Here is a 56,844-nt window from a genome sequence, read left to right on the forward strand (position 1 = left end):
GTTGGTCGTGGCGGAACAGCTGTACCGGGCCGCCGCAATGATTGCAAATCACCCCTACCATCGCGCGTGAAGAGCCGTTATACTGTTCGTCTGCCCGAATAGCTCAGCCGGTTAGAGCACTTGACTGTTAATCAGGGGGTCGTTGGTTCGAGTCCAACTTCGGGCGCCACTTTCAGAAACCTGCATCGCGAGATGCAGGTTTTTTTTTTTGCTCTACAGAGTCAGCGCTCCTCGCCAGAACGCCACCAGTGTGGCGATCGCAACGGCCAGGATGGCGCCGAACAGCACCCACTCCCAAGGCGTGAACACCTGTTCGCCACGCTGGCGACGGGTCAGCGCGAACAGCGCTACGCCCGGTACATACAACAGCACCGACAGCAGCAGGTTGTGCAGGCCACCGGCATAAACAAGCCACAGCGCGTATGCGCTCGCCAGCAGCGCGACGCTGAAGTCGCGCCAGCGGATTCCTGCTTCGCCGCCCGCATAGGCCTGACCACGCCAGGCCAGCTGCACGCCGAATGCCGTGGACAGGAAATAGGGCACCAGGCTCATCGATGCAGCCAGCAGTACCAGGCCGGTATAGCTGCCGGAATTCACCAGCACCAGCAGCAGGAACAACTGGATCAGGCCGTTGCTCAGCCAGAGCGCATTGGCCGGCACGCCGCGCGCATTCTCGCGGCCAAGGAACGCGGGCATGGTGCCGTCGCCGGCAGCCGCATACAGCACCTCGGCGCACAGCAGTACCCAGGCCAGCAGGGCGCCAAGCACCGAGATGATCGAACCGATGATGATCACGGTCGCGCCCCATTCGCCGACGATGGCGCGCAGCACGTAGGCCATCGATGGATTGGGCAGGGCAGCCAGCTCGGCCTGCGACAGCACGCCCATCGACAACAGGCTCACCAGGACCAGCAGCAGCCATACGCCGAGAAAGCCGATCACGGTCGCGCGCCCTACATCGGCACGACGCGCAGCGCGCCGGGAATAGATGCTGGCGCCTTCGATGCCGATGAACACCCATACGGTCACCAGCATCATGCCGCGCAGCTGCTGGCCGAGGTCGCCAAGTGCGGGCGTACCCAGGAAATCGGCGCCGAACACGTCCATGCGGAACGCGCCGGCGGCCAAGATGAGGAACAACGCAATGGGCAGCAGCTTGGCCACCGTGACCAGGCCGTTGACGATGGCGGCAGTGCGCAGGCCGCGCAGCACCAGCAGGTGCACGGTCCATAGCAACAGCGACGAGGCGGCCACCGCTGCCGGCGTATTGCCTTCACCGAACACCGGCATGAAGTGGCCGAGGCCACTGAAGATCAGCACGAAGAAGCTGGCGTTGCCGAGTACCGAGGCAACCCAGTAGCCCCATGCCGCGGAGAAGCCGATGTAGTTGCCGAAGCCTTCCCGCGCATACGCGTAGATGCCGGTATCGAGGTCCGGCCGGCGGTTGGCCAGGGCCTGGAACACGAAGGCGAGCATCAGCATGCCGGCGCCACTCACCGCCCAGCCGATGATCGCGGCGGCCGGACCGGCGCTGCGCGCCACGTTCTGTGGCAGGGAAAAGATGCCGGCGCCGACCATCGAGCCGACCACCAGAGCGGTCAGTGCAGCCAGGCCCAGCCGTTGTGAGGTCGCAGCCATGAATCTCCCCTGCGGCAGCGCGGCCGCAGGGGCACAGTAGCGGCAGTGCCGTGAAGCCGCATGCAACATCTGCAACGACGGAGGCCCGGGCATGTGCCCGGGCCTCCGAAGGTGATGCTGCAGCGACGATCAGTTGAAGGTGTACTTGGCACCGACCGTGAAGTAGCGGCCGATGGCTCCGCTGAAGTGCAGCGGGTTGTAGTTCACGCCGCCATAGGTGGTCGGATCGAGCGGTGCGATGCGATCAAACACGTTCTGCACCGATGCGTTCAGTTCAAAGGCTTCGGTGATGTTCCAACGGCCGGACAGGTCGAAGGTGGTGAACGAGGAGATCTTCTCGACCGGCGAGCCATCCTCGTAGAACGCCAGGTAGTCGCCGCCACGGCGGTCCTTGTTCTCCAGCTTGCTGATGTAGTTGGCGACGCCGCTGACACTCCACGGGCCCTGCCTCCAGGTGGTGCCGAAGTTGATGCGGTCCTTCGGCGTGCCGATGCAGTTGGTGACGTCGCAGTTGCCGTGGGTGCCGGCGTAGTCGACCGTCACATCGGCATCGGTGCGCTCGAACTTCAGCACATGGCTCCACTGCAGATCCATTTCCAGCTGGCCCGGACCGATATCGAAGGTCTGGCGGATATCGGTGTCGATACCGCGCACGCGGGTGGAAGCGGCGTTGATGTACTGCGTGTTGACCGCCAGGATGCTGCCGGTGCCGGCAATGCCGTTGAGCAGGTTGGTGTCGCGCAGGACGTTGCCGGCGGCAATGGCGTCGGCGGTGCTGCCCTGGGCGATTTCGTTGGTGCGCTTGATCTGCCACGCATCCACCGTCATCGAGGTGGAGGAGGTCGGCTGCAGCACGATACCCACCGAATAGCTCTTGGATTCCTCCGGCTTCAGGTCGCTGTTGGGGCGGGTGATGATCGCCACCGAGCGTGCGGTGCATTCGGCTTCACTGATGGCGCAGCGCACCGGGTCGCGGGCGTTGGAGAAGGCGGCCAGGCCACCGTCGCCGTTCTCGGCCGGGTTCGGCGCGCGGAAACCTTCGGCGTAGCTGGCGCGCAGCGCGATCCAGTCGGCCGGGGTCCACTTCACGCCCAGCTTCGGCGTCGCCTTGCCTTCGCCGCTCTCGTACTTGTCGTAGCGCAGTGCACCGGACAGTTCCAGCTGTTCCAGCACCGGCGCGGACAGTTCGACGTATCCGGCGTACACGTTCTGGGTACCGTCATAGGCCGAGTAGCCCAGGCCGATGATGTCGCCGGTGTCGGTGAACGTCTGCGGGGTCAGGCTGTTGCTGGTCTTGCGCCACTCGGTGCCCATCGCCAGGCCGAGCGGGCCACCCTTGAGGTCCATCAGGCTGCGCGACACGGTGAAGTCGAACATGTCCAGGCTGGACTTGGCGCGTGCACTGATCTCCGGCGAGATGAAATCGTACAGCGCCTGCGAGTTGAGGTTGGCGTTGTCGCCGATGCGCCATACGCCACCGGCACAGTTCGGGTTGGCCAGTGCACAGCGGACGTTGTCGTAGTGCAGGAAGCCGGTACGACGGTTGATCAGGTCGGTGCCGGAGTGCAGGTAGGCGGTGTCATAGTTCCAGTCGCCCCAGTTGCCCTTGACGCCCACCAGGAAGCGGTTGAACTCGTTGGTGTTGTTGGTCACGCGCGGACCAACGTCCCAGGCCGAATAGCGCAGGCGCGAGGCCTGGCCGGGAATCGGGTTGTCCGGATGATCCGGGCCGAGCACGGTGGCACCGGAACCGCTGTTGGCGTTGACCGGTCCTTCCGGGTAGCCCCAGCCGCCGGACACGCCCGAGGGCGTGTTGCTGAAGGTGGTTTCCTTCTTCGAGTAGCCGATCTCGGTGTAGATCTCGCCGCCTTCGCCGAAGGCGAAGCTGGCACGTCCGAACACGTTGATGTACTTCTCTTCCGGGCTCAGGTCACGGAACTTCTGCGCCGGATCCCACAGGCAGCCCTGCTGCTGTGCGGTCGCATCGGTCTGGCCGGGAATGCTGGTCAGATTGGCACAGCCCGGCAGCGCCACCAGGAACGCGGGATTGTCGTCGTCGACATTGCGGTCGTCGAACACCGAGCCGTTCGGGCCCACGCCACCGGCAGTACCACCGGACAGGTAGGCACCGCCCAGGAACTGCGCGTCGGCGGCGGAATAGCCCCAGCGACGGATGTCACCGGTGCCGATCCACTTGCGGTTCTTGCGATCGCCGATCTTGATCGCGTCGGTCTTGCCGACGTCCAGGCTGAAGAATGCGTTCCAGCCATCGGTGGCCAGGTCGCCGGTGCCTGCGGTCAGCGTCGCCTTCTTGGCATCGCCGTCGCCGTCGCCGGAGACGCCGTAGGAACCGCGCAGGATCGCGCCCTGGAAATCGCTGCGCAGGATGATGTTGACCACGCCGGCGATGGCGTCGGAGCCATAGATCGCCGATGCGCCGTCCTTCAGAACTTCCACGCGCTCCACCGCATCCAGCGGAATGGTGCTCAGATCGGTGAAGACCTTCTGGCCATCGTCAGCCAGGCCGTAGGTGGCCATGCGGCGGCCATTCAACAGCACCAGCGTCGAGCCGGCGCCGAGGCCACGCAGGGAGATGCCGGCGCCGCCGCCGGCAAAGCCGTTGCCGAAGGTCTTGGGAATCGAGCCGGAACCGTCGGCGGTCAGGGTCTGCAGGTATTCGGCGACCGTGGTCTTGCCGGTGCGGTCGATCTCCTGGCGGGTCACCACCTGCACCGGGGACGGTGTCTCGGTATTGGTGCGCGGGATGTTCGAGCCGGTGACCGTGATGCGGTCGAGATTGGTGGCCTGCTCCTGGGCGAAGGCGGAGGAGGAAACCACGGCGCCGGCCAGCAGCAGGGTGCTGCCGGTAAGGATGTGAGTGATGGACGATGCCAGGGTGTCACGGCGGCTGGCGGGCCGATGGATCGGGTGTTTCACAGCTTCTCTCCTAACTGGAAAACCTTGCGTTGAGGGCTGTCGCCGGATCAGGTCCGGGACGGGCCAATCTAGGTTTCCGGCAGGTGACGGAGTCGTGAAATTTTGCTTAATCGGCAGCGCGCGGACGGGCGGTGTGCGGATTCGCAAACCCGGTCGCGGATTCCGGCCCGGCCTGAGGCCGGGCCGGTGCAGCGGTCAGTCGGGCAGCGAGAACTGCACCGGCACCATGCCGATGGCAGGCACCGCCACGCCGTCACGCTGGGCGGGCTCAAACCGCCAGTGGCGCAGCACCTGCTGGCGTGCGGCCTGGTCCAGGCTGCGCGAGCCGCTGCTGCGTTCGATGCTGACCGCAACAGGCTGGCCGTTGCTGTCCACTTCCACGCGCAGCAGGACCGTGCCCTGTTCGCGGTTGCGCAGCGCGGGGATGGGATAGGCCGGGGGCGGCGCACTGCGGTACTGCAGCTGGGCTCCCGCCAGCGGCGTAGCCGCCGTCGGCGTCGGCGGCGCCATCACGGCGGTCGGTTCGGCGGCCGGCAGGACGATGCCCGGCGCGTCTTCGACCGTTGCGGTGGGGGCTGGCAGCGCCGGTGCGGGCACCGCCTGGGAGCGGGGGGCGACCTTCACCTGTTCGGGTTCGGTGGGCAGGATCGGCGGAGGTTCCGGTGTCTCGACCTTTTCGATCCAGCGGACCGTGGTCGTGTCACGCGGGGCCTGCACCGCCTGGTAGGTGGCGGGGATGAGCAGCAGCAGCAACGCCAGCAGATGCAGTGCGATGGCCGCGCTCCAGGCGGCGATGCGGGCGGGGTCGAAGTGCGCGGATGCAACGGGATACGTACGAACCATGGTCCACCTCCGTGCCAGTGTCGAAAGACGTCAACGCACCAGGGCCGCCATCGGGGTTTGCCGCACGCGGCTGGCAGCCAAGCATTAGCGCGTCGTGGCCGCCATTGCCTAGAGGCATGTCAGGCGATGTTGAACTGGCCTTCATCTACGCAACGGGGCCGGAGACCTTTCCGCTGGAAAGGCATCCGGCCCCGTGGGCAGCAGATCAGGGCAGGGCGCTGTCCGGCGGACAGTGCCCCCGCCGTGCCGGGTCGTCAGCGACCCAGCTCGAACACCACGTCCAGGTTGACCGAAACGGTGGATTCGCCCGGCGCGACCGGCGTGGCCTTGTCCATGGCGGCCGAGGCCATCTGTGCCCGCATCATCGGCACCGGGCGGAAGCCGCCGTTGCTGTTTTCAGAGATGCTGACGATGCGGCGCACCTGCAGGCCCAGCGACTTGGCATAGGTCTGGGCGCGCGCCTGTGCCTTCTTCAGCGCGGCCAGGCGGGCTTCGTCATAGACCGGCTCCGGCTGGTCGATCTCGAAGCTGGGGCCGTTGATCTGGTTGGCGCCCTGGGCGGCCAGCGCATCGAGCACCCGGCCCAGCTTGGCGATGTCGCGGACCTTCAGGCTGACGGTGTTGCTGGCCTGGTAGCCGGTGATCTTCGGCGCTTCGTTGTCGGCATAGCGGTACTGCGGGTTGAGGCTGACGCCGCTGGTCTGCACATCGCGCTCGGCGATGCCGGCCGCCTTGATCGCGGCCAGCACCTTGTCCATCTGCTGCGCATTCTGGCGCATGGCGCTGTTGCCGTCGGCGGCCTGGGTGACGACGCCGGCCGACAGGGTGGCCACATCCGGCACACGGGTCGCTTCGGCGTTGGCCGAAATGTTCAGCAGGGTGCCCTCGGCCGGGGCGGCGATCGGCGGCGGCGGGGCGGCATGGGCGGACATCGAGGCTCCAAGGGCAAGGGACAGGGCAAGCAGCAGCGGGGAGGCGGTCAGGCGCATGGGATCTCCTTGTTGTGGCGTGAGGGTGGTGTCGTAGCGATGAACGCGCTGTGAGTCCGTTCGGGGTTGAAGGCACGCGGGAGCAGGTTGCCGACGATTCAGGCGGCGGCCTCAGGTTATGCTGTGCCGATGCTCTATCTTGCTTCCCGCTCCCCCCGACGCAACCAGCTGCTGGCCCGACTCGGACGCCCCTTCCAGGCGCTTGACCTGGAGGTTGTCGAGCAGCGCGCGCCCAGTGAAAGCGCCGAACAGTACGTCTGCCGGGTTGCGGCCGACAAGGCGCGCGCCGGGTTGGCCCGGGTGCTGGCCGATGACCCGGACGCACGGGTGCTGGGCTCGGATACCGAGGTCGTGCTTGATGGCGAGGTGTTCGGCAAGCCGGTCGATGCCGCCGATGCCCGGGCAATGCTGACGCGCCTGGCCGGACGCACGCACCAGGTGATGACGGCCGTGGTGGTGGTCGGCGCGGCCGGGCTGGACAGCGAACTGGTGGTGTCCGAGGTCACGTTCGCTGCGATCGGCGCCGCCGACATCGCTGCCTATGTGGCCACCGGTGAGCCGCTGGACAAGGCCGGGGCCTACGCCATCCAGGGTGGGGCCGAGCGCTGGATCGAACACCTGTCCGGCAGCTACTCCGGTGTGATGGGGCTGCCGCTGCTGCACACCGATCGTCTGCTGGCGCGCTGCGGCGTGCCGGCTCCCATTGCCAACGCCGCCAGGGAGGCTGCAGATGTCTGAGGAAATCCTGGTCAATGTGACCCCACGCGAGACCCGGGTCGCGGTGATCGAGAATGGCATGCTGCAGGAACTGCACATCGAGCGCGGCTGGCGCCGGGGTGTGGTCGGCAACATCTACAAGGGCAAGGTGCAGCGGGTGATGCCGGGCATGCAGGCCGCCTTCGTCGAGGTCGGCCTTGAGCGCGCTGCGTTCCTGCATGCCAACGACGTGGTGCGGCCAGCGCCGGTGGCCAGTGCCGACACCGAGAACACCACCCTGCCACCACCGGCCAGCGTGCCGATCGTCGAGCTGCTGCGCGACGGCCAGGACATCGTGGTGCAGGTGGTGAAGGATCCCATCGGTACCAAGGGCGCGCGGCTGACCACGCAGATCAGCATCCCGTCGCGCTACATGGTGCTGCTGCCGCAATCGAAAGTGGTGGGCGTGTCCGCGCGCATCGAGGACGAGGCCGAGCGCGCGCGTCTGAAGGCGCTGGTGACCGAGTTGTCGGCACAGCACGGCGGCTACGGCTACATCGTGCGCACCAACGCCGAAGGGCAGCCGGCCGAAGCCATCGCCGAGGACATCGCCTATCTGTCGCGGGTCTGGAACGTGGTGGAGCGCCGCGGCCGCGACGCCACCCCCTGCAGCGTGATCTATGAAGACCTGAGCCTGCCGCTGCGTTCGGTGCGCGACCTGATCCGCAAGGACGTGGACAAGGTGAAGGTCGATTCCAAGGAAACGTTCGCGCAGCTGCAGGCTTTCGTGGCCAAGTACATGCCGGTGCTGGCCGAGAAGCTGGAGCTGTACTCCGGCGATCGCCCGATCTTCGACATGTTCGGCGTGGAGGACGAGATCGGCCGCGCGCTGGACAAGCAGGTGCCGCTGAAGTCCGGTGGCTACCTGGTGATCGACCAGACCGAAGCGATGACCACCATCGACGTCAACACCGGGTCGTTCCTCGGCCAGCGCAACCTGGAGGAGACGGTGTTCCGCACCAACCTGGAGGCGGCGCAGGCCGTGGCCAGGCAGCTGCGCCTGCGCAATCTCGGCGGCATCATCATCATCGACTTCATCGACATGGACGATGCCGAGCACCGCCGCCAGGTGCTGCGAACCCTGGAAAAGGCGCTGGCGCGGGACCATGCCAAGACCACGGTCTACGACTTCTCGCCGCTGGGCCTGGTGGAGATGACCCGCAAGCGCACGGTCGAAAGCCTGGAGCGCCAGCTGTCGGAGACCTGCCCGCAGTGCAGCGGTCGCGGCACCATCAAGACCACCGAAACGGTCACCTACGAGATCTTCCGCGAGATCACCCGCGCGGTGCGCCAGTTCGATGCCGCGCGCCTGCTGGTGATCGCGTCGACCAAGGTGGTGGCGCGCATCACCGATGAGGAATCCGCGGCGGTGGCCGAGCTGGAAGAGTTCCTCGGCAAGAGCATCCGCTTCCAGGCGGATGAGCAGTACCTGCAGGAGCAGTTCGATGTTGTGCTGCTCTGATCCACGCCGGCCGAAGGTCGGCGGCGGCCGATGAGCGCGCCGCCGCGCCTGCGACTGCGAAGGATCCGCCGTCATCTCATTGCTGCCTGTGCGGTGGCCCTGGTCGGGCTGGCGCTGCTGGTGGGCACCTTCAGCCAGCTGCTGCCGCTGGCCGAGCGACACCCCGACAGGATCGCCGCCTGGTTGAGCGAGCGCGCAGGCCAGCCGGTCCGTTTCGACCAGCTGGACACGGCGTGGACCCGTCGTGGCCCGCTGCTGCAGCTGAAGGGCCTGCGCATCGGCGCCGGGCAGGGCCTAGCGGTCGGCGAGGCTGAAATCCTGGTGTCGATGTACAGCGGTCTGCTGCCGGGCCGTTCGTTGACCGAGCTGCGTCTGCGCGGCCTGGCCCTGGATCTGCAGCAGAGCGAGGACGGTCGCTGGTCGGTGCGTGGCCTGCCGCAGCCCAGCAGCGGTGGTGACCCGCTGGAGGCGCTGCGCCGGCTGGGCGAGCTGCAGGTGATCGGCGGCCGGCTGGGCGTGCAGGCCCCGGCACTCGGCATCGACACCGTATTGCCGCGCGTCGATCTGCGCCTGCGCGTCAACGGCGACCGCCTGCGGGTCGGCGTGCGGGCCTGGGCCCAGACCGACGCACTTCCGCTGACCGCCGTGCTGGATGTGGACCGTTTGCGTGGCGACGGCGAGGCATGGCTGGGCGCCGATCCCATCGATTTCCGCGCCTGGTCGCCGTTGCTGGCGGCCGGGGGCGTGCGCCTGCGTGAAGGACGCGGCGAACTCAATGTGTGGCTGACCCTGCGCGATTTCGTCCCCGTGGCGCTGACCACCGATTCGGATCTGCGGGATCTGCGCATCGACGGCGCACCGATGCCGGGGCTGGCAGTGCCGCGGCTGCAGTTGCAGCGCATGCAGGCGCTGCTGCGCTGGCAGCGGCAGGCGGACGGATGGGCGATGCAGGTACCGCGCCTGCGGCTGGTGGACGACACCGGCGCGCAGCAGCTTGATGGACTGCAACTGCAGGTCGGCACGCAACTGGGCATCCGCAGCGGGGCGGTGCAGGCCGGCACCGCGCTGCGTGCGCTGGCGCTGAGTGACCGCCTGGACCCTGGCCTGCGGCGCTGGCTGTTCCTGTCAAAGCCGCAGCTGGATCTGCGGGAACTGCAGCTGGCCGGCACGCGCAACGGTCCGCTGTGGGCCCAGGGCGAGCTGCAGTCGCTGGGTTTTGCCAGCGTCGGTGACGCACCTGGCTTGCGTGGGCTGGGCGGCCATTTCGAAGGCGACGCCGATGGCTTCCGCCTGCAGCTGCAGCCGCAGCGCGAGCTTCAGTTCGATTGGCCGACCGGCTTCGGCGTGCGCCATGACCTGCACCTGGCAGGCCAGGTGGTGGGGTGGCGCGACGAAGGCGGCGGCTGGCGCATCGGCACGGCCGCCCTGCGTGTGGAAGGCACGGATTACGCAGCCGATCTGCGCGGTGGTGTCTGGTTCCAGGGCAATGGCACGCGTCCGTGGCTGCAGCTGGCGGCCAAGCTGGACGATGTACCGATGACGGCCGCCAAGCGCTTCTGGATCCATTCCAGGATGAGCAAGGGTGCCACCGACTGGCTGGACATGGCGCTGGCCGGCGGCCAGGTGCGTGATGGTATCGGCCTGGTCACCGGTGACCTCGACGACTGGCCCTTCGACAACAACGACGGGCGGTTCGAGGCCACCGGCCATATCACCCGCGGCGACATCCGCTTCCAGCGCGACTGGCCGCTGATGAGCCAGGTTGACGCCGACATCGCCTTCATCGGTCCTGGCTTCCACATGCAGGGGCGCGGTGACCTGGCCGGCGTGCCGGTGCAGCACTTCGAGGCCGGCATCAAGGATTTCGGCCAGCAGCCGCTGTACGTGCGTGCCGATACCCGCAGCGAAGCCGGAAAGCTGCTGGCGCTGCTGCGGCAGAGCCCGTTGCACCAGGAATACGGCGAGACGCTGGACAACCTGACCGCCACCGGGCCGGCGCAGGTGACCTTCGACCTGCTGCAGCCGCTGCATGCCGACGAAGGGGGGGGGCACCTGCAGGGCACGGTCGATCTGGCCGGCGTGAAGCTGGTGGAGAAGCGCTTCGCGCTGGAATTCGACAACATGCGTGGGTTGGCCCGCTACGGCAACGGTGGTTTTGCCGCCGAGCAACTGGCGGTGCGCCATCTGGGCCAGGACGGCCAACTGAGCCTGCGCGCGGGTGGGTTCGTGCGTGACCCGAAGCTGGCCTTCGAGTCGGAGCTTTCGGCGCGCCTTGATGCAGGCGTGCTGATTGACCGCGCGCCGGAAATGGCCTGGCTCAAGCCCTACATTACCGGTACCTCGCCCTGGACCATCGCCGTCAACCTGCCGAAGGTCGCGCCAGGCGCGCCCGCTCCTCCCAGCGAACTGCGCCTGCGCTCGGATCTGGCAGGCACGCGCCTGGATCTTCCCGCCCCGCTGGACAAGCCCGCCGACGAGCCACTGGCCACCACCGTGACTGCGCAGCTGCCGATGGGGGATGGCCGTATCGACGTGGCGTTTGGCCAGCGCCTGGCCCTGGCCGCGCGCAGCCATAACAATCAGACCGGCGTGCAGGTGACCCTGGGCAGCGGCCAGGTCGACCGCGAGCCGCCTTCCAGCGGGCTGGCGGTCAACGGTCACAGCCCGACCCTGGACGCGTTGGAGTGGATCGGCCTGGCCCGCGGCGGAGACGGCGACGGCGATCCGATGCCGTTGCGGGCGATCGACGTGCAGGTCGGCCGCTTGATGCTGATCGGAGGGGTGTTCGAGCAGACCCGCCTGCAACTGCGCCCGGGCGCGCAGGCGCTGGATGTGCGCCTGGACGGCCCTTCGCTGGCTGGCCGCCTGAGCGTGCCCAATGCCGAGGGCGGCACCATCAGCGGCCAGCTCGACCGGGTGTACTGGCAGTCACCGCCGGCCGCGTCCGGTGCGCCAGCGGCACCGGCCCGGGTGCAGGCCGGCGCCAACGACATGGATCCGGCCAAACTGCCGTCGTTCGCGCTGGACATCGCCGACCTGAAGTTCGGCAAGGTGGCGCTCGGCCAGGCCGTGCTGCGCACCCGCCCGCGGGGCAACGGCCTGGAGGTGCAGACCCTGCGCTTCCGCGCGCCCGACCAGGAGATCGACATCACCGGCCGCTGGCTGGGCAGCAGCAGCGGCGCCCGCACCGAGCTGAACGCGCAGGTGCGCAGCGAGGATCTCGGCGCGCTGATGCAGAATCTCGACTACGGTGGCCAGCTGCGTGGCGGCGCCGGCCAGGCGCAGCTGCAGGCGTCGTGGAATGGCGGGCCGTCGGACTTCCAGCTGGGCAATCTGCAGGGCCAGCTGGATATCCATGCGCGCAACGGTCAGCTGCTGGAACTGGACCCCGGTGCCGGTCGCGTGCTGGGTCTGCTCAGCGTGGCCCAGCTGCCGCGGCGGCTGATGTTCGACTTCCGTGATTTCTTCTCCAAGGGCTTCGCGTTCAATCAGATCGAGGGCAGCCTGCAGTTCGGCCAGGGCGTGGCCCGCACCGACAAGGTGCTGATCGAAGGGCCTGCGGCGAACATCACCATCCGCGGCCAGGCCGACCTGCGCCAGCAGCAGTTCGACCAGACCATCGACGTCAATCCGCGTGCCGGCAATCTGCTGACCGTGGTGGGCGCAGTGGCCGGTGGCCCGGTCGGGGCTGCGCTGGGGGCGGCGACCAATGCGGTGCTGTCCAAGCCGCTGGGTGAGATCGGCGCCCGTACCTACAAGGTGACCGGTCCCTGGAAGGAGCCGAAGGTGGAGGTGATCGAACGCAGCCGCGAACGGACCCCGCCGGCTCCCGCACCTGCGCCGACCCTTCCACCGGCCGTGACCGACCTGCCGCGGTCGCGCTGAGCGCGGCCTCCCATTCCCCGGGGCTTGCCTGAGTGCCCCTGCATCCCCAGATCGAGAGCCATGACTGATATCGCCCTGACGCTTGCCCAAGACCGCCTGCTGCGCCCCGGCGGCCTGGATACCGCTGGACTGGAGCGCACCTTCGGCCAGCTGCTCGGCCCCGGTGTCGATTTCGGCGACCTCTATTTCCAGCACGCCCGGCGTGAGAGCTGGAGCGTGGAAGACGGCATCGTCAAGGACGGTGCCCATTCCATCGAGCAGGGGGTCGGCGTGCGTGCCATTGCCGGCGAGAAAACCGGCTTCGCCTATTCCGATGACATCCATGCCGATGCGCTGCTGGCGGCGGCGCAGTCGGCACGCGCGATTTCGCGCGAGGGCGGTGCCCAGGCGGGCCGCTCGCTGCTGCGCGGCAATGCACGCGCGCTGTATCCGGCGCTGGATCCGATCGATGGGCTCGGCAACGAGGCCAAGGTTGAAGTGCTCAAGCGCCTGGATGGCTATCTGCGTGCCGCCGATCCGCGGGTGAAGCAGGTGATGGTCAGCCTGTCCGGTGGCGTTGACACCGTGCTCATCGCGCGCAGCGACGGCGTTCTGGGTGCCGACGTCCGCCCCCTGGTGCGCTTGAACGTGCAGGTGATCGTCGAGCAGAACGGTCGCCGCGAGTCCGGCTATGCCGGCGGTGGTGGCCGTTATGGCTACGAAGAACTGTTCGCCGATGGCCGGCCGGAAGCGTTCGCCCGCGAGGCGCTGCGCCAGGCGCTGGTGAACCTGGACGCGGTGCCGGCGCCGGCCGGTGTGATGCCGGTGGTGCTCGGCCCGGGCTGGCCTGGCGTGCTGCTGCATGAAGCGGTCGGCCATGGGCTGGAGGGCGACTTCAACCGCAAGGGCACCAGCGTCTACGCCGGTCGCATCGGCGAGCGCGTGGCGGCCCCGGGGGTGACCATCGTCGATGACGGCACCCTGGACGGTCGTCGTGGCTCGCTGAACGTCGATGATGAAGGCCATCCGACCCAGTGCACGACCTTGATCGAGGACGGCATCCTGGTCGGCTACATGCAGGACAGCCTCAATGCACGGCTGATGGGCATGGCACCGACCGGCAATGCGCGCCGCGAGTCGTTCGCGCACCTGACCATGCCGCGGATGACCAATACCTACATGCGCGCCGGCCAGCACGATCCGCAGGAGATGATCCGCTCGGTGAAGAAGGGGCTGTACGCGGTCAACTTCGGCGGTGGCCAGGTCGACATCACCAGTGGCAAGTATGTGTTCTCGGCCACCGAGGCCTATCTGATCGAGGATGGCCGCATCACCACGCCGGTGAAGGGCGCGACCCTGATCGGCAACGGCCCGGAAACCATGCAGAAGGTGCGCATGGTCGGCAACGACCTGGCCCTGGACGAGGGCGTGGGCATCTGCGGCAAGGACGGGCAGAGCGTGCCGGTGGGTGTCGGCCAGCCCTCGCTGCTGATCGAGGGCCTGACCGTCGGCGGCACCCAGGCCTGAACATGGCAAGGGCCCCGGCCAGCGCCCCGGCCGGCGGGGACTCAGTCCTCGTCGGTCGCGTCGTCCAGATCGGCGCCGGTGTCGTCGTCGGTGGCGACCTTCAGGCCAAGCGCGGCCGGCAGCATCAGCCCGCGCAGCACCTGGTAGATCTCGCGGTAGGCGCGCGGCGGCTTGTTCTTCGCCTTCTCGGCCTGGGCGTTGCGCACCAGCGTGCGCAGCTGCTGGCGATCCGCCTGCGGATACTCGTCCAGCAGCGCGGCCAGCGCCTTGTCGCCGTCGTCCAGCAGGCGCTCGCGCCAGTCTTCCACGCGGTGCATCATCGCCACTTCGCGGCGCGAGGTTTCGCTGTTGGCGTCCAGCGCATCGCGGATCGCCTCCAGGGTTTCGTCTTCCTCGCGGCGCATGTGCTTGGCCAGGAACGCCAGCTGCCGCTTGTGGGCGATGTGGGCCGTGATGCGCTTGCACTCGGCGATATGCGGCAGCAGATCCTCCGGAATCGGCAGGCGCGCCAGCTGGGCCGGGGTCAGCGACACCAGCTTCTCACCCAGTGCCAGGACTTCCAGGGCTTCGCCGCGCTTCTGCTTGCGGCTCTTGTCAAGGAATTCACCGGTTTCTTCGTCGCGTCCGCGCATCGTCCACACCTGCTTTCAAAAAAGTCGCCCGGCGTGATGCCGGGCCCAACCTGTACAGGATAAAGCATTGAACGTGATCGCCCCTGAAGTGGTTGTCGGCGACGACAGCCCGGCCCGCCTGGAACGGCTGGCCGACCTTTCCCAGCAGCTGCTCGAGCGTGCCCGTGCGCTGGGGGCCAGCCAGGCCGAGGTCAGCTGCAGCGAGGACCGCGGCCTGGAGGTCAATGTGCGCCTGGGCGAAGTGGAAACCGTACAGTCCACCCGCGACCGCGGCATTGCCGTGACCGTGTACTTCGGCCAGCGCAAGGGCAGCGCCAGCACCGGCGACCTGAACGAGGCCAGCCTGTCGGCCACCGTGGAGCAGGCCTGCGCGATCGCCCGCCACACCGAGGATGATCCGGCCGCCGGACTGGCCGATGCCGCCCTGATGGCCAAGGACTTTCCCGACCTGGACGGCTGGCATCCCTGGGCCCTGCAGGCCGACGAGGCGGTGGACCTGGCGCTGGCCTGCGAGGCCGCCGGGCGCGAGGCCGACGCGCAGATCCGCAACTCCGATGGCGCGGCGGTGTCCACCTCGCAGAGCCTGTCGGTGTACGCCAATTCGCACGGTTTCATTGGCCGTGAGCGCGGCACCCACCATTCGATCGGTTGTGCGCTGATTGCCGGCCAGGGCGATGGCATGCAGCGCGACGGCTGGTACACCAGTGCGCTGGCCAGGCAGGACCTGGAAGATCCGGCCCAGGTCGGCCGCCAGGCCGCCGCGCGTACCGTCGCCCGCCTGCAACCGCGCTCGCTGGCTACGGGCAGCATGCCGGTGCTGTTCGCCCCGGAAGTGGCGCGCAGTCTGGTAGGCCATCTGCTGTCGGCCGTGTCCGGTGGCGCGCTTTACCGCCAGGCCAGCTTCCTGCTGGACAGCGCCGGGCAGCGACTGTTCCCGGACTGGATGCAGATCGACGAGCTGCCGCACCTGCGCCGCGGCCTGCGCTCGGCCGCCTTCGACGGCGATGGCGTGGCGACCCGCGCGTCGGCACTGGTCCGCGATGGCGTGCTGCAGCGCTACGTACTGGGCAGTTACTCGGCCCGCAAGCTGGGCCTGCAGACCACGGCCAATGCCGGCGGCGTGCACAACCTGCAGCTGGCGGCCAACGCCGGGCCGCTGGAAGACATCGCCCGGCAGATGGGCAGCGGCCTGCTGGTGACCGAGCTGATGGGGCAGGGTGTCAATGGTGTGACCGGTGACTACTCGCGGGGGGCCGGTGGCTTCCGTGTCGAGAACGGGGAGATCCAGTACCCGGTGGACGGCATCACCATTGCCGGCAACCTGCGCGAGATGTTCATGGCGATCGAAGCGGTGGGCAGCGATGTCGATCCGCGCTCGCACATCCGGACCGGTTCGATCCTGGTGGGGCGGATGACCATCGCCGGTAATGATTGATGGCGTCGATGGCGTAAGCTATGGCCGCCTGACGCAACCGGCCTGATGCCGGTGGGTCAAGACCACCCAATGAAAAGGAGTTTTGTCGTGAGTGAATTCGATAACGTCCCGCCGCCGCCGCCGGTCACCGCCGATGTCCCGGCAGACCAGCGCACCATGGCCCTGGCCGCGCACCTGCTGGGCATCTTCACCGGCTTCATCGGCGCGCTGATCATCTGGCTGATCAACAAGGACGACGCCGGCAAGTCCTTCGTCACCGACCAGGCCAAGGAAGCGCTGAACTTCCAGATCACCGTGGCCATCGCGATGGTGGTCTGCATCATCCTGACCATCGTGGTCATCGGCGCGATCCTGATGCCGATCGTCGGACTGGTCAGCCTGGTGTTCTGCATCATTGCCGCGGTCAAGGCCAACAACGGCGAAGCCTATCGCTACCCGTTCGCATTGCGCCTGATCAAGTAAGACCGGCTGCATGCGGACATGAAAACGCCCGGCATTGCCGGGCGTTTTCGTTGCGCACCACGTCAGTGATCGCGCTCCACCGCAAGCCTGGCCAGCGCGCGCAGCGCATCGGCCTCTTCGTGGTAGCCCGCCAGAGCAGCCTGCATGCGGGCCGCCAGTTCGCGCAGCTGCGCCTTCGCTCCCTCCATGCCGAGCAGGGCGGGGAAGGTACTCTTGTCCTGCGCCTGGTCCTTGCCTGCCGTCTTGCCCAGCTGCTCGGAGCTGGCTTCGACATCGAGGATGTCATCGCGGACCTGGAACGCCAGGCCGAGTGCATCGGCGAATGCGTCCAGCTGCACCCGCTGCGGCTCCGGCGCATCGCCGCACAATGCGCCCATACGTACCGCGGCACGGATCAGCGCGCCGGTCTTGAGCGCATGCATCCGGGTCAGCGCGGCCAGCGACTGCCGCTGTCCGGTGGCATCGATATCCAGCGCCTGGCCGCCGCACATGCCGGCGGCACCGGAGGCGTGTGCCAGCGCCTGCAGGCAGTCCACGCGCAGTGTTGCCGGCAGTGGTGCCTCGGCCAGCAGGCTGAAGGCGCGGGTCTGCAGGGCGTCCCCGGCCAGGATCGCGGTGGCTTCGTCGAAGGCGATGTGGGTGGTGGGTTTGCCACGGCGCAGGGCATCGTCGTCCATCGCCGGCAGGTCGTCGTGCACCAGCGAATAGGCATGGATCAGTTCCACCGCCATCGCGGCCGCGTCGAGCCTTTCCGGTTGAGCGCCGAACAACTGGCCAGTGGCATAGACCAGCAGCGGACGCATGCGCTTGCCACCGCCGAGGACGGAATGGCGCATGGCCTGGTGCAGCCGCTGCGGTGCATCGGCCGGCGAGGGCAGGGCGGCATCGAGCAGGCTTTCGATCCGGTCGCGCCAGCGCGCGAACGCCGCCTCAGCCGTCATGGCTGGGCGGATCGAAGGGTTCTGCCGTATCGGGCTGTGCCGGATCGCTGAGCAGCCGGACGCGCAGTTCGGCCTGCTCCAGCGCCTGCTGGCACTGGCGGTACAGGCCCACGCCACGTTCGTAAGCACTGAGCGACGCTTCCAGGCTCAGCTCGCCGGTTTCCATCTGCTCCACCAGCTGCTCCAGCGATTCGAGCGACTGCTCGAACTGGGCAACAGGGGAGGCGTTTTCGGGGGACTTCTTGGCCATGCGGCAAGTGTGGACGGCACGCGCGCAGGGGTCAATTCACCAGCCACCCGGCTGCCACCGCAGCTGGGCGTCGTGAGCGTGCAGCCAGGCCTGCAGCGGTGCGGCGATCACCACATCGGCGGCGGCCAGCAGGTTGCCGTCAGCAAACAGCAGCGGCAGCTGCGCGCGCCGCCAGGGGGCCAGATGTTCACGCTGCAGGCAGTCCTTCAAGGCATGTGCGTGGCCGCGTCCCGGCAGCACGATGCGCTCGCCGCCACGCCGTGCACGCACCTGCATCGGCTGCTGGAACATCGCGGCGCCCAGCAGGCGCAGCTGGCCGCCATCAGGCAAGGCCAGAGGCACCCGGCCGTCCCACTCCTCCTGCCAGTCCAGGGGCAGGGCAGGCAGCTCGGCCGGCAGCAGATAGGCATGCTCGCGCCATTGCTGGATGACGTGATCCTGCCAGCGCACCCGCGCCTGCCGGTCGCAAGCGGAGGGCAGCATTTCCTCGAGCATCTGCTGCAGCACCCGCCCCGGAAGCGGGGCCGCGCCATGGCTGGCCACCCAGGTGCGCAGGACGCGTGCGGCGCGTTCCGGCGAGACCTGCCGCAGCAGCTGCAAGGACAGCACGCGCGGGGCTGCTTCCAGGTGTGCGAGCAGTTCAGTGTCCTCCTCCTGCAGAAGGCCGCGGGTGCGTGCGCAATGATCGGCACTGCCGGCCAGGGCCGCTGCGGCGTGCGGCCAGCGCTGGCGCAGCAGCGGCAGCACCTGCAGGCGCAGGAAATTGCGGTCGGCATACGCGTCGTCGTTGCTGGGGTCTTCGATCCAGTGCAGATCGTGGGCCCGCGCATAGTCATGCAGAGCGTCGCGCGGGACCTGCAGCAGCGGCCGCCACAGCCGGTGGCCGGCGAGCATGCTGTCCCCGCTCATTGCCGCCAGGCCATCAACACCGGAACCGCGCAGCGCGCGCAGCAGGAAAGTTTCAGCCTGATCGTCCTGATGCTGGGCCAGGGCCAGCGTCTCTCCGTCGCGCAGAGAGGCGACGAAAGCAGCGCGACGCGCCTGCCGGGCTGCACCCTCCAGGCCCAGACCGGTGCCGGTCTCGACCTGCACGCGGTGTACGACCAGTTCGATTCCCAGGGCCGCGCACTGCTGCTGGCAATGCTGGACCCAGGCATCGGCGTCGGGCTGCAGCCCGTGATGTACGTGTACAGCGCGCAGTCCCACGCCGGCCGCCTGCGTGCAGCGCCGTAGCCAGTGCAGCAGGACGGTCGAATCCAGGCCGCCGCTGTAGCCGACCAGCAGCGGTGCATCGAGGGAAACCAGGGCGGGGAAGGCAGTCACGGGTGAAGTGTAGGGTGATCGCCGGGGTCGCGCCGCGCCTTCGACTCAAGGGCGGGATGCAGCCGGGGGCATGGCCCGGCTGCACACTGCGTCCGCCGTGCCGTTACTTTCCGTCGACGCTGCGTTCGAAGGCCTTGGGCGCCGGCAGCTGCACCGGTACGCCCTTGTCATCGCAGGTGCCCGCCTGGCACAGGCGATCGCGCAGCGCCGGCGTTGCCTGCACGATCATGTGATAGATCGTGTTCTGCTCCAGCGTGCCGCGGATCGCCTTGCTGCCGGGACCGCGCGCCCAGATGCCGACGTCCTCGCCACCATGCGATTCGGACTTCATCGGCACCAGCGCTTCCTGCATGTAGTCCGGATGCTCGGTGTCGACATCATGCAGGTCCGGACGCCCCTTGGCCGGCTCGAAGCTGCTCGGGTTGTGCGGGTAGCGCTTGCTGCCCGCCGGCTGCTGGTTGGTGCTGCCGGTGTGGCCCGGTCCATTGGCGTAGCTCAAGGTGGTGTAAGGCTGGCCGTTGCCGTCCAGCGCGTAGTCCAGCTTGCCGGCGCCGTCCTCACCGCCCTTGTCCTTCACCTTGCCCAGGATCGGGTTGCCGCGTGCGGGGTAGCCGACGAAGTTCAGGGTGTGCGAGTGGTCGGCGGTGACGATGATCAGCGTGTCGTCGGCCGACGTCATTTCCGACGCCACCCGCACCGCATCGGACATCGCCACGGTTTCGGTCAGTGCGCGATAGGCATTGCCGCTGTGGTTGGCATGGTCGATGCGGGCGCCTTCGATCATCAGCACGTAACCTTCCTGATGGCGCGACAGATTGGTGATCGCAGCAGCGGTCAGCTCGGCCAGGCTCGGCTCACCGGCCGGATCCTGTGGGCGCTCGTATTCGTAGCGCATGTGGTCCGGCTCGAACAGGCCGAGGATGGCCGGCGCATTCGCGGCGGCGGCCAGCTGCCTGCTGTTCCACACGTAGGCACCCTGCGGATGCGCCTGCTGCCATTCCTGTACCAGGCTGCGGCCATCCAGGCGCTGGCCGACCTTGTCGTCGTATTCCGGATCGCGCTCTTCCACGGTGGTGAATTCACCGCGACCACCGCCGAGCGCGACCAGCGGGCCGCGGCCATAGCGCGACGTGGACAGCAGCTGCTGGGCGATGTCCTTGCAGCCGGCGGCCTTGGCCGCTTCGGTCAGATCGGTGTCATTCTCCCAGTTGCGCTCCGGCGAGTGCGCGTAGGTGGCCGCCGGGGTGGCGTGGGTCAGGCGCGCGGTGGACACGATGCCGGTCGCCAGGCCGGCGCTGTCGGCCAGCTGCAGCCAGGTGAGCAGGCCCTTGGACAGGCTGTCGGCACAATCGGTGCGGGCGCCTGCGCTGACACCGATCGCGCCCATGTGGGTCTTCACGCCGGTGGTGATGGCGGTCATGGTGCCCGCCGAATCAGGGGTCTGCGAGTCGGTGTTGTAGGTCTTGCTGAACGCGGTGGCGGGGAAGCGTTCCCAGGACAGCAGGTTCTCTTCACCCGATCCGCCCTTCTTCTGGCCTTCGTAGATGCGCGCAGCGGCCACGGTGGTCAGGCTCATGCCGTCGCCGAGGAACAGGATGACATTCCGGGCCTTGCCGGCCATCGCGCCATTGGCGGCGGCCTGGGCGGCGCCGCTGCGGTACCACCATTGCGGCGTCTCGCCGGCCGGGTGTGCAACCGGCTCGACGGCGACCTTCAGGCCTGCCGGCGCGGAAGCGGGGGGGGTGCTGGCGCAGGCGCCGAGCAGCAGGGTGGTGGCACACGTGGCCAACAGGGAGACGGAACGGCGCATGGACGCTGGGATCTCACAAACTGTAACGGGACGTTCATTATGCCCGCCCTCGCAAGGCACGCCGATGACACACTGATTTGCCGGGCAGACGGTCGTTCTGCGGGCCGCCTTGGGCTATCGTGCCAGCATCCCTTCCTTCCCCTCTGGATTGCCTATGACGCTGGTCTCTGCCTGGCTGCGGATTCCATTCTGGCAGCGCGTGGTCGGCGGCTTCGTGCTTGGTGCGCTGGCCGGCTGGGCGCTCGGCCCCGCTGCGGAAACGTGGTTCGGTCCGCTCGGTGAGCTGTATGTCACCCTGATCAAGATGATCGCGGTGCCGCTGGTGTTCTTCGCGGTCATCAACGCGATCTCGTCACTGCATGGCCAGAAGTCGGTTGCAGCGCTCAGTGGCCGCACCTTCCTGTGGTTCGTGATTACCGCGGCGTTGGCGGTGTGCGTGGGCCTGGGCGTGGGCACCGTGCTGCAGCCCGGTGCTGGTGGCCTGCAGCTGTCCATGGCCAGCAACTATGTACCGCGCGAGGTTCCCAGCGTGGTACAGGTGCTGCTGGATGTGGTGCCGGCCAACGTCTTCTATGCACTGTCCGGCATCGGCACCCGCGTCAATGCCGCCGGCGAGACCGTGCTGGCCGCTGGCAGGGGCTCGATCCTGCCGGTGATCTTCTTCGCCGGCCTGGTGGGCTTTGCCATCGTCAAGCTGGGCGAGAAGGTGACCGAGGCGCGGAAGCTGGTCGGCCAGATGAGCGACATCATGATCCAGGTGACCCGCTTCGTGCTGGAAGTCACCCCGATCGGTACCTTCGGCCTGATTGCCGGCCTGGTGGGCAGTTACGGTTTCGAAAAGCTGCTGCCGCTGGGGCATTTCGTGCTGGCCCTGTACGTGGCCTGTGCGTTGCACATCGTGGTCGTCTACAGCGCGCTGCTGCTGGCGCACGGCCTGAATCCGCTGAAGTTCTTCCGCGGCGCGGCGCCAGGCATGCAGGTCGCCTTCGTCAGCTCCTCCAGCTTCGCCGCGATGCCGGTGGCGCTGCGTTCGATCACCCACAACCTGGGCGTCAACAAGGACTACGGTGCATTCGCGGTGCCACTGGGTGCGAGCATCAAGATGGACGGCTGCGGCGCGATCTACCCCGCGTTGTGCGCGGTCTTCATCGCCCAGTACAGCGGCGTGCCTTTGACGCCGGAGCAGTACGTGGTGGTGCTGATCGCCTCGGTGCTGGGCAGCTTCGGTACTGCCGGTGTGCCGGGTACGGCCGTGATCATGGCCACCGTGGTGCTCAGTGCCGCCAATCTGCCGCTGGAGACCATCGGTTACCTGTATGCCATCGACCGTATCCTGGACATGATGCGCACCATGACCAACGTGACCGGTCAGATGCTGGTGCCGGTGCTGGTGGCCAAGGAGACCGGCCTGCTCGACCAGTCGGTGTACGACAATCCCTCCAGCAACGTGGGCGTGGATGACCCGGACCCTACGCCGCCACGCAGCTGAGACGCCGCGCAGCGGCCTGTCATGCGAGAGATGAAGGCCCGCCGGACTGGCGGGCCTTTTCGTTGTGGGCGTGCCCGCCGGGCCAGGGAAGGGAAGACGCATCCCAGGCATTCCGCGGGCAACGAAAAAGCCGCTGCAGGGCAGCGGCTTTCAGCTATCAGGCGGTGCCTGGAAAGGCGGCGTCAGAGCTCGACGCGGCGCGCCTGCATGAACTTGTTGCCCCAGTAGCCGCTGAGCAGGGTGTCCACCCGGACATCCTTGCCTGCGCTCGGGGCATGCAGGAAGCGGCCGTCACCCACATAGATGCCGACGTGGTCGACCCGGCCCTTGCGACCGAAGAACACCAGGTCACCCGCGGCCAGGGCGGCACGGTCGTTGATCAGCTCGGCGTTGTTGTCGTGTGCCATCTCGCGGGAGACGCGCGGCAGTTCGATGCCCAGCGCCGAACGGAAGACGTAGCCGACCAGGCCGCTGCAGTCGAAGCCGCTGTCCGGATTGCTGCCACCCCAGCGATAGGGGGTGCCGAGCAGGGTCATCGCCCGCCGCAGCAGCGACTGCACCTTGCCATTGTCGGCGGCGCTGCCGACAACGCTGCCATTGGCAGCGCTGCTGGTGTCGTAGTTGGCGAGCAGGCGGCTCAGATCGCCGGCGACCATGGCCGAGCGGTCCATCAGCGGAATGGTGTCGTTGGCGGCCAGGTGCGGCAGCAGGGCGGCCAGCGTGGCACTGGCGGCTGCATCGGTGCGGCTGCGTTGGGGGGCCGCGGCGTCGGTCTTGCCCGTCACACGTACGCCATTGTCGGTCGCCGGGACCGGAGCAGCGTCGGCGCGTGAGGGAACGGTCTGCGACCAGGCGGGGAGGCTGGTCAGGCACAGTGCCAAGCCGAGAAGAACAAGGCGGACACTACACGGGGAAGCGGCGGTCTGGCCTTTGCACGTCAGGTCGTCAGTCGTCACGCGTCGGTCACAGAAAAAAAACGATGGGGCATCATGCCCTGTAAAAGCACTGATAAGTTAAAAATTCCGTTATAAAACCGTTATTTCCACTGTGACGTAATTCTCAATTTTGAACATGTCGCCTGTTCATTTTAGCGAAGGACGCGTTTGGCCCCTGTGTAGTGGTCCTTCCAGTAGGGCCCGCTGAGCGAGTCCAGGCGCACCGTGCCGCCGGTGCTGGGGGCGTGCACGAAGCGCCCCTCGCCGACATAGATGCCGACATGGGTGACGTTGCCGCGGCTGCCGAAGAACACCAGGTCACCCGTGGCCAGACGCTTCGGATCGATCCTCGGGCCCTGTACGGCGGCCAGGTCGCGCGAGGTGCGCGGCAGCTTCAGATCCAGCATCTCGCGGTAGACATAGGCGACCAGGCCGCTGCAGTCGAAGCCCGATTCGGGGGTGTTGCCGCCGTAACGGTAGGGCGTGCCGACCAGGCTGATGGCACGCATCAGTACTGAATTGGCGGCCTCGGGATTGTCCGGGGTGGTCGCCGGCCAGTGCGCCGACGGCGGGGGCGCCGCCGTCCGGGTGGCCTTGCCGCCGCCGCAGGCGGTCAGCAGCAGGGGCAGGACCAGCAGCAGGGCGGGCACGGACAGCCGGCGCGGGCCGGACGAAACTGGCGTGATGTGCATGTTCTCCGGATAATGCGCCACCTTGGATTGGCCGTCATGATGGCGGCGTCCCCGCCGGGCGACAACCCGCCCCAACCCGTCTGCCTCCGGCAGAACCAGACAGAGTCGCGCATGAAGATCGAAAAAGACCGCGTTGTCCGCTTCCACTACACCGTTTCCGAAGTCGGCCAGGAGCCGATCGAATCGTCCAAGGACCGCGGCGAGCCGCTGGCGATCCTGATCGGTCACGGCAACATCATCCCGGGCCTGGAAAACGCCATGATGGACAAGGAAGCCGGCGCCACCTTCAGTGTCGACGTCACGGCGGCCGACGCCTATGGCGAGCGCCGCGAAGGCCTGTCCCAGCGCGTGCCGAAGAAGCACTTCGGCAATACCAAGCTGGCGCCGGGCCAGCAGGTCGTGCTGCAGACCAACTTCGGCCCGCGTGCGGTGACCGTGCAGAAGGTCGGCATGAGCGTGGTCGACGTCGATCTCAACCATCCGATGGCCGGCAAGGACCTGCACTTCGACGTGGAAATCGTCGACGTCCGCGAAGCCGGCAAGGAAGAGATCGAGCACGGCCACGTTCACGGCGACGGCGGTCACGCGCACTGATCGCCCTGCGATCGTGACGGCAGCAACGGCCCGCTTCGGCGGGCCGTTGCATGTCTGGAACACCGCGCGCTCGTCCACGGCGCGCAGGCGGGCTGCATAATGAAGGACCTGCCCGCCGGATGTCCTGTGAACAGCGCTTCGTCTTCCCTGCAGCCGGTCGCCTCCGGCGACCGCATCGCCGTGCTGGACATACTGCGCGGGGCCGCGTTGCTGGGCATCCTGCTGATGAACATGGAGGCCTTCAGCGGACCGCTGGACCTGGCATTCACCGGTATCGACGTGCGTTGGCAGGGGATCGATTACTGGGCCGACGCCTTCGTCTATGTGTTCGTGCAGGGCAAGTTCTTCACCCTGTTCTCGCTGCTGTTCGGCGCCGGATTCGCAGTGATGGCACAGCGCGCCGAGACCGCCGGCCGCGAGTTCACTCCGTTCTATCTGCGCCGCAGCGCCGGGCTCATGCTGATCGGCCTGTGCCACGCGCTGCTGGTCTGGTCCGGCGACATCCTGGTGCTCTACGCGCTGGCGTCGCTGCCCCTGCTGGCGTGCCGCGAGGCACCGCGCAGCTGGCTGCCGTGGATGGGCGTCATCGTCTACCTCGGTGGCGCGGCGATGATGCTGCTGCTCGGCGCCATGGTTTCACTGGCAACGCCGCAGGACGCGCAGCAGATGCTGGTCGACGCGCAGCAGAGCATCGCCCGGGAGCGCATGGTCTACGGACACGGCAACTGGATCCAGGCCTGCATCCAGCGCCTGCATGAGTTTGGTTCGTCGATGGGGGCGCTGCTGATCACCGGCCCGGCGGTGCTGGGCATGTTCCTGATCGGCAGTGGACTGGCCGGCAGTGGTGCCCTGGCCGCGCCGGAACGCCATCCGCGCCTGTTCGCGGCGCTGCGCTGGGTCGCCTTGCCGCTGGGCCTGCTGGTCACCGTGCTGGGTGTGGCCTGGAAACCCTACCTGGCACCCGGTGCCTACGACCTTGGTGTGACCTCGGCGATGGCGCTGGTGATGATCGGCGCGCTGCCGATGTGCCTGGGCTACCTCGCCTGGATCGTGCAGTGGCGCGCGCGGCTGGGCTGGCTGGCGCCGGTCGGCCGGATGGCGCTGACCCACTACCTGGGGCAGTCGCTGTTGTGCACCTGGGTGTTCTACCACCATGGCCTGGGCTATTTCGACGTGATGCCGCGCAGCGTGCAGCTGCTCTTCGCTGTGCTGCTGTTCGCCGCGCAGGTCGCGCTTTCCCATGCCTGGCTGCGCCGCTTCCGCTTCGGACCGATGGAGTGGCTGTGGCGGGCGATGACCTATCGCCAGTGGCCGCCGATGCGCCGCGAGGCTGGAAGGGGCTGACCGATGCAGGGGGCGCGCGATGACGTGATCGTGATCGGTGCCGGTGCCATCGGCCTGGCGACTGCGCTGGCGTTGTGCGGACAGGGACGGCAGGTACGGGTGATCGATCGTGGCCGCGTGGGCGCAGCGACGTCGTACGGTAATTGCGGCACCGTCACGCCCAGTCATGCACCGCCCCTGGCCGCGCCGGGTGTGCCGCTGCGTGCGTTGCGCTGGATGCTCGACCCACGTGCGCCGCTGTATGTGCGCAGCCGCCTCGATCCCGCGCTGTGGCGCTGGCTGCTGCAGTTCAGCGCGCGCTGCAATGCGCGGCATTGGCTGCAGGCCACGCGCGCGCGCGCTGCGCTGTTGAATGATTCCCGCGTGCGCCTGGCCGAATGGGTGGGAACCCATGGGCTTGACTGTGAATTCGAGACGCGCGGCCTGGATTACGTGTTCGGTGATGCACGCAGCTTCGATCAGCACATCGCCCAGTGCGAGGCGCTGGATGCGCACGGCATTGCGACCCGCTGCATCCATGGCGGCCACTACGCACGCGACAATCCGGCGTTCCATGATCGGCTTGCCGGTGCGATCCATTTCCCCGGCGACGCCCAGCTGCGCCCGGACCGTTTCACTGCGGAGCTGGCGCGGGTACTGCGTGCGCAGGGCGTCGAGATCGACGAGCAGGTCGAGATGCAGGGCTTCAGCGGCGACGTACACGGGGTCCGGGTACAGGCCGGCGGACGCACGCTGCGCGCGCGGGAACTGGTGCTGGCCACCGGCCCGTGGTCGCCGCGATGGGCACGGCTGCTCGACCTGCGGGTGCCGATCCAGCCCGGCAAGGGGTACTCGCTGACCTGGTCGCGCCCGCCGCTGGTGCCGGCCCGTCCGGTCGTGCTGAAAGATCACTCCGTCTTCGTGATCGCCTGGCGCGACGCGCTGCGACTGGGTGGCACGATGGAATTCGCCGGTGCCGACCCGCGGTTGCGTGCGCAGCGCCTGCAGGCGCTGCAGCTGGCCGCTGATCGCCACCTGCGCATGCCGCGTGGCGCGCAGCTGCAGGAGCAGTGGTGCGGCTGGCGTCCGATGAGCGTGGACGATGTGCCGTTGATCGGCCGCGCGCCTGCGCATCCTCACGTCTGGCTTGCGGCAGGGCATGGCATGCTCGGCATCAGCATGAGCGCCGGCACCGGCCAGCTGATCGCCGATCTCGTCTGTGGCCGCACGCCAGCGATCGATCCTGCCCCTTACCGACCCGAGCGATTCCGATGAACACGGCTTCCCATGATTACGACCTGATCGTCCTTGGCGGCGGCTCTGCCGGCCTGGCCGGCGCCATCCGCGCCGCGCAGTACGGCAAGCGCGTGGCGCTGCTGGAACCCGGCGAACTGGGCGGAACCTGCGTCAACGTTGGCTGCGTACCGAAGAAGGCGATGTGGCTGGCCGCCGATCTGCACGAGCGTATCGGCCTGGCAAGCGCGATGGGCTTCGATGTGCCGCCACGACCGGCACTGTCGTGGAAGGAACTGGTGATCCATCGCCAGGCCTATATCAGCAACATCCATACCAGCTACCACAAGCGTCTGGATGAAACCGGCGTGGTCCGCATTCCGGCGCGCGGCCACCTGCTCGACGCGAACACGGTGACCTGCAGCGACGGGGTGCGCTACACCGCCGACCACATCCTGATCGCCACCGGAGCGCACCCGCAGCGTCCGGACATCCCCGGCGCGGAGCTGGGCCTGGTATCCGACGACTTCTTCGAGTTGCGTGCGGCCCCGGCCGAGGTCGCGATCATCGGCGGCGGCTACATCGCGGTGGAGCTGGCCGGGCTGCTGCAGGCGCTGGGCAGCCGGGTGAGCCTGCTGGTACGCGGCAAGCGCCTGCTGGAACGCTTCGACTACGAGCTGACCGATCAGCTGGCGGAAAACCTCCGCCAGCAGGGCGTGCGCATCTACTTTGATTACCGCCTGCGCGAACTGCAGCGCGACGGTGAGCGCGTCCGCGCCTTCGGCCATGATGGCCCCATGGACAGCGTGTTCGACGCGGTGTTCTTCGCCACCGGCCGCCGTGGCAACAGCCGGGGCCTGGGCCTGGAGGCGCTGGGCATCGACATCGGCGAGCACGAGCAGGTGCAGGTGGATGAATGGCAGACCACGGCGGTACCCAGCATCCATGCCGTGGGGGATATCGCGGGCAAGGTGGGCCTGACCCCGGTGGCGGTGGCTGCATCGCGTCGGTTGATGGACCGTCTGTTCGGTGGCCGCCCACAGTCGAAGATGGACTATGAGAATGTGGCCAGCGTGGTGTTTTCGCATCCGCCGCTGGGGGCGGTGGGCATGGGTGAGGAGGAGGCGCGTGCCTGCTTCAAGCAGGTGACGGTCTATCACAGCCGTTTCCGGCCGATGCTGCAGGCACTGGCCAACGGTACCCAGCGCAGCCTGTTCAAGATGGTCTGCGCCGGGCCGGAAGAGCGCGTGGTGGGGGTGCACCTGCTGGGCGAGGCCGCGGACGAGATCCTGCAGGGCTTCGCGGTGGCGGTGAAGATGGGAGCGACCAAGGCCCAGTTCGATGACACGGTGGCGATCCACCCGACCTCCGCAGAGGAAGTGGTGCTGATGCGCTGACGCTGCGGTTGCCGCGTCGGGCCATGCGACAATGGGCGTCCACACGCACCCCCGGGCCGCCCTGCGCGGCCCGCCGCTGTTCCCATGTCAAGCTCCTCCCCGCGCATCGCCACCGCATCCCCACGCATCGCCCTGGGGGGAATCGGCCTGGCGGCGATCGGCGCCGTTGCCGCATCCGGCAAGGCGGTGATCGTCAAGCTCGGCCTGCGCCACGGTGTCGATGCGACCACGCTGCTGGCGCTGCGCATGCTGATGGCACTGCCCCTGTTCGCACTGATGGCGGTGTGGGCTTCGCGCCGTGTCGAGCCGCTGTCATGGGCAGACCGGGCGCGCGTGCTGTGGCTGGGGTTCACCGGCTACTACCTGTCCAGCCTGCTGGATTTCCAGGGTCTGCAGTACATCAGCGTCACGCTGGAACGATTGATCCTCTACCTCAACCCGACGCTGGTGCTGCTGATCAACGTGCTGCTGGCGCGGCAGCGGCCAGGGCGCTGGCAGGTCGCCGCGCTGGTGCTGAGCTACCTGGGGGTGCTGCTGGCGTTCGGCCACGATCTGCAGCGGGAGGGCGGGCAGATCATCGTCGGCAGCCTGCTGGTGCTGGGCAGCGCGCTCAGCTATGCGCTGTACCTGTTCGGCAGCGGCCAGGTGGTGGCACGGATCGGCGCGGTGCGCCTGACCGCCTATGCCAGCTGCGTGGCCAGCGGTCTGGTGCTGCTGCATTTCGCCATCACCCATCCGCTGCCACTGCTGTGGCAGGCACCTGCACCGGTGCAGTGGCTGTCGCTGGTCAACGCCACGGTCTGCACCGTGTTGCCGGTGCTGGCGATCATGCTGGCGGTGCAGCGCGTGGGTTCCTCGCTGGCAGCGCAGGTCGGTATGCTGGGGCCTGTTTCCACCATCGTGATGAGCCTATGGCTGCTCGACGAACCGATGGGGCCGGCGCAGATCGCCGGCACCGTGCTGGTCCTGCTCGGCGTGCTGCTGGTGACGCGTCTGCGCCGCTGACGCCGGACCAGGCGCGCGCGCGCATCCTGGCGGTGATCCACGCGATCCCGCCGGGACAGGTGATGGGCTATGGACAGGTAGCGATGCGCGCGGGCCTGCCGGGGCGGGCACGCTTGACGGCACGCATTCTCGGCCAGAACGATGACCCGACACTGCCCTGGCACCGCGTGCTGCGCTCTGACGGGCGCATCGCCATGGCGGAGGGGTCGGCGGGCTGGCGGGAACAGTCGCAGCGGCTGCGCGCGGAAGGCGTGGTGGTGCAGAACGGCCGGGTGCGGATGCCGGCGTCCGACCCGGCGGCGGCGCTGGATGCCGCCGTGTGGGGACCGGGCTGAGCGCGACCGGGGTCTGAACGGGCCGCACGCGGCAGTCGCCGACACGACACGACGGTGCGGCTATGATGGAGACCGTTCCATGCCGGTGTCCCCATGTTCCCGCGACTGCCAACCGTCACCAAGGCCCTGCTGATCGCCAACGCGATCCTGTTCCTGTTGCAGCAGCCGTTCCTGCTCGGCAACCAGACCTTCGAGCCGTTCATGCTGCAGCCGCTGCAGCAGGGCTTCGATGCGTTCTCCCCGGGTGGCAACTTCCAGCCGTGGCAGCTGCTGACCTACGGCTTCCTGCACGGCAGCTTCGGCCACCTGTTCTTCAACATGCTGGCCGTTTTCATGTTCGGTGCGCCGCTGGAACAGACCTGGGGCGAGAAGCGCTTCCTGCTCTACTACCTGGTGTGCGTGGCCGGCGCCGGCGTCTGCCAGCTGCTGGTGGGGACGCTGCTGGAGAATCCGGCCACGGTGCTGGGCGCGTCCGGTGGTGTGTTCGGCCTGCTGCTGGCGTACGGCATGTTGTTCCCGAACCAGCGGGTGATGCTGCTGTTCCCACCGATTCCGATGAAGGCGCGCACGTTCGTGATCCTGTTCGGTGTCGGTGAACTGGTGCTGGGCATGACCGGCTGGCAGCCGGGCGTGGCGCACTTCGCGCACCTGGGCGGCATGCTGTTCGGCTGGCTGCTGATCCGCTACTGGCGCGGCCAGCCACCGTTCAACAAGCGCCGTCCCCCCGGCCCGCCGAACCGTCCGAATCATCTGCGCAGCGTCAAATGATCCGCAGGGTCATCTGATGCGGCAGGTGCCAGCCGTGGTTGGCACACCCCTACAGATCCTGCAGGATCACCTGCGCGGCATTGTGGCCCGGCGCGCCGGTCACGCCGCCGCCGGGATGCGTGCCTGAACCACACAGGTAAAGCCCGGGCAGGGCACCGCGGTAGCCGGCCTGGCCGATCATCGGCCGCGCCGAGAACAGCTGGTTGGGACTGAGCGCACCGTGGAAGATATCGCCGCCCACCAGGCCGAACGTCCGCTCCAGATCCAGCGGTGACAGCACTTGCCGACCGAGCACGCTGTCGGCGAAGCCGGGCGCATACCGATCGACGGTGGCGATCATCAGGTCGGCGACGGTATCGCGATGCGTGTCCCAATGCCTACCCCCGGGCAGGACCGGTGCCACATGCTGGCAGAACAGGCTGGCGACGTGCTGGCCCGGCGGCGCCAGCGAATCGTCCAGCGTGCTGGGAATCAGCATCTCCACGATCGGCTCGCGCGACCAGCCGTCGCGCCGTGCATCCAGCCACGCGCGGTCCATGTAGTCGAGGCTGGGCGCCATGATGATGCCGGCACTGAGGTGCTCACCGGCGCCGGGCAGGGCGTGGAAGTCCGGCAGCCGCGACAGCGCCACGTTCATCCGGAAGGTGCCCGAACCGCAGCGCCACTGCGCCATGCGTTCGCGCGTCGCCGCGGGCACCTGCTCCGGTTCCAGCAACTGCTCGTAGAGCAGTTTTGGATTGACGTTGGCCACCACCACGCGCGCGCGCAGTACATCCCCGCCGGCCAGCTCAACGCCCACCACGCGTCCGTGCTCGACCAGCAGCCGCTTCACGCCGGCATCCACGCGCAGTTCTGCGCCGGCCGCGCGCGCCGATGCAGCGATGGCCTGGCTGATCGCGCCCATGCCACCGATCGCATGGCCCCAGGCGCCCTTCACTCCGTTGCATTGGCCGAACACGTGGTGCAGCAGGACGTAGGCACTGCCGGGCGTGTACGGACTGGCGTAGTTGCCGACGATGCCATCGAATCCGAACAGGGCCTTGATCGGCTCGCTTTCAAACCAGCGGTCCAGATAGTCGGCGGCCGACAGGGTGAACAGATCAAGCAGCTCCTGGCGCAGGGCAGGGGACAGTGCCGCCAGTTCCCGGCCGAGCCGGCCCATCCGCCACAGTGCCGGCAATGCGCGCCAGCCGCCTGCGACGCCGAGGTCCGGCGGCGCGCGCAGGGCCCAGGCGCGCAGCACGTCGGCGAAGACCTCCAGCCTCGCCTCATAGGCTGGCAGGCGCTGCGCATCCCGTTCGGAGAACTTCGCCACCTCGGCCTGGGTACGGCCGGGTGCCGACAGCAGATAGCGGCCGTCAGGCAACGGCAGGAAATTGTTGGCCGGGCGGGCGACGACGCGCAGGCCATGCGCGTGCAGCTGCAGCTCGTCGATCACCTTAGGCTGCAGCAGCGAGACGGTGTACGAGGCGACCGAGTTGCGGAAGCCCGGATGGAATTCCTCGGTGACCGCTGCGCCGCCGAGCACGCCACGGCGTTCGAGCACCAGTACTTTCCTGCCGGCACGGGCAAGATAGGCCGCGCAGACCAGGCCATTGTGGCCGCCGCCGACGATGACCGCATCCCACGCGGTCATGCGGTGCGGATCGCCGCTTCGATGGTGGCGATGTCGATCTTCTTCATCGGCATCATCGCGTTGAAGGCGCGCTTGGCCAAGGCCTTGTCCGGGCTGGTCACCGCTTCGATCAGCATGCGCGGACTGATCTGCCATGAGATGCCCCAGCGGTCCTTGCACCAGCCGCACTGGCTCTCCTGCCCGCCGTTGCCGACGATCGCGTTCCACAGGCGGTCGGTCTCGGACTGGTCCTCGGTCTGGATCTGGAACGAGAACGCTTCGCTGTGCCTGAACGCGGTGCCGCCGTTGAGCCCGACGCAGGGAATGCCGCAGACGGTGAAATCGACCGTCAGCACGTTACCCTCCTTGCCGTCCGGATAGTCACCCGGTGCGTGATGCACGGCCGTTACCGCGCTGTCGGGCAGGATCCCGGCGTAGAACGTGGCGGCCTCGAGTGCTTCGCTGTCGTACCAGATGCAGATCGTGTTCTTGTGGGCCATGGTCGGGTTCCGCTGCAGGACGAAGGCGCAGCGATAGCATGCCGCGTGTTAATGGCGGATCGTGCTGCATGCGCAAAAAAAAGGGCGCCCGAGGGCGCCCTTCGTGTCACGGCCGGCTGGCTCAGCGCCAGACCTTGATCTGCTCGGCATCGCTGCGCTGCATCGGCTGGCCGGCCTTGCAGCTGAAGGTGGCGCCAAACGCCGGGAGGTTGGCCAGCGTGCCGTTGGTGCGCCACATGCCCGGCGCGCGGATGTCGGCGGTCAGGCGGCGTGCGGCTTCGTTGGGCGACAGCTGCTGCGCCCACAACGCGGCCCAGGCACGGAAGAAGCCCTGCTGCTGGGCCGGCTTGGCCTTCGGCTCCTGTGCGGTGTAGGCCGCCCAGGCCAGTTCCAGGCCGGCGATGTCGGCCAGGTTCTCCTCCTGGGTCAACGTGCCGTTGACCTTGGCGCCCTTCACGCCCGGGAACTCATAGGCGCCGTACTGGGCGGCCACGCGGCTGCCGAGCAGGGTCCAGGCGGTCTTGTCGGCCGGCGTCCACCAGCTGCGCAGTTCGCCCTTGGCATCGACCAGCGCGCCCTTGGCATCGATGGCACGGGTCAGCTCGTGGCCGACCAGGCCGCCGAAGCTGCCGAACTTGTCGGCGCTGTCGGCCTTGGCGTTGAACACCGGGCCCTGCAGGATGGCCGCGGTGACGATCAGGCGGTTCTGCGCCAGGTCATAGGCCAGCGACGGCTGTTGCGGCAGCACGTCCCAGCGACGGTCGGCATTGCCCTTGCCGATGCGCTTCATCTCCTCGCGATGGCGCCAGGTCGAGGCGATCAGCATGTTGCCACCGAACGAGCCGCGGCCCATCGGCTGCACGGTGTAGTCGAGGTCGCGCAGCGGGGTGCCGATCTCGATCTTCAGCGCCGCCAGCTTGGCCTGTGCTTCAGCCTTGGCTTCGGCACTCATCCACGTGCTGTTCCTGACGGCCTCGATCTGCACCTCGCGGACCTTGTCGACGATCCATGCCGCCTGCCGGCGGTCTTCGGCCGAGAGATGGCGGGCAGCGTACTCGCGGCCGACCATCGGACCGGCCGCCACATTGATGGCATCGAGCACCGCTTCCCAGCGCTGCGGCGGCAGCGTCTGCCCGCGCAGTACGCGGCCGCGGAACTCAAACTCGGCGTCCCGGTAGGCCTTGGACAGGTACGGCGCCATCGAGTCGCCCACGCGCCAGCGCAGGTAGGCCTTCCACTGGTCCGGCTTGAGCTTGGTGACCATGCCATCCAGCTGCTGGAACAGGCCCGGGTCGGCCAGCGATACCAGATCGTCGTTCACACCCTGTACTTTCAGGAACGCCTCCAGCTGCAGGTTGCGGTAGCGGCTGTTGAGTTCCTTGGTGGAGATCGGCGCGTAGTTGTTGAACGGGTTGTTGATGCCGGCCAGCGACTGTGCATTGCGCGCCAGCTCGGTTTCCAGCGCGATCACCGCCTGCGACTCCGCATCGAGCTTGGCTGCCGGCGTACCGGTCAGTGCCAGGATCTGCTTGACGTAGGTGCGGTAGCGGCCCATCAGCGCCACGGTATCGGCATCGGTGCGGGTATAGAACGCCGGATCCGGCAGGCCCATGCCGCCCTGCATGAAGTAGCCGATATGACGGTCCAGTGCCTTCAGGTCGACGTCCGGACCGAAGTTGAAGGCGACCGGGATGCCGACCTGATGGAGTGCAGCGATCGACGCCGGCACATCCTTGGATTTCTTGATCGCATTGATGCGGGTCAGCAGCGGCGCGATCGGATTGGAGCCATCGGCTTCCACCGCCGCCTCGTCCAGGCCGCTGGCCCAGAAGTCGCCCAGCAGCTTCTGCACGTTGCCCTGCGGCGACGTCATGGCCGCATCGAGCAGTTCGCGCTGTTGCTGCCTGCTGCGCTCGACCAGCTGGCCCAGCGCGGTGGTGGCTCCGGTCTGAGGTACCGGGTTGGCTTTCAGCCAGCCAGCGTTGGTGGCGCCGTAGAAGTCGCTGCACTGGGCACTGACGGCCGGGGCGCGGGCGGCCTTTTTCTTCGCGGCGAACGCATCATGGCTCGGGACCAGGGTCGCCAGGCTGATGCCCAGGGCGATGGCAAGCGGACGGAAATTGGGCATGTAGAACGAATCCATGATGGATTGAGGGCGGGCGCACTATAGCAAGCCGCGCATGGGCGCAGCATGCACGTTTCACGGTATGCCTGGCGGCCGTGGCGGGTCGCGCAAAAACAAGGGCCCGGGAGATCCCGGGCCCTTGCAGGTCTGCCTTGGCGTCAGCCGTGGCTTACCAGATCACCACCTGCTGCTCGCCGCTGCGCGCCATCGGTGCACCGGCCTTGCACTGGAACGCGGCCGCGAAGGTCGGCAGGTTCGAGGGCGCGCCCATCGCGCGGAACTGCGCCGGGGCGTGCGGATCGGTGGCCAGGCGGACCTTGGCGTTTTCCGGGGTGTACTTGGTACGCCACACGGTGGCCCAGTTGAAGAAGAAGCGCTGATCGCGGGTGAAGCCGTCGACCTTCGGATCTTCCTTGCCGGCCGAGGCCTTCTGCAGCGCATCGTAGGCCGTGGCCAGGCCACCCAGGTCGGCGATGTTCTCGCCCAGGGTCAGGTGGCCGTTCACGGCCTGGCCGTCAACCTTGTACTGGTCGAACTGCTTGACCAGCTTGCCGGTCAGGCCTTCGAAGTTCTTCTTGTCGGCCGGCGTCCACCAGTCTTCCATGTTGCCGGTCGGCCCGAAGCGCGCGCCCTGATCGTCGTAGCCATGGGTCATCTCATGGCCGATCACCGCACCGATGCCACCGTAGTTCAGCGCATCGTCTGCCTTCGGATCGAAGAACGGCGGCTGCAGGATGGCGGCCGGGAACACGATCTCGTTCTGCAGCGGGTTGTAGTAGGCGTTGACCGTCTGCGGGGTCATGCCCCACTCGGTCTTGTCCACCGGTTTGCCGATCTTGGACAGATTGAATTTGTAGTTGAACTCGTTGGCCGCACGCACGTTGGCCAGGTAGCTGTCGCGCTGGGTCTGCAGGCCCGACCAGTCACGCCACTTGTCCGGGTAGCCGATCTTCGGAGTGAAGGTTTCCCACTTCGCGATGGCCTTGGCCTTGGTTTCCTCGCTCATCCAGCTCAGGCCCTGGATGCGTTCCTTCAGCGAGGCAGCCAGGTTCTTCACCAGTTCTTCCATCTTCGCCTTGGCTTCCGGCGAGAAGGCAACCTTCACGTACAGCTGGCCGAACGCTTCGCCGGCATCGTTCTCGATGGTGCCCAGCACGCGCTTCCAACGCGGCTTCTGTTCCTTCTGGCCGTTGAGGGTCTTGCCGTAGAACGCGTAGTTCTCCTGGACGAAGGCATCGGCCAGGTACGGCGAGGCGCCATCGACGGTGTGGAAGCGCAGGTAGGCGCGCCAGACCGACGGGTCGGTGTCGCCCAGCGCCTTGCTCACTTCCTCATGGAAGGCCGGCATCGCCAGCGAGAACTTCTCCGGGGCAGCAACGCCCTGCGACTTGAAGAACTCGGTCCAGCTGAAGTTCGGGGTCAGCTTGTCGGCGTCAGCCAGGGTGACCGGGTTGTAGTACAGCTCCACATTGCGCGACAGTTCGACGCGCGACTTGGATGCCTTGGCCAGGCGGGTCTCGAACTTGACCACGTCCTCAGCCTGCTTGGCGGCGTCGGCTGCCGGGACGCCGGACAGTTCCAGCACCTTGGCGACGTGCGCCTGGTAGGCCTTGAGCTTGTCGGCGTTCTTGGCGTCGGTGTAGTACGTGCTGTCAGGCAGGCCCAGGCCGCCCTGGCTGGCATAGGCCAGGTTCATGGTCGAGTTCTTGAAGTCGGCCTCGGCGCCGAAGCCGAACAGCACGTTCTCGCCCTTGGCTGCGCTGGTGCGCAGGTAGTCGGCGATGGCGGCCTTGTCCTGCAGGCCGTCGATGGCGGCCAGGTCGGCCTTCAGCGGCTCGATGCCCTGGGCGTTGATCTTGGCCTCATCCATGCCGGTGGCCCACAGGTCGCCGACGATCTTCTCGATGTGGCTCGGGTTCTTGACCTGCGCGACCTGCTCGGCCAGCTGGTGCTGCACTGCCACCGAACGCTCGTCGAGGATGGTGAACGCGCCCCAGCTGGTGCGGTCGCCGGGAATCTCGTTGGCCGCCAGCCACTTGCTGTTGACGTAGTCGCCGAATGCGGTGCAGGCGTCCAGGTTGGTGTCCAGATCGCTGGGCTGGAAGGCGTTATAGGCCGGCAGCTTGCTCTCATCCAGGGTGTAGGTGGTGGCTTCGGCGGCGGCCGGGGCAGGCGCGGCGGCCTCCTTGGCCGGGGTTTCGTTCTTGCCACAGCCGGCCAGCACGGCCGACACGGCCAGGCTGAGCAGCACGATCTTGGGAGTACGCGTGATCACTATGTTTGGCCTCCAGGCCGAGTGAGTCAGGGAAGAGCCGCGGGGACGGCCGTGGGCCGAACGATACGCCGCCAGCCTACCCCGCAAGGGTGTCGAAGGTCATGGGCGGGTGCAAGGGCCTGCATCGGGCCCTGCAAAAGACAGACCCGGCAAAAGCCGGGTCTGTCGGGGTGCTGCGGACTACGGCCCTATCAGAACTTGTACTTCAGACGCACGAACGGGGTGCGGCCGTACAGGTCGTACTGGGTGGCAAAGGCAGCGGTGTTGCCGTAGCGGGTGCCGGCGCCGGTGGAGATCAGTGCCGGCTTGGTGTTGAACACGTTGGCCACGCCCACCAGGATTTCCCAGTCGGCCTGCTTGTAGCTCAACGAAGCGGTGTGATACACGCGAGCGTCGGCGACCAGGTCGCGGTACGAGTCCGGACGGCCCTGGTAGGTGAAGCGCGAGTTGAGGTTGGTGTTCTCGGTCTTGCCGATGTACTGGGTCAGCCAGTTGTATTCCCAGTCGCCGCGGGTCAGGGTCAGGCCCAGGTTGGCAACCAGGTCCGGACGGCCGATCAGGCCAAGCTGATCCGAGGAGGCCAGGCCGCTGGCCTCGGCGCTGTCGAACAGCTGTGCCACGTCTTCCACGGTGTAGGTGACCTGCGAATCCAGGGCGAACTTGCCGAAGCCGAACTCATGTTCCCAGTTCAGGGTCATGTCCCAGCCGCGGGTACGCTGCTGGTTGATGTTCAGGTACTGGGCGTAGATGTTGCGGATCGAATTCGCGTCCGGGCCGGTGGTCGGGTTGCGCTCCAGCAGGTCGCAGTAACGGTTCGGGAAGGTGTTCGAGCCGTAGCAGCCGGTGGTGATGTCCAGTGCGCCCAGCGAGGTGATCTGGCCGCGGATATCGTAGTCGAAGTAGTCGATCGCCACGCTCAGGTCAGCGAACGACGGAGTGAACACGATACCGGCGCTCTTGGCGCGGGAGGTTTCCGGAACCAGGTTGCCGGCGCCGCCGCTGGTGAACACGGTGGCACTGGAGCCTGCGCCGATGTAATCGCCCGGGATGCCGGCGGCACCGCAGTTGGCACGGATGTTGGTGTTGTCGCTCTCTTCCCAGCGGATGCAGGGATCGATCGCGGTCTGGGACTGGAAGCCGGTCTGGTTGCCCAGGTACAGCTCGTACAGGCCCGGTGCACGATAGGAGGTACCGACGGTACCGCGCAGACGCAGCGACGGGATGATCTGCCAGTTAAGGCCCGCCTTCCAGACCTTGTCGCTGCCGCTGACCGAGTCGTACTTGAAGATGCGGCCCGAAGCGTTGGCGGTGAGCGATTCGATACCGGTGACGCCCTTGATCAGCGGGATGTCGAACTCGACGAAGGCTTCCTTCACCTTGTCGTTACCCTTGGTCACGTCGGCCGTCGAGGCACCCCAGAGATCCTTGTAATTGGCGTCCGGCGTATCTTCGATGGAGTAGTAGCGGTACTCCAGGCCGAACGCAGCACCCAGCGCACCTGCGGGAAGGTCGAACAGTTCACCGGAGAAGATCGCATTGACCGTCACCGTGTCATAGGTGGTCTTGCCGGTGGCGGTGATGCCCAGGATGTCGACCAGTTCGTCAACCTTGGCGCCGCTCAGGTAGCCCGGGTCGAAGTAGTTCGCTGCCGGCGTTTCGCCAGCGTTCGGATTGGTCAGGTCGCCGGTGATCGAGTTACGGATGCCCAGCGAGCTGTACTTGCCGCTGGAGCGGCTGGCATTGGCATTGACTTCCCAGCCCCAGCTGCCGGTGAACAGGCCATCGAACTTGTTCGCCAGGTAGTAGTAGTCGACCTCGGTCTGCGAGGACGACTTGAACGGCAGGACGGGCTGGGCGTAGCCATTGGTGGTGCCCGGGGCCTCGACAGTCGGGAAGAACTGGCGCCACTGGAAGTTGTTGGTCTTGCGGTTGTTGTAGAGGAACTGGGTCTTCCAGTTGAACCCGTCAAAACCGAAGTCCGAAGCGAAGTAGGCCGACTTGCGCTCCTGGCGGTTGATGATGTGAGCCTGACCCCATGCATCGAAGTTCAACGGTTCTTCGTAGTAGGCGACCGGGCTGCCGTTGGCGTAGGTGCGGTTGGCGCGCGGGCGATAGCCCGGGAACGGCCCCACGGTGCTGCCGTCCGGCGAGGGAACGTAACGGATCGGCGAGTCGTACTCGTCGATGACGTTGATGAGCAGGTTGTTGCAGTTCGCAAGCTTGGTCCCGGCGGTGATCGAGTGATCCTGCCGGTCGATGCGGTTGCCGTTGGCGTCCTTGATCAGATCATTGCCGCAGTTCAGGAAGTCGCGGTCGCCGCGGGTCAGCTCGTTGTGGCGGTACCATTCGACGGCAGCGACGATGCTGCCCTTCTCGAAGTTCCAGCCATTGGCAAGCGAGCCCTGGAAGACTTCACCGCCACCTTCGGTCGGGATACGGCCGGTGACCGTCAGCTCCGGGCGCTCGAAATTCTTCTTGGTGATCAGGTTGACCACGCCGGCCACGGCGTCGGAACCGTAGATGGACGAGGAGCCGTCCTTCACGATTTCCGCACGCTGCAGGATGGCGGTGGGAATGACGTTCAGGTCGAATGCGCCGACCGCGCCGCGGGTACCGGCCGGGCCCGGACGCTGGCCGTCCAGCAGCACCAGGGTGCGGTTGGCACCCAGGCCGCGCAGCGAGAACGTCTGCACGCCGGTACCACCGTCAACGACGAAGCCACCGAACTGGTGGGTGATCTGGGTTTCAGCAGCACCGATAGCGGACTTCTGCAGGAACTCGCCCACCGACACCTGGCCTTGGGCAGCGTTGTGCTCGGTGTCGATGGTGAACACCGGCGACGACGTTTCGTAATCCGCACGACGGATCAGCGATCCGGTGACGGTGATCTTGTCAAGGTCGGTGGCGCGCTGGTTGTGGGAGGAAGTGCTTGACGCCGCGGCTTCCTGCTGGGTGGTCTCCTGGGCCAGGGCCGGTGCGGCCTGCAGGCAGGCCAGCACAGCAAGAGTGAGCGGGACGCGGCTTGGCTTGATGTGGCGGTTGGCGTTGCGCATTTCGATGTGATCCCCACTTGTTATGCTTCGGTTAATGGAGTGTATGTGCCGCGTAAAGTAAATGCAACATGAATGGAGAATTGCTGTAACCCGTTGTTGCTAAGGGGAAATTCAGTGAACGGCGCATGAAAAAACCCCGCCGGGTTCAAGCCAGCGGGGTCCATGAACGGGCCAGCGTCCGGTTGCTTACAGGCCGCCCGGTCCGCACTCCTTGCTGAGGAAGTCCGCCATCAGCGGCAGCGTCGCGCGGTAGTGGCTGGGGTACCACGGCATGCTGTGCGGCATGTCCGGAATCAGTTCGAAGCGTGCGGGCACCTTGTCCTTGACGCCGTTGTAGAAATTCCTGGCGTGGGACGCGGGGGTGCGCACATCGCGGTCTCCCACGAAGGTCAGCAGGGGGATGGCGGCCTTGGCGGTGTTCTGCATCGGGTCCATGCCCTTCACGGTCTGTCCCTGCAGGATGCGCTGCAGACGGTTCTCGCTCCAGGAAACACCCAGGCGGGCGAGGTCGGTTACGGGGGCGCCGGCAATGGCGCATTGATAGGGCGACGGGCTGCGCACGACCGCAGCGGCCGAGGCGAAGCCGCCGTAGGAATAGCCGAAGATCGCGATGCGGTCCTTGGCCGCTATCCCCTGCTGGACAAGCCAGGCAGCCGCATCATCGTTGTCGTCCTGCATCGTCAGGCCCCACTGCTTGTCGCCGGCGATCCAGTGCTCACGCCCGAACCCGGTTGAGCCGCGGTACTGCGGCCGGATCACCGCGTACCCGCGCGAGGTGAAGAACGGCACCCAGCCGGACGCATCCCAGCCGGTGTAGTCACGGGCCCAAGGGCCGCCGTGCGGATGGACCAGCGCCGGCAACGCCGCGTCACCGTTCTTCCAGCCTGCGGGCAGGTCGACGATGGCGGGAATCTTGCGGCCGTCGCGGGCCGTGTACGTCACCCAGCGCTGCTCGCCGATCTGCTTGCCGTCCACCCAGGGGCGTTCGCTGCCGAGCGTTGTGACCTGCTTGCGATCCACCAGGATCTGGTAACTGGTGGGCGAGCTCGCGCTGTTGGTGGTGAACAGCACGCGGGACAGATCATCGTTGTAACCGGTGATGGCGATGTACTTGCCCGGATACGCCTGCTTGAGGCCGTCGTACAGGGCCTTCATCTGCGGATCGACATAGACCGCTTCACGGCGCGGGCCGTCGACATAGAAGCCCAGCACCTGGTTGAAGTTGCTGGGCTTGGTGCCCAGGATCAGGCCGCCGATCGGATACTCGGGATGAGCCGCCAGCGGTTCGTTGTCAAACGTTCTGCTGGCTGGGTCGTACAGTCGGGCCTGTACCTGGTCGGAGAACTTGTCGGTGAGGATGTACAGCTTGCCGTTCTGGTCATCGATGCCGACCACCTCCATCGTGTAGCGATCGGACAGGCGGGTGGTCAGCGTGTCGTGCTTCTCGAACTGGCCGCTGGCCTTGTTCTTGACCAGGATCTGCTGCTCGTAGTCGTTCGAGCCGGCCGGCTCGATCTGCGTACGCGTCAGCAGCTCGCCGTTGCGCGGGTGGAACAGGCCCGGGGTGGAGCGGGCGTCGCCACGGAACAGCAGCTCGGTCTGCCCGGTCTTGAGGTTGAACAGGTAATAGCTGGCCGAAAAATTGGTCTGGTTGATCTGCGAGATGATCACCTTGTCCGGATCCAGCGGAAGCGAATGCACCAGGGACGCGGTGCCGGCCAGCTCCAGGCAGCGCTGGGTCTGTTCGCTGATGCCGAGCTTGCGGGTGTTGTCCGCGAAAGCCTCGTCGAACTTTGTCTGGCTGCTGTCGGTGAGGAATGCCTTGGACAGGAACGTCTTGGTTGAGCCGACCGAGTTGCCTTCACCGCAGCCGGACAACTGCGCGGTCAGCTCCTGTCGGCCGATCACCAGGCTGCGACCCGCCTTGAGCGCGCTGGCGGCAATGAACTTCATGCGATCACCGGAAGGCGTGATCGCCACGGGCGCCGAACCGGGCACGTCCAGGTTCCAGTTGGCCAATGCGGTATCGCCATTGTTGCTGCCCGGCGCAGCGATGATCGCAACCAGCTGCTTGCCGTCGGGGCTCATGCTGACAGACTGGATGGCCGGGATCTTGGCGAAATCCTCGACCGGCAACGGTGTGGCGGAGGCGTGGATGACGTGCAGGCCAAGCAGCAGTGCGGTGGTGGCACCCAGGCGGGCACGCGTGAGGCGGGTTTCCATGATCGACAGTTCCTTGTGGCGATTCGCATCAAGATGACCGGAAGATGAACGAGTGCTGCCCTTCCGTCAACTGCACGTGAAAGTTTCCACCTGTGCACCCAGCGGGGCAGAGAGGCAACGCCGCCGTGGGGCGCCGACTTGAGAATCCATGCGCGGATCTGGGCAATCCTGAATCAAGTCAGCTTGCGCCCAGCTTGTATGATGTCGGGTTCTCCTTCCTGACTTTCCGCCGGAGCCCGCAGTGAACAGTCCGACCCGTCGTCCCCATGCAAGCCAGGTGCAGAAGGGGCTGGCACCGCACGCGCGCATCCGCAACGTGATCGCGGTCGGCTCGGGCAAGGGCGGTGTCGGCAAGTCCACCACGGCCGTCAATCTGGCGGTGGCGCTGCAGCAGCTGGGCGCGCGGGTGGGCGTGCTCGATGCGGACATCTATGGCCCCAGCGTTCCCGCCATGCTGGGCCTGTCCGGCCGCCCGGAAAGCCCGGACAACAAGAGCATCGAACCGCTGCGTGCCTTCGGCGTGGACACCATGTCGATCGGTTACCTGATCGAGGAAGACACGCCGATGATCTGGCGTGGGCCGATGGCGACCTCGGCAATGACCCAGCTGTTCAACGACACCCTGTGGGACGACCTCGACTTCCTGTTGATCGACCTGCCGCCCGGCACCGGTGACATCCAGCTGACGCTGACCCAGAAGATTCCGCTGGCCGGTGCGGTGATCGTCACCACGCCGCAGGACATCGCCACGCTGGATGCGAAGAAGGCACTGAAGATGTTCGAGAAGGTCGAAGTGCCGGTGCTGGGCATCGTCGAGAACATGGCGGTACATACCTGCAGCCAGTGCGGCCACGTCGAGCACCTGTTCGGCGAGGGGGGCGGGGAGCGCATGGCGGCGCAGTACGGCGTGCCGCTGCTGGGATCGCTGCCGTTGCAGATCGGCATCCGTGAGCAGGGTGACGCAGGCACACCGATCACCGCCGCGCAGCCGGATTCCCTGCCGGCCCAGGCCTATCGCCACGCCGCGCAGCGGCTCATCGAGGAAGTGGGCAAGCGCCCGCGTGCCTCGATCCCGATCCTGTCGTCGCTGCTGTAGGGACCGGGCGGGGAGGGCGGTGGCGCCCGGCCCCCTGCTAGAATCCTCGCGCCCCCTCGCACCCAGGACAGAGCATGAGCATCAAGAGTGACCGTTGGATCCGCCGCATGTCCGAACAGCACGGCATGATCGAGCCGTTCGAGGCCGGGCAGGTGAAGCAGGTCAACGGCCAGCGCATCGTCAGCTACGGTACCTCCAGCTACGGCTACGACGTGCGTTGCTCGCGCGAGTTCAAGGTGTTCACCAACATCAACTCGACCATCGTGGACCCGAAGCACTTCGATTCGGGCAGCTTCGTCGACATTACCGCCGACGAATGCATCATCCCGCCCAACAGCTTCGCGCTGGCGCGTACCGTGGAGTATTTCCGCATTCCGCGCGACACCCTCGTGGTGTGCCTGGGCAAGAGCACCTACGCGCGTTGCGGCATCATCGTCAACGTCACTCCGCTCGAGCCGGAGTGGGAAGGCCATGTGACCCTGGAGTTCAGCAACACCACGCCGCTGCCGGCGCGCATCTACGCCAACGAAGGCGTGGCCCAGATGCTGTTCTTCCAGGCGGCGGCCGATGATATCTGCGAAACGTCCTACAAGGACCGTGGTGGCAAGTACCAGGGCCAGACCGGCGTCACCCTGCCGCGCACCTGACGGACCGGTAGCGCCGGGCCATGCCCGGCGTCGCTCGATCGAAGGCGGCGCTTGCGCCGCCTTCGCTTATTTGCCGCGGCCGAACAGCATGGCGATGCCGACGCCGACCAGGGCCACCGGCCACCAGGTCAGCAGCAGCTTGGACAGGTTCAGGTGCGTCCAGCCCAGGTTGCTGGCAAGCATGAACAGCCCGATCAGGATCAGCAGGATGGCGGCGACGAGGTTGAATCGCATCGTGTCGGCACGGTCTCAGGAGTGGGCCGGATATCCTAGCCGTTCCTTCCAGTAGGCGACATGCTGCTGCAGGGCGTCCGGTTCGTAGCGGTGCGCAGGACCGCTGCCCCACACCGGTCCCGGCCACGCCGGATCGCCGTCGTGGCGGCCGATCACGTGGAAATGCAGCTGGCGCACGATGTTGCCCAATGCGCCGATGTTGATCTTCTCCACCCCGTCGGAGCCCTTCAGGGCCTTGCAGGCGCGGTTGAGTTCGGTGCGCAGCTTGTCCTGCTGGTCGCCGTCCAGTTCGATCCACTCCGTTACCCCGGCCAGACGCGGCACCAGGATCAGCCAGGGAAACCGTTCGTCGTTCATCAACCGCACTTGCGACAGCGGGCCTTGCGCCACCAGAACGCTGTCGGTGGCCAGGCGGGAATCAAGTTCGAAATCGCTCATCCAAGATGCTCCGTGAAGAAGTCCAGGGTGCGTTGCAGCGCCAGGGTGGCGCTGTCTGGATCATACGCATGTCCGACCTCGCGGTTGAAGGCATGGTCGGCCGGGTAGACATAGGTCGCCATCTGCGGCAGCTTCTGGCGATGCGCCTCCACGGCCTCAGGTGGGACGCTGCGGTCCTGCGCGCCGAAGTGGAAGATCACCGGCGCCTTCGGTGTCTCGTCCAGATACTGCACGTTGCGTGCGCCGTAATAGCTCACCGAGGGCAGGCCGAGGCGCAGCGCGGACAGCATCGCCACCGTTCCGCCCCAGCAGTAGCCGACCGTGCCGACCTTGCCGAAGGGGGCAAGCCGGGTTGCTGCGGCGCGCACCACTTCCAGTGCCCGTTCAATGCCCAGCGCACTTACCCGTTCCAGGCCCTGTTTCACCCCTTCAGGGTCATAGGGCAGGGCGTCGGGGTCGGCGTCCGGGCCATCGACCAGGTCGAAGAACGACGGCGCCAGCACGGCATAGCCTTCGGCGGCGAAGCGCTCGGCCACGCCACGGATGTGCGGATTGGCGCCGAAGATCTCCTGCACGACCACCAGGCCGCCACGCGGCGTGCCCGCCGGCAGGGCCTGCCAAGCCCGGACCGGGCCATGATGCGTATCCAGGGTGATCCATTCGGACATCGTCGGGTTCCTCATAGCAGTGGACAGGCCTGCATTGTCGGCGCTGGGCGGGTTAGCGCGGCGTCTGTGGCTGTGCGTGATCGGGCGGCTGATGCATCGAGCGACGTCGGATCGCGACTTGACCGAATGCGTCGCGGACGATCCTGCCAGGGATTCTGGCATCTGATTCGGCCTGGCTCTGACAGTAGATTCAGTAAAGCACCTGCTGAAGCCAAGAGGGCGAGCAGATAGCGTTTCGTTCGCGGAACTCCAGTCTGGAGGGGCGATGTGGGGCTGATCATATCTCGGCATGTTTCCGGGGCGCGGCGTGAAGGCGCAGGCGCCCGATAAATGGAGTTTCATGAAATGAAAAAGGAATTTCGCCTTCCGTGTGCATTGGGGATGGCAACAATGCACACGGTGGCTATGGCCAACCAATCGTCGTACCAGGACCGCCAGATGGCGTCATCGGATGGCAGGCAGTGGGTTGAGCGGACGGTGCGCCTCTCTGATTTCGAAGGCGGCGACGTGGCTGTCCAGGTGCGCCTTTTCAAGGATGGAAAGGGCGGTTTTGTATATCGTTATGATGATCAGAATGAAACCACAAAGCTCTATCACCAGGCCGCCTGCGAAGTCATGAACTCCAAGGTGCGGCGTGGCGAAACCGTGATATCTGGCGAGTCGGCCGTCGTTGGTTGGTCCTGTGAGGGTGATTCAGATCCGGCGGAGGATTCGAATTCAGCCTCCAGCGGCATGACGCAGCCCAAGGTGGGGTACTACTTTTTTGCATTGGCGACCAGTGGGAGTGCGCCAATCGGAGTCAATTTCAATTCGGTGGGAACTGCTCGTTTCCAGAATTCGTTGGCAGGGAAATCTACAGGCGCTGCATGACCTCCGCGAGCGATGAATACGCGGGCCCAACAAACCACGGATCAATCAACGTCCATTGATGTCGCAATCAACGCTTCCGTGCGTCCGTGGCGACGGTGGACCGTGAGACGATTGCCTCTCCGTGAGCGTCGAGCCGTCGGAGCGTGTTCCGCCGGGCCGAGCCGGAGTTTCAGCTCATGCCGCCGGGGGCCTTGACGCATTCACGAGTGCCCCGCCGATGGAGATGGCACGTGGGGCAGAATCCGGGGCGCTCCCCTCAGTACACCCCGGGGGCGTTCAGAGCGCGGCCCTCAACCCCGGTATACTGGCGCCCTTTCAGGCCCCGGCCCCCAGGAACCCCTGCCACTCCGGCAGGGGCCCAGGCCCCCAGAGTCCCGCGATTCCATGTCCCAGCTGAACCCCAAAGTCGGCTTCGTCAGCCTTGGCTGCCCGAAGGCCCTTGTCGATTCCGAGCGCATCCTGACACAGCTGCGGTCGGAGGGATACGACATCGTCCCGTCCTATGACTCGGCCGACGTGGTGGTGGTCAACACCTGTGGCTTCATCGATTCGGCGGTGACGGAGTCGCTGGACGCCATCGGCGAGGCGATGAACCAGAACGGCAAGGTCATCGTCACCGGCTGCCTGGGCAAGCGCCCCGAACAGATCCGTGAGGCGTACCCGAACGTGCTGGCGGTGTCCGGCCCGCAGGACTACCAGAGCGTGATGGAGGCGGTGCATGAGGCGCTACCGCCCCGGCATGATCCGTTCGTGGACCTGGTGCCCGACTACGGCATCAAGCTGACCCCGCGCCACTACGCCTATCTGAAGATTTCCGAAGGCTGCAACCACGCGTGCAGTTTCTGCATCATTCCGTCGATGCGCGGCAAGCTGGTCTCGCGCCCGGTCGATGAAGTGCTGCGCGAAGCCGAGCGCCTGGTCCGGGGCGGTGTGCGTGAGCTGCTGGTGGTATCGCAGGACACCTCCGCCTACGGCGTAGACGTGAAGTACGCCGAGAAGATGTGGCGCGACAAGGCCTACCAGACCCGCCTGAAGGCGCTGTGCGAGGGCCTGTCCGAACTGGACGCGTGGGTGCGCATGCACTACGTGTACCCGTACCCGCACGTGGATGACGTGGTGCCGTTGATGGCCGAGAACCGCATCCTGCCGTACCTGGACATTCCGTTCCAGCACGCCAGCCCGCGTATCCTGCGACTGATGAAGCGCCCCGGTGCGGTGGAAAAGACGCTGGAGCGCGTGCAGAACTGGCGCCGCATCGCGCCGGACATCACCGTGCGTTCGACCTTCATCGTCGGTTTCCCGGGCGAGACCGAAGCGGAGTTCGAGGAGCTGCTGTCGTTCCTCGATGAGGCGCAGCTGGACCGCGTGGGTGCGTTCGCGTATTCGCCGGTCGAGGGGGCTACCGCCAACGCTCTTCCGGACCCTGTCCCGGAAGAGGTGAAGCAGGAGCGCCTGGCGCGCTTCATGGAAAAGCAGGCACAGATCTCGGCCGCACGTCTGGAGGCCAAGATCGGCACGGTGCAGCAGTGCCTGGTCGATGCCATCGAAGGTGACATCGCCGTGGCCCGTTCCAGGGCCGATGCACCGGAAATCGATGGACTGGTGCATATCCAGAATGCCGACCAGGTGCCGCTGCGCGTAGGCGAATTCATCAACGTGGAAATCACCGAGAGCGACGAACACGATCTGTATGGCGACGCGCTGCCGCCGACCACGCGCCCGGCCTTCGACCTGAAGGTGCTCTGATCATGGCCGAGGGTGCTGCCGGCCACGCTGGCAGCCCTCGGCGATTCGTGCCGCCGCCGCGCGCGGCGGTGGACCCGGCGGTGTTCGATCATCCGCTGTTTGCCCGGGTGCGTGCCTTCCGCGATCTTCTGTCCGGCGACCGCTGGCCGACCGTTGCCGAGCTGGATGCGCGGCTGGCGTTGCGCGGGCGGCGACTGGTCGAGCAGGATGCAGCGTTGCTGGCCGATGGCCTGCACTACGAAACGCGCATCGCGCAGGGGCGTATCGCCACCCGTGCGGCGAGCTGGCACGATCTGTTCAATGCACTGGTATGGGCGTGTTACCCGCAGCTGAAGCACGTGCTCAACAGGCGGCAATGCCTGCATGTCGCCACGATGCCAACCGGTCAACGCAATCGCGCGCAGGCGGCGCTGACCCAGTTCGACGAGAACGGCGTGATCGTGTGCGTCCAGGACGATGCGCTGATCGCTGCGTGGGACGCCCACGACTGGCCGATGCTGTTCGCGCCGCCGCACTGGCAGGCCGGTCGCATCACCATCGCCGCGGTGTTCGGCCATGCACTGATGGAACAGGCGTTGCTGCCGGGGCGCCTGCTGGTCGGCAAGTGCGTGGTGGTGCGCGGCGATGATGAGGGTGCCTGCATCGAGACCGTGGCCCGGGCGATCGAGCAGGGCGCGACGGTGACCGATCCGCTGCAGCTGCGCCCGCTGCCACTGGCCGGAATCCCCGGCTGGTACCCGCAGCAGGACGCCGCCTTCCATGGCAACGCCGACTACTTCCGCCCGCTGCGGCAGGGCCGCCTGTACCCGCCGCCGCTCTTGCCCCGGTAGCGCCGGGCCATGCCCGGCGCTGGATTGACAGCAACGCCGGGAGGGCTCGGTGTTACGAAGACGGGTACTCGACGCTGATCACCGCGAAGGTGAACCGGCCGCCCGGCAGTTCCACCGAGAATTCATCGTCCAGGCGCTTCTTCAGCACGGCCCGCGCCAGCGGCGAGTCGATGCTGATCCAGCCCAGGCCGGCGTCGGTTTCATCCGGCCCAACGATGCGGTAACGGCTGGTCTCACCACTGTCGATGTTCTCCAGTTCGATCCATGCACCGAAGAACACCGCTTGTGGATCGGTCGGCGTGGTATCGACCACACGCAGCGATTCGAGCCGCTTGGTCAGGTAGCGCACGCGGCGGTCGATTTCACCCAACTGCTTCTTGCGGTAGGTGTACTCGGCGTTCTCCGAGCGGTCGCCCTCGGCGGCGGCAGCGGCCAGCGCCTTCACCACCTCGGGCCGGCGTACCCGCCACAGGTCGTCCAGCTCGGCTTTCAGCCGGGCGTGGCCGGCGGCGGTGATCAGGGCGGTGCTTTTCTCTGCGGGCGGACGCCAACGGGACATGTAATACAGCTTCTTCTCAGGAATACGAAAGGGCCTCAGCGCTTGCCGCCGAAGATGCCGCCCAGGATGCCGCGCACGATCTGGTTGCCCAGCTTGGTCCCGACCGTGCGCGTGGTCTGCTTGGCCATGGTTTCAATCATGCCCTGGCGACGCTTGGTGCCGAAGATCGCATCCTTGATCGCCTGGCCGAATCCACCTTCCTGTGCCTCGTCCTGCTCGCGGCTGCGCGCGGCCGGGGTCTGGGCCTGCTCCACGCTCTTCTGCGCCCGCTGGGCCAGCAGCTCGGCGGCCGATTCACGGTTGACCGCCGTGTCGTAGCGGCTGCCGACCGGGCTGCCGGCACGCACCTGCGCGCGCTCGGCCTCGGTGACCGGCCCCATCCGGCAGCGGGGCGGCGCGATCATCGTCTGCTGGACCGGCATCGGCACGCCCTTGTCCTGCAACGTGGAAACCAGTGCTTCACCGGTGCCGAGCTGGCTCAGCACCTTGGCGACATCCAGCTTCGGGTTCGGCACGAAGGTTTCGGCGGCGGTCCTGACCGCCTTCTGGTCGCGCGGCGTGAAGGCCCGCAGCGCGTGCTGCACGCGGTTGCCGAGCTGGCCCAGGATGTTGGAGGGCACGTCGTCGGGGAACTGCGAGCAGAAGTACACGCCCACGCCCTTGGAGCGGATCAGCCGCACCACCTGCTCGATGCGCTGCACCAGCGAGGAAGGCGCATCGTCGAACAGCAGGTGGGCCTCGTCGAAGATGAACACCAGCTTGGGCTTGTCGAGGTCGCCCACTTCCGGCAGCTGTTCGAACAGTTCCGACAGCAGCCAGAGCAGGAAGGTAGAGTACAGCTTGGGCTTGAGCACCAGCTGGTCGGCGGCGAGGATGCCGATCACACCGCGGCCGTCGTGATTGACCCGCATGATGTCGGCCAGTTCCAGTGCCGGCTCGCCGAAGAAGTTCTCACCGCCGTCCTGCGCCAGCCGCAGCACGGCACGCTGGATCGCAGCGATCGACTGCGCGCTGACCAGTCCGTACTCGGTGGAAATGTCCTTGCGCTCTTCGGCGACCAGGCCGAGCAGGGCCCGCAGATCATCCATGTCCAGCAACAGCAGGCCGCGGTCGTCGGCCAGCTTGAACACGATGTCCAGCACGCCGGCCTGGGTGTCATTCAATTCGAGGATGCGCGCGAGCAGGGTCGGCCCCATCTCGCTGACGGTGGTGCGCACCGGGTGGCCGAGCTTTCCGTACAGGTCCCAGAAGATGGCCGGGCTGCCCGCCGGCGCATAGTCGGCCACGCCGATGTCCGCGGCGCGCTTCAGCAGCGCTTCGCTGCCCGTGCCGGGCACGGCCAGGCCGGACACATCGCCCTTCACGTCAGCGAGGAACACCGGAACCCCGAGCCGCGAGAATCCTTCGGCCAGGGTCATCAGGGTCACGGTCTTGCCGGTGCCGGTGGCGCCCGCCACCAGCCCGTGGCGGTTGCCGAGTTTCGGCAGCAGGGTGACGGCCACATCGTCGGTGATGCCTTTGCCGAGCAGAATCGGATCCATGGTCCAGCCCTTGTGGTGAATGCGCCCAATGTTAACCGGCAGCGATGACGGCCCGAAGGTCGGCTTGCCCCGACCTTGGCGGCGCCGCTACTCTGCCTGCCTGTTTCGCACACAGTGCCAAAAATGCCCGTTCCTGTCCTGATTTCCCGCACCTGGCCGTTGCTGGCCCTGGCTGGCCTGGTTTCCCTGGCCCCCGATGCCCACGCCCAGCGGGTTTCCGCCCGGGACAAAGTGAAGGTAGATGCCCTGCAGCAGCGCATGACGGCTGCCGAGAAGCGTTACAGCGATGCGCTGCTGCTGGTGGCCAACGCCGACCCCAAGGGCAGCAACGAGGCCGACGCGGCGCTGGAGGACATGGAGGATGTCATCAGTGAGTGCGTGAAGCAGAAGGGTTGCCAGATGAGCAACATGCTGGCCACCTACAAGCGCCTGCTCAAGCGCGATGCCGATGCGGCCGCGGAAGACGAGGGCGGTGAACTGCCCGCCGAGCGGCTGGAAGCCGACCCCGACCATATCGGTCCGTTGACCGCCGACGTGCCGGAAGCCGCACGCGCAGCGGCACTGCTCAACGACAAGCGGCACGCTTTCGACAACATGGTCGAGTACAACCCGGCCGTCCAGGCCGGCATCCGCCGCTGGCTGACCGACATGCGTCCGGCGCTGCTGACCAGCTACGAGAACTACCAGAACCTGCGTGCTGTGATGTGGCCGGAGTGGGAGAAGCGCGGCCTGCCCGAAGCGCTCCTGTTCGGCATCATGGCCAAGGAATCCAATGGCCGCGTGCATGCGTCCTCGCGCGCTGGCGCCGCCGGCCTGATGCAGTTCATGCCGGCCACCGGGCGGCGTTTCGGCCTCGGTCCGGACGGCACCGGGTTCGATACCCGCTTCGATGCCCACAGCGCTGCTGAAGCCAGTGCGACCTATCTCAACGAGCGCATGCGCGAGCTCAACAACAACATCGAGTTGTCGCTGGCCGGGTACAACGGGGGTGAAGGGCGCGCCCTGCGCGTGGCGCGCGAGAATCCGGGGCAGAGCTTCTGGGTCGACCGTGTCTACAACCAGTTCCCCGGTGAAACCAAGGATTACGTGCCGATGGTGATCGCTGCGGCGTGGATCTTCCTGCACCCCCAGCAGTACGGCGTGGAGTTCCCGAAGATCAGCGCGCAGCCGGCCACCCTGCGCCTGGCGCGCTCGACCACCATCTACGAGCTGACGATCTGCCTGGGCAGCCACGGCACCCGTGATGGCTACATGCGTGCGCTGCGCAACCTCAATCCGCGTTATGAGGCTGATGGCTGGATTCCGGCCGGCACCCTGATCAACGCGACCACCCGCATCGCGAGCCTGTATCAGCGCAACTGCGTGAGCGGACCGCGTGCCGACCTGGCGCGCACCCTGATCACGGCCGACCTCAATGCCGCCATCGTGCGGCCAAGCGCTGCCAGCTACACCGGCAGCGTGGCGGTGGGCGGCGTGGTGCCGGTGGCCGATGCAGCCAGTTCGACCAGCGTACCGACCGCACCGGTGGCGGCAGTGGCCGCGCCTCGGCCGGCACCGGCCGCGCGACCGAAGCCGGCACGCAGCTACAAGGTCGGCCGCGGCGAGACGCTGGGCCGCATCGCGGCCAAGTTCCAGTGCGACGTGCCGACGCTGGCACGTGCCAACGGTCTGAAGGCACCGGCCTACAGCCTGCGCCACGGCCAGGTGCTGAAGCTGCAGGGCTGCGAAAAGTAATCTCCACGACCTCTGGAACTGCCATGGACCTTGAAGCAACCCGCAACCTGTTCGCCAATCTGCGCGAAAACACCGACTGGGACATCAGCGGCCCGCTGCTGTGGGGCTATTTCTTCGTGCATTCCACTGCCGAGCCGCTGCAGGCACTGGCCGCGCATCTGCAGGCGCAGGGCTACACCCTGGTGGAGGTGTTCGAGCAGGAGCCGGACGAGGGGGACGCGCCGTTCCACGTGCTGCATGTGGAGCGCGTGGAGGTCCACGACGAAGCGTCGCTGGATCGCCGCAACCAGGAGCTGGCAGCGCTGGCAGCGCAGATGGGTGTGGAAGACTACGACGGCATGGACGTCGGCCCGGCCCCCACCCTGCAGTAGGGGCCTGTGCGTAGTGCCGGGCGCGTGCCCGGCGCTGCGCAGCAACCCGGTGGCGGGATTGTCAGCGCAGCGTGGCCAGGGCCTGGCCCAGTTGCACCGGTGACTCCGCAGCCAGGTGTGGAGCGAACTCCGCCACGCCCGGCGGCAGCAGCACGACCACGGTCGAGCCATAGTTGAAGCGTGCCATCTCCGCGAAGCGCTCCAGGCGGATGCCCTGGCCGCGATAGTCCTTGCGGGTGATGCGGTCACCGTACTGAGGGATCTCCTCGCCGCTCCACACTGTCTCCACGCCGGAGACCAGCAGCGCGCCGACCATCACGCTGACCATCGGGCCGAAGCTGGTATCGAAATGGCAGACCAGGCGCTCGTTGCGTGCGAACAGGCGTGGCACGCCTGCCACGGCGGCCGGACCCACGCTGAAAAGGCGGCCTGGCACATGCACGGTCTCGCGCAGGGTGCCGGTCCAGGGCATGTGCACACGGTGGTAGTCGCGCGGGGACAGGTAGACGGTCGCGTACAGGCCGTCGTTGAACGGCTTGGCGTCTTCGGCGCTGCCCAGCAGCTCGGCGGCGGTGAACGACTGGCCCTTGGCCTGGAAGATGCGGCCGGCCTCGATGTTGCCGAGCTGGCTGACACGGCCGTCGGCCGGCATCACCAGGGTGCGCGGATCGGCATCGGCCACGCGTGCGCCCGGTTTCAGTGCACGGGTGAAGAACTGGTTGAAGGTGGCGTAACTGCGCGGGTCGGGGTTGGCGGCTTCGTCCAGATTGACGTTGAACCTGCGGCTGACGGTGTCGATCAGCCAGCGCGACACGCGCGGGTTGTCCGAGTACGCCAGCGAGCGCGCCATCGAGGACAACAGGCGATGGGGCAGGGCGTATGTCAGGGCGGTGGTGAGGCTCATGGGGCGGTTTTCTCGGTCAGCTTCTGCAGGTCGCGGGCGATCGCCGGCGCGTTGAACGGGGGCCGCACCAGGCCGGCGAGCCGGCCCTGCGGATCGAGCACGGCCAGGCTGGCCGAGTGCTCGACGGTGTAATCCTCGGGATTCTCGTCGAAATGCTTGCCCGGCACCTTCTGGAACACGAAGCCCAGTGCGGTGGCGAAGCGTTCCAGCGAAGGGACGTCGGCGGTGGCCGCCAGGGTGTCCTTGTGGAAGCCGTGCGCGTACTCGCCAAGGCGGGTGGCGCTGTCGCGCTCGGGATCGACGGAGACGAACAGCACCCGCGGACGCAGCCCGTCGGGCAGTGCTTCCCACTGCTGCTGCGCACCGGCCAGTTCGGCCAGGGTGGTCGGGCACACGTCGGGGCAGAAGGTGAACCCCAGGAACACCAGGGTCCAATGGCCCTTCAACTCGCCCGGAATGAGCCGCGTGCCATCGGACTGGGCCAGGTTGAAGTCGGGCAGCTCGCGCGGCTGCGGGTACAGGGTGATCGCTTCGGTGGCCGGCTGGCCGGCCGGGGGCTTCGGAGCAAAGACCTGCTGCGCGGCGAGCAGGCCCAGGCCCGCCGCCAGGGCGATCAGCAGGATGATGCCGACGTTGCGATTGAACATGGGAGCCCCCGCGCGAAGTGGTCCCCATCATACCGGCTGCGGCCTGATCGTTTCCGTCGCAACGGATGCCGGCGCAGGCGCCAGCCCCTATAATCGGGGGCCACTTTGCCCGCAGTACCGCCATGACCGCTGAAACGGCCGCCGAACTCCACACGATCATCGACCTGATCCGCTACGGCACCAGCCGTTTCAACGCCGCCGGGCTGACCTTCGGGCACAGCTACGACAACGCCCTGGACGAGGCGACCCAACTGGTGCTGCACAGCCTGCACCTGCCGCATGACCTGGGCCCGGCGTATGGCCAGGCGCGGTTGCTGCAGGAGGAGAAGGTGCGGGTGCTGGAGCTGTTCCAGCGCCGCATCGACGAACGTATCCCGGCCGCCTACCTGACCGGCGAGGCGTGGTTCGCCGGCCTGAGCTTCAAGAGCGACGCGCGCGCCCTGGTGCCGCGTTCGCCGATCGCCGAGCTGATCGAGTGTGGTTTCGAACCATGGCTGGCCGGCCGCGACGTCAGCCGCGCGCTGGATCTGTGCACGGGTTCGGGCTGCATCGCCATCGCCATGGGCCACTATTACCCGAACTGGGAGGTGGACGGCGTGGACCTGAGCGACGACGCACTGTCGCTGGCCGAAGAGAACAAGGAGCGCCTGCAGGCGCACAACGTCACGCTGATCAAGTCCGACCTGTTCAGTGGCCTGACCGGCCGCCATTACGACCTGATCGTCACCAACCCGCCGTACGTCACCAACGACGAGACCGATGCCCTGCCGCAGGAATATTCCTACGAGCCGGAAATGGGCCTGCGTGCCGGCGATGACGGCCTGGACCTGGTGCTGAAGATCCTGCGCGATGCGCCGCTGCACCTGAGCGAGGACGGCCTGCTGATCTGCGAAGTGGGCGAGTCCGAGCAGCACCTGGTCAAGCTGCTGCCGGAAGTGGACTTCGCCTGGATCGAGTTCAAGGTCGGGCAGATGGGCATTTTCGCGGTCGAATGCCGCGAGCTGATCGCCCACAGCGCCCGCATCACCGAACTGGCGGCGCAACGGCCGTGAGCTCCAATTCGTTCGGCAAGCTGTTCACCGTCACCACGTTCGGCGAGTCGCACGGGCCGGCCATCGGCTGCGTGATCGATGGCTGTCCGCCCGGGCTGGCGCTGGACGCGGCCGAATTTGCCCACGATCTGCAGCGCCGTGCCACCGGCAAGAGCCGGCACACGTCGGCGCGGCGCGAGGCCGATGAGGTCGAGATCCTGTCCGGCGTGTACGAGGGCCTGACCACCGGCACGCCGATCGCGCTGCTGATCCGCAACACCGATCAGCGCAGCAAGGACTACGCGAACATCGGCCAGCAGTTCCGGCCGGGCCATGCCGACTACAGCTACTGGCACAAGTACGGCATCCGCGATCCGCGGGGCGGTGGCCGTTCCTCGGCGCGCGAGACCACCATGCGCGTGGCCGCGGGCGTGGTCGCCAAGAAGTGGTTGGCCGAGCGCTTCGGCGTCACCGTGCGCGGGTATCTGTCGCAGCTGGGCGGGATCACTCCTGCAGGTTTCGACTGGTCGGCGGTGGAAGACAATCCGTTCTTCTGGCCGCACGCCGCGCAGGTGCCGGAGCTGGAGGCGTACATGGATGCGCTGCGCAAGTCCGGCGATTCGGTCGGCGCGCGCGTGGACGTGGTTGCCGACAACGTGCCCCCGGGCTGGGGCGAGCCGATCTACGGCAAGCTCGATGGCGAGCTTGCGGCGGCGCTGATGAGCATCAACGCGGTCAAGGGCGTGGAGATCGGCGACGGGTTCGCCAGCGCGGCCCAGAAGGGCACCGAACACCGTGACCTGCTGACCCCGCAGGGTTTCGCCAGCAATCACGCGGGCGGCATCCTGGGCGGCATTTCCACCGGCCAGCCGGTGGTTGCGTCGATGGTGTTGAAGCCGACCTCCAGCCTGCGCCTGCCGGGCCCATCGCTGGACACCGCCGGCAACGTGGTCGAAGTGGTCACCACTGGCCGCCATGATCCCTGCGTCGGCATCCGCGCCACGCCGATCGCCGAAGCGATGGTGGCGCTGGTGCTGATGGACCAGGCATTGCGTCACCGCGCGCAATGCGGCGATGTCGGCACCATCACGCCCCGC

At 67.0% G+C, this 56,844-nt stretch carries 48 protein-coding genes and 1 tRNA gene (2 of these 49 cut by a window edge); 25 read left to right on the forward strand and 24 right to left on the reverse strand.

Annotated elements, in window-relative coordinates:
• Window positions 1-70 carry the final stretch of a 23S rRNA (pseudouridine(1915)-N(3))-methyltransferase RlmH gene (rlmH, locus tag IMX13_RS06945; RefSeq protein ID WP_019662111.1) on the forward strand. It extends 401 nt beyond the left edge of the window, so only the last 70 of its 471 coding nucleotides appear in the window; its start codon lies off the left edge, out of view; its stop codon occupies window positions 68-70.
• Between the two features lie 22 nt (window positions 71-92).
• Window positions 93-169 (forward strand) — tRNA-Asn (locus tag IMX13_RS06950).
• 44 nt (window positions 170-213) lie between these two features.
• On the opposite strand, the gene IMX13_RS06955 is transcribed toward IMX13_RS06950, so the two are convergent.
• From IMX13_RS06955 to IMX13_RS06970, 4 genes are all read right to left on the reverse strand, one after another.
• On the reverse strand, window positions 214-1,638 hold the full coding sequence (locus IMX13_RS06955; RefSeq protein ID WP_065174868.1) for a basic amino acid/polyamine antiporter: 1,425 nt from the start codon (window positions 1,636-1,638) through the stop codon (window positions 214-216).
• A gap of 129 nt (window positions 1,639-1,767) precedes the next feature.
• Window positions 1,768-4,575, reverse strand: a complete 2,808-nt coding sequence (locus IMX13_RS06960) for a TonB-dependent receptor (protein ID WP_065174869.1) — start codon at window positions 4,573-4,575, stop codon at window positions 1,768-1,770.
• A gap of 195 nt (window positions 4,576-4,770) precedes the next feature.
• Complete coding sequence (locus IMX13_RS06965) at window positions 4,771-5,418, reverse strand: energy transducer TonB (RefSeq protein ID WP_193396087.1); 648 nt, start codon at window positions 5,416-5,418, stop codon at window positions 4,771-4,773.
• A 254-nt stretch (window positions 5,419-5,672) separates the two neighbouring features.
• Window positions 5,673-6,407, reverse strand: a complete 735-nt coding sequence (locus IMX13_RS06970) for an SIMPL domain-containing protein (RefSeq protein ID WP_053516775.1) — start codon at window positions 6,405-6,407, stop codon at window positions 5,673-5,675.
• Between the two features lie 129 nt (window positions 6,408-6,536).
• On the opposite strand from IMX13_RS06970, the gene IMX13_RS06975 reads away from it, so the two are divergent.
• From IMX13_RS06975 to tldD, 4 genes are read left to right on the forward strand one after another with little or no spacing between them, the layout of a single operon-like run.
• A complete protein-coding gene (locus tag IMX13_RS06975) occupies window positions 6,537-7,145 on the forward strand; it encodes a Maf family nucleotide pyrophosphatase (RefSeq protein WP_065174871.1) in 609 nt (202 codons plus the stop codon).
• Window positions 7,138-8,625 (forward strand): ribonuclease G, encoded by a 1,488-nt coding sequence (gene rng, locus IMX13_RS06980; RefSeq protein ID WP_053516779.1) that lies wholly within the window; start codon window positions 7,138-7,140, stop codon window positions 8,623-8,625. The genes IMX13_RS06975 and rng overlap by 8 nt, the downstream gene beginning before the upstream one ends.
• Before the next feature lie 30 nt (window positions 8,626-8,655).
• Complete coding sequence (locus IMX13_RS06985; RefSeq protein ID WP_193396088.1) at window positions 8,656-12,510, forward strand: YhdP family protein; 3,855 nt, start codon at window positions 8,656-8,658, stop codon at window positions 12,508-12,510.
• Between the two features lie 60 nt (window positions 12,511-12,570).
• Complete coding sequence (gene tldD, locus IMX13_RS06990) at window positions 12,571-14,016, forward strand: metalloprotease TldD (RefSeq protein WP_065174873.1); 1,446 nt, start codon at window positions 12,571-12,573, stop codon at window positions 14,014-14,016.
• A 41-nt stretch (window positions 14,017-14,057) separates the two neighbouring features.
• Here tldD and yjgA read toward each other — a convergent pair whose 3' ends face one another.
• Window positions 14,058-14,648, reverse strand: coding sequence for a ribosome biogenesis factor YjgA (gene yjgA / locus IMX13_RS06995; RefSeq protein WP_065181832.1), 591 nt, complete (start codon window positions 14,646-14,648; stop codon window positions 14,058-14,060).
• A 67-nt stretch (window positions 14,649-14,715) separates the two neighbouring features.
• Between yjgA and pmbA the strand changes: the two genes are divergently transcribed.
• The gene (gene pmbA, locus IMX13_RS07000) at window positions 14,716-16,083 is read left to right on the forward strand and encodes a metalloprotease PmbA (RefSeq protein ID WP_193396089.1); all 1,368 of its coding nucleotides are present in this window, start codon (window positions 14,716-14,718) and stop codon (window positions 16,081-16,083) included.
• 87 nt (window positions 16,084-16,170) lie between these two features.
• Complete coding sequence (locus IMX13_RS07005) at window positions 16,171-16,545, forward strand: DUF4870 domain-containing protein (protein WP_053516791.1); 375 nt, start codon at window positions 16,171-16,173, stop codon at window positions 16,543-16,545.
• Window positions 16,546-16,607: 62 nt separating this feature from the next.
• Here IMX13_RS07005 and IMX13_RS07010 read toward each other — a convergent pair whose 3' ends face one another.
• The 4 genes from IMX13_RS07010 to IMX13_RS07025 all read right to left on the reverse strand — a co-directional run bounded on the left by IMX13_RS07010 (window position 16,608) and on the right by IMX13_RS07025 (window position 20,869).
• Window positions 16,608-17,486: a farnesyl diphosphate synthase gene (locus IMX13_RS07010; RefSeq protein ID WP_111186398.1), complete on the reverse strand. Its 879-nt coding sequence runs from the start codon at window positions 17,484-17,486 to the stop codon at window positions 16,608-16,610.
• Window positions 17,476-17,736, reverse strand: a complete 261-nt coding sequence (locus tag IMX13_RS07015; RefSeq protein WP_065174877.1) for an exodeoxyribonuclease VII small subunit — start codon at window positions 17,734-17,736, stop codon at window positions 17,476-17,478. Before IMX13_RS07015 ends, IMX13_RS07010 begins: the two co-directional genes overlap by 11 nt.
• Before the next feature lie 36 nt (window positions 17,737-17,772).
• Window positions 17,773-19,059 (reverse strand): tRNA lysidine(34) synthetase TilS, encoded by a 1,287-nt coding sequence (tilS, locus tag IMX13_RS07020; RefSeq protein WP_193396090.1) that lies wholly within the window; start codon window positions 19,057-19,059, stop codon window positions 17,773-17,775.
• Window positions 19,060-19,162: 103 nt separating this feature from the next.
• The gene (locus IMX13_RS07025; protein ID WP_128988859.1) at window positions 19,163-20,869 is read right to left on the reverse strand and encodes an alkaline phosphatase; all 1,707 of its coding nucleotides are present in this window, start codon (window positions 20,867-20,869) and stop codon (window positions 19,163-19,165) included.
• Between the two features lie 154 nt (window positions 20,870-21,023).
• Between IMX13_RS07025 and IMX13_RS07030 the strand changes: the two genes are divergently transcribed.
• Window positions 21,024-22,358, forward strand: a complete 1,335-nt coding sequence (locus IMX13_RS07030; protein WP_065181834.1) for a dicarboxylate/amino acid:cation symporter — start codon at window positions 21,024-21,026, stop codon at window positions 22,356-22,358.
• Window positions 22,359-22,540: 182 nt separating this feature from the next.
• Here the strand turns inward: IMX13_RS07030 and IMX13_RS07035 are convergent, their stop codons facing one another.
• Both IMX13_RS07035 and IMX13_RS07040 read right to left on the reverse strand, forming a co-directional pair.
• Window positions 22,541-23,239, reverse strand: coding sequence for a C40 family peptidase (locus IMX13_RS07035; protein ID WP_227255342.1), 699 nt, complete (start codon window positions 23,237-23,239; stop codon window positions 22,541-22,543).
• Window positions 23,240-23,445: 206 nt separating this feature from the next.
• Complete coding sequence (locus IMX13_RS07040) at window positions 23,446-23,985, reverse strand: C40 family peptidase (protein ID WP_053516860.1); 540 nt, start codon at window positions 23,983-23,985, stop codon at window positions 23,446-23,448.
• Between the two features lie 111 nt (window positions 23,986-24,096).
• On the opposite strand from IMX13_RS07040, the gene IMX13_RS07045 reads away from it, so the two are divergent.
• The 7 genes from IMX13_RS07045 to IMX13_RS07075 all read left to right on the forward strand — a co-directional run bounded on the left by IMX13_RS07045 (window position 24,097) and on the right by IMX13_RS07075 (window position 30,640).
• A complete protein-coding gene (locus tag IMX13_RS07045; protein ID WP_053516805.1) occupies window positions 24,097-24,579 on the forward strand; it encodes a peptidylprolyl isomerase in 483 nt (160 codons plus the stop codon).
• Window positions 24,580-24,678: 99 nt separating this feature from the next.
• Window positions 24,679-25,923, forward strand: a complete 1,245-nt coding sequence (locus IMX13_RS07050; protein WP_193396092.1) for a DUF418 domain-containing protein — start codon at window positions 24,679-24,681, stop codon at window positions 25,921-25,923.
• A gap of 3 nt (window positions 25,924-25,926) precedes the next feature.
• The gene (locus IMX13_RS07055; protein WP_193396093.1) at window positions 25,927-27,177 is read left to right on the forward strand and encodes an FAD-dependent oxidoreductase; all 1,251 of its coding nucleotides are present in this window, start codon (window positions 25,927-25,929) and stop codon (window positions 27,175-27,177) included.
• Window positions 27,174-28,532, forward strand: a complete 1,359-nt coding sequence (gene gorA / locus IMX13_RS07060; RefSeq protein WP_193396094.1) for a glutathione-disulfide reductase — start codon at window positions 27,174-27,176, stop codon at window positions 28,530-28,532. Before IMX13_RS07055 ends, gorA begins: the two co-directional genes overlap by 4 nt.
• 84 nt (window positions 28,533-28,616) lie before the next feature.
• Window positions 28,617-29,537: a DMT family transporter gene (locus IMX13_RS07065; protein WP_065181839.1), complete on the forward strand. Its 921-nt coding sequence runs from the start codon at window positions 28,617-28,619 to the stop codon at window positions 29,535-29,537.
• Complete coding sequence (locus IMX13_RS07070) at window positions 29,444-29,872, forward strand: MGMT family protein (protein WP_227255343.1); 429 nt, start codon at window positions 29,444-29,446, stop codon at window positions 29,870-29,872. Before IMX13_RS07065 ends, IMX13_RS07070 begins: the two co-directional genes overlap by 94 nt.
• A gap of 93 nt (window positions 29,873-29,965) precedes the next feature.
• Window positions 29,966-30,640, forward strand: a complete 675-nt coding sequence (locus IMX13_RS07075) for a rhomboid family intramembrane serine protease (protein WP_053516819.1) — start codon at window positions 29,966-29,968, stop codon at window positions 30,638-30,640.
• A gap of 49 nt (window positions 30,641-30,689) precedes the next feature.
• On the opposite strand, the gene IMX13_RS07080 is transcribed toward IMX13_RS07075, so the two are convergent.
• The 6 genes from IMX13_RS07080 to IMX13_RS07105 form a co-directional block, all read right to left on the reverse strand.
• A complete protein-coding gene (locus IMX13_RS07080; protein WP_193396095.1) occupies window positions 30,690-32,276 on the reverse strand; it encodes an NAD(P)/FAD-dependent oxidoreductase in 1,587 nt (528 codons plus the stop codon).
• Complete coding sequence (locus tag IMX13_RS07085; RefSeq protein WP_193396096.1) at window positions 32,273-32,755, reverse strand: VOC family protein; 483 nt, start codon at window positions 32,753-32,755, stop codon at window positions 32,273-32,275. Before IMX13_RS07085 ends, IMX13_RS07080 begins: the two co-directional genes overlap by 4 nt.
• Window positions 32,756-32,876: 121 nt before the next feature.
• Complete coding sequence (locus IMX13_RS07090) at window positions 32,877-34,883, reverse strand: M13 family metallopeptidase (protein WP_053516862.1); 2,007 nt, start codon at window positions 34,881-34,883, stop codon at window positions 32,877-32,879.
• A gap of 166 nt (window positions 34,884-35,049) precedes the next feature.
• The gene (locus IMX13_RS07095; protein ID WP_180876129.1) at window positions 35,050-37,152 is read right to left on the reverse strand and encodes a M13-type metalloendopeptidase; all 2,103 of its coding nucleotides are present in this window, start codon (window positions 37,150-37,152) and stop codon (window positions 35,050-35,052) included.
• Between the two features lie 194 nt (window positions 37,153-37,346).
• Complete coding sequence (locus IMX13_RS07100) at window positions 37,347-40,208, reverse strand: TonB-dependent receptor (RefSeq protein WP_193396097.1); 2,862 nt, start codon at window positions 40,206-40,208, stop codon at window positions 37,347-37,349.
• 186 nt (window positions 40,209-40,394) lie between these two features.
• Window positions 40,395-42,431 carry a prolyl oligopeptidase family serine peptidase gene (locus IMX13_RS07105; protein WP_128988869.1) on the reverse strand — a complete coding sequence of 679 codons (2,037 nt, stop codon included), beginning with the start codon at window positions 42,429-42,431 and terminating at the stop codon, window positions 40,395-40,397.
• A gap of 241 nt (window positions 42,432-42,672) precedes the next feature.
• Here IMX13_RS07105 and apbC point away from each other — a divergent pair, with 241 nt between their 5' ends.
• Window positions 42,673-43,527, forward strand: coding sequence for an iron-sulfur cluster carrier protein ApbC (apbC, locus tag IMX13_RS07110; protein ID WP_053516830.1), 855 nt, complete (start codon window positions 42,673-42,675; stop codon window positions 43,525-43,527).
• A 74-nt stretch (window positions 43,528-43,601) separates the two neighbouring features.
• Window positions 43,602-44,174: a dCTP deaminase gene (gene dcd, locus IMX13_RS07115; RefSeq protein ID WP_065174891.1), complete on the forward strand. Its 573-nt coding sequence runs from the start codon at window positions 43,602-43,604 to the stop codon at window positions 44,172-44,174.
• A gap of 66 nt (window positions 44,175-44,240) precedes the next feature.
• On the opposite strand, the gene IMX13_RS07120 is transcribed toward dcd, so the two are convergent.
• Genes IMX13_RS07120 through IMX13_RS07130 form a run of 3 tightly spaced genes read right to left on the reverse strand, consistent with a single transcriptional unit; the run spans window position 44,241 to window position 45,514 of the window.
• Window positions 44,241-44,408: a DUF5668 domain-containing protein gene (locus IMX13_RS07120; RefSeq protein ID WP_005410498.1), complete on the reverse strand. Its 168-nt coding sequence runs from the start codon at window positions 44,406-44,408 to the stop codon at window positions 44,241-44,243.
• 15 nt (window positions 44,409-44,423) lie between these two features.
• Entirely contained in the window at window positions 44,424-44,846 is a 423-nt protein-coding gene (locus tag IMX13_RS07125; RefSeq protein ID WP_053516834.1) for an HIT family protein, read from the reverse strand.
• Window positions 44,843-45,514, reverse strand: coding sequence for a dienelactone hydrolase family protein (locus tag IMX13_RS07130; RefSeq protein ID WP_193396098.1), 672 nt, complete (start codon window positions 45,512-45,514; stop codon window positions 44,843-44,845). The genes IMX13_RS07125 and IMX13_RS07130 overlap by 4 nt, the downstream gene beginning before the upstream one ends.
• A gap of 345 nt (window positions 45,515-45,859) precedes the next feature.
• Between IMX13_RS07130 and IMX13_RS07135 the strand changes: the two genes are divergently transcribed.
• From IMX13_RS07135 to IMX13_RS07145, 3 genes are all read left to right on the forward strand, one after another.
• Complete coding sequence (locus IMX13_RS07135; RefSeq protein WP_193396099.1) at window positions 45,860-46,384, forward strand: hypothetical protein; 525 nt, start codon at window positions 45,860-45,862, stop codon at window positions 46,382-46,384.
• A 384-nt stretch (window positions 46,385-46,768) separates the two neighbouring features.
• Entirely contained in the window at window positions 46,769-48,130 is a 1,362-nt protein-coding gene (rimO, locus tag IMX13_RS07140) for a 30S ribosomal protein S12 methylthiotransferase RimO (protein ID WP_053516842.1), read from the forward strand.
• Between the two features lie 2 nt (window positions 48,131-48,132).
• Complete coding sequence (locus IMX13_RS07145; protein WP_193396100.1) at window positions 48,133-48,960, forward strand: DUF3025 domain-containing protein; 828 nt, start codon at window positions 48,133-48,135, stop codon at window positions 48,958-48,960.
• A gap of 52 nt (window positions 48,961-49,012) precedes the next feature.
• On the opposite strand, the gene greB is transcribed toward IMX13_RS07145, so the two are convergent.
• On the reverse strand, window positions 49,013-49,519 hold the full coding sequence (greB, locus tag IMX13_RS07150; protein ID WP_053516845.1) for a transcription elongation factor GreB: 507 nt from the start codon (window positions 49,517-49,519) through the stop codon (window positions 49,013-49,015).
• Between the two features lie 35 nt (window positions 49,520-49,554).
• Window positions 49,555-51,060 carry a helicase HerA-like domain-containing protein gene (locus tag IMX13_RS07155; RefSeq protein WP_053516846.1) on the reverse strand — a complete coding sequence of 502 codons (1,506 nt, stop codon included), beginning with the start codon at window positions 51,058-51,060 and terminating at the stop codon, window positions 49,555-49,557.
• Between the two features lie 123 nt (window positions 51,061-51,183).
• Here IMX13_RS07155 and IMX13_RS07160 point away from each other — a divergent pair, with 123 nt between their 5' ends.
• Complete coding sequence (locus tag IMX13_RS07160) at window positions 51,184-52,794, forward strand: transglycosylase SLT domain-containing protein (RefSeq protein WP_065174896.1); 1,611 nt, start codon at window positions 51,184-51,186, stop codon at window positions 52,792-52,794.
• Window positions 52,795-52,817: 23 nt separating this feature from the next.
• The gene (locus IMX13_RS07165; protein ID WP_053516848.1) at window positions 52,818-53,165 is read left to right on the forward strand and encodes a ribonuclease E inhibitor RraB; all 348 of its coding nucleotides are present in this window, start codon (window positions 52,818-52,820) and stop codon (window positions 53,163-53,165) included.
• A gap of 61 nt (window positions 53,166-53,226) precedes the next feature.
• Here the strand turns inward: IMX13_RS07165 and asd are convergent, their stop codons facing one another.
• Together asd and IMX13_RS07175 are read right to left on the reverse strand one after the other, a co-directional pair.
• Window positions 53,227-54,069, reverse strand: a complete 843-nt coding sequence (gene asd / locus IMX13_RS07170) for an archaetidylserine decarboxylase (protein ID WP_053516850.1) — start codon at window positions 54,067-54,069, stop codon at window positions 53,227-53,229.
• Window positions 54,066-54,716 (reverse strand): SCO family protein, encoded by a 651-nt coding sequence (locus IMX13_RS07175; RefSeq protein ID WP_065174897.1) that lies wholly within the window; start codon window positions 54,714-54,716, stop codon window positions 54,066-54,068. The genes asd and IMX13_RS07175 overlap by 4 nt, the downstream gene beginning before the upstream one ends.
• Window positions 54,717-54,838: 122 nt before the next feature.
• Here IMX13_RS07175 and prmB point away from each other — a divergent pair, with 122 nt between their 5' ends.
• Window positions 54,839-55,768, forward strand: a complete 930-nt coding sequence (gene prmB, locus IMX13_RS07180) for a 50S ribosomal protein L3 N(5)-glutamine methyltransferase (RefSeq protein ID WP_053516852.1) — start codon at window positions 54,839-54,841, stop codon at window positions 55,766-55,768.
• Window positions 55,765-56,844, forward strand: the 5' portion of a protein-coding gene (gene aroC, locus IMX13_RS07185; RefSeq protein WP_053516854.1) for a chorismate synthase. It continues 24 nt past the right edge of the window; only the first 1,080 of its 1,104 coding nucleotides appear in the window; its start codon is at window positions 55,765-55,767; the stop codon falls past the right edge of the window. The genes prmB and aroC overlap by 4 nt, the downstream gene beginning before the upstream one ends.

The sequence above is a fragment of the Stenotrophomonas sp. B2 genome (assembly GCF_014947095.1).
GTDB classification, from domain to species: domain Bacteria; phylum Pseudomonadota; class Gammaproteobacteria; order Xanthomonadales; family Xanthomonadaceae; genus Stenotrophomonas; species Stenotrophomonas maltophilia_P.

Excerpts from the sequence above, each read along its gene's own strand:
- IMX13_RS07090 (WP_053516862.1), bottom strand. The coding sequence starts at position 34,883 with ATGCCCAATTTCCGTCCGCTTGCCATCGCCCTGGGCATCAGCCTGGCG.
- IMX13_RS06975 (WP_065174871.1), top strand. The coding sequence starts at position 6,537 with ATGCTCTATCTTGCTTCCCGCTCCCCCCGACGCAACCAGCTGCTGGCC.
- IMX13_RS07085 (WP_193396096.1), bottom strand. The coding sequence starts at position 32,755 with ATGGCCCACAAGAACACGATCTGCATCTGGTACGACAGCGAAGCACTC.
- yjgA (WP_065181832.1), bottom strand. The coding sequence starts at position 14,648 with ATGCGCGGACGCGACGAAGAAACCGGTGAATTCCTTGACAAGAGCCGC.
- IMX13_RS07050 (WP_193396092.1), top strand. The coding sequence starts at position 24,679 with ATGAAGGACCTGCCCGCCGGATGTCCTGTGAACAGCGCTTCGTCTTCC.
- IMX13_RS07015 (WP_065174877.1), bottom strand. The coding sequence starts at position 17,736 with ATGGCCAAGAAGTCCCCCGAAAACGCCTCCCCTGTTGCCCAGTTCGAG.
- IMX13_RS07125 (WP_053516834.1), bottom strand. The coding sequence starts at position 44,846 with ATGAGCGATTTCGAACTTGATTCCCGCCTGGCCACCGACAGCGTTCTG.
- IMX13_RS07040 (WP_053516860.1), bottom strand. The coding sequence starts at position 23,985 with ATGCACATCACGCCAGTTTCGTCCGGCCCGCGCCGGCTGTCCGTGCCC.
- IMX13_RS07065 (WP_065181839.1), top strand. The coding sequence starts at position 28,617 with ATGTCAAGCTCCTCCCCGCGCATCGCCACCGCATCCCCACGCATCGCC.
- IMX13_RS07120 (WP_005410498.1), bottom strand. The coding sequence starts at position 44,408 with ATGCGATTCAACCTCGTCGCCGCCATCCTGCTGATCCTGATCGGGCTG.
- tldD (WP_065174873.1), top strand. The coding sequence starts at position 12,571 with ATGACTGATATCGCCCTGACGCTTGCCCAAGACCGCCTGCTGCGCCCC.
- IMX13_RS07055 (WP_193396093.1), top strand. The coding sequence starts at position 25,927 with ATGCAGGGGGCGCGCGATGACGTGATCGTGATCGGTGCCGGTGCCATC.
- IMX13_RS06985 (WP_193396088.1), top strand. The coding sequence starts at position 8,656 with ATGAGCGCGCCGCCGCGCCTGCGACTGCGAAGGATCCGCCGTCATCTC.
- rimO (WP_053516842.1), top strand. The coding sequence starts at position 46,769 with ATGTCCCAGCTGAACCCCAAAGTCGGCTTCGTCAGCCTTGGCTGCCCG.
- IMX13_RS06965 (WP_193396087.1), bottom strand. The coding sequence starts at position 5,418 with ATGGTTCGTACGTATCCCGTTGCATCCGCGCACTTCGACCCCGCCCGC.
- IMX13_RS07155 (WP_053516846.1), bottom strand. The coding sequence starts at position 51,060 with ATGGATCCGATTCTGCTCGGCAAAGGCATCACCGACGATGTGGCCGTC.
- rng (WP_053516779.1), top strand. The coding sequence starts at position 7,138 with ATGTCTGAGGAAATCCTGGTCAATGTGACCCCACGCGAGACCCGGGTC.
- IMX13_RS07160 (WP_065174896.1), top strand. The coding sequence starts at position 51,184 with ATGCCCGTTCCTGTCCTGATTTCCCGCACCTGGCCGTTGCTGGCCCTG.
- IMX13_RS06970 (WP_053516775.1), bottom strand. The coding sequence starts at position 6,407 with ATGCGCCTGACCGCCTCCCCGCTGCTGCTTGCCCTGTCCCTTGCCCTT.
- IMX13_RS07130 (WP_193396098.1), bottom strand. The coding sequence starts at position 45,514 with ATGTCCGAATGGATCACCCTGGATACGCATCATGGCCCGGTCCGGGCT.
- asd (WP_053516850.1), bottom strand. The coding sequence starts at position 54,069 with ATGAGCCTCACCACCGCCCTGACATACGCCCTGCCCCATCGCCTGTTG.
- IMX13_RS07080 (WP_193396095.1), bottom strand. The coding sequence starts at position 32,276 with ATGACCGCGTGGGATGCGGTCATCGTCGGCGGCGGCCACAATGGCCTG.
- IMX13_RS07175 (WP_065174897.1), bottom strand. The coding sequence starts at position 54,716 with ATGTTCAATCGCAACGTCGGCATCATCCTGCTGATCGCCCTGGCGGCG.
- IMX13_RS07105 (WP_128988869.1), bottom strand. The coding sequence starts at position 42,431 with ATGGAAACCCGCCTCACGCGTGCCCGCCTGGGTGCCACCACCGCACTG.
- IMX13_RS07045 (WP_053516805.1), top strand. The coding sequence starts at position 24,097 with ATGAAGATCGAAAAAGACCGCGTTGTCCGCTTCCACTACACCGTTTCC.
- greB (WP_053516845.1), bottom strand. The coding sequence starts at position 49,519 with ATGTCCCGTTGGCGTCCGCCCGCAGAGAAAAGCACCGCCCTGATCACC.
- IMX13_RS07030 (WP_065181834.1), top strand. The coding sequence starts at position 21,024 with ATGACGCTGGTCTCTGCCTGGCTGCGGATTCCATTCTGGCAGCGCGTG.
- IMX13_RS07145 (WP_193396100.1), top strand. The coding sequence starts at position 48,133 with ATGGCCGAGGGTGCTGCCGGCCACGCTGGCAGCCCTCGGCGATTCGTG.
- IMX13_RS06955 (WP_065174868.1), bottom strand. The coding sequence starts at position 1,638 with ATGGCTGCGACCTCACAACGGCTGGGCCTGGCTGCACTGACCGCTCTG.
- IMX13_RS07075 (WP_053516819.1), top strand. The coding sequence starts at position 29,966 with ATGTTCCCGCGACTGCCAACCGTCACCAAGGCCCTGCTGATCGCCAAC.
- IMX13_RS07100 (WP_193396097.1), bottom strand. The coding sequence starts at position 40,208 with ATGCGCAACGCCAACCGCCACATCAAGCCAAGCCGCGTCCCGCTCACT.
- IMX13_RS07135 (WP_193396099.1), top strand. The coding sequence starts at position 45,860 with ATGAAAAAGGAATTTCGCCTTCCGTGTGCATTGGGGATGGCAACAATG.
- IMX13_RS07010 (WP_111186398.1), bottom strand. The coding sequence starts at position 17,486 with ATGACGGCTGAGGCGGCGTTCGCGCGCTGGCGCGACCGGATCGAAAGC.
- IMX13_RS07025 (WP_128988859.1), bottom strand. The coding sequence starts at position 20,869 with ATGCGCCGTTCCGTCTCCCTGTTGGCCACGTGTGCCACCACCCTGCTG.
- dcd (WP_065174891.1), top strand. The coding sequence starts at position 43,602 with ATGAGCATCAAGAGTGACCGTTGGATCCGCCGCATGTCCGAACAGCAC.
- IMX13_RS07070 (WP_227255343.1), top strand. The coding sequence starts at position 29,444 with ATGGCTGCTCGACGAACCGATGGGGCCGGCGCAGATCGCCGGCACCGT.
- prmB (WP_053516852.1), top strand. The coding sequence starts at position 54,839 with ATGACCGCTGAAACGGCCGCCGAACTCCACACGATCATCGACCTGATC.
- IMX13_RS07165 (WP_053516848.1), top strand. The coding sequence starts at position 52,818 with ATGGACCTTGAAGCAACCCGCAACCTGTTCGCCAATCTGCGCGAAAAC.
- gorA (WP_193396094.1), top strand. The coding sequence starts at position 27,174 with ATGAACACGGCTTCCCATGATTACGACCTGATCGTCCTTGGCGGCGGC.